57 protein-coding genes (2 of these 57 running past the window's edge) are annotated in these 57,671 nt (G+C 36.5%); 27 read left to right on the forward strand and 30 right to left on the reverse strand.

The window, feature by feature from the left end; all coding sequences use genetic code 11:
- The 5 genes from atpH to ACMA47_RS13980 form a co-directional block, all read right to left on the reverse strand.
- Positions 1-265, reverse strand: the 5' portion of a protein-coding gene (gene atpH, locus ACMA47_RS13960; protein ID WP_034695420.1) for an ATP synthase F1 subunit delta. Its footprint begins 275 nt before the window's first position; only the first 265 of its 540 coding nucleotides appear in the window; it begins with the start codon at positions 263-265; the stop codon falls past the left edge of the window.
- Between the two features lie 2 nt (positions 266-267).
- On the reverse strand, positions 268-765 hold the full coding sequence (locus ACMA47_RS13965) for a F0F1 ATP synthase subunit B (RefSeq protein ID WP_034695422.1): 498 nt from the start codon (positions 763-765) through the stop codon (positions 268-270).
- Positions 766-849: 84 nt separating this feature from the next.
- Positions 850-1,044 carry an ATP synthase F0 subunit C gene (gene atpE, locus ACMA47_RS13970; protein ID WP_002979108.1) on the reverse strand — a complete coding sequence of 65 codons (195 nt, stop codon included), beginning with the start codon at positions 1,042-1,044 and terminating at the stop codon, positions 850-852.
- A gap of 47 nt (positions 1,045-1,091) precedes the next feature.
- Positions 1,092-2,189, reverse strand: coding sequence for a F0F1 ATP synthase subunit A (gene atpB, locus ACMA47_RS13975; RefSeq protein ID WP_114821342.1), 1,098 nt, complete (start codon positions 2,187-2,189; stop codon positions 1,092-1,094).
- A 59-nt stretch (positions 2,190-2,248) separates the two neighbouring features.
- Complete coding sequence (locus ACMA47_RS13980) at positions 2,249-2,689, reverse strand: hypothetical protein (protein ID WP_413930251.1); 441 nt, start codon at positions 2,687-2,689, stop codon at positions 2,249-2,251.
- A gap of 109 nt (positions 2,690-2,798) precedes the next feature.
- On the opposite strand from ACMA47_RS13980, the gene ffh reads away from it, so the two are divergent.
- Positions 2,799-4,160 carry a signal recognition particle protein gene (ffh, locus tag ACMA47_RS13985; RefSeq protein WP_413930252.1) on the forward strand — a complete coding sequence of 454 codons (1,362 nt, stop codon included), beginning with the start codon at positions 2,799-2,801 and terminating at the stop codon, positions 4,158-4,160.
- A gap of 74 nt (positions 4,161-4,234) precedes the next feature.
- On the opposite strand, the gene ACMA47_RS13990 is transcribed toward ffh, so the two are convergent.
- The 6 genes from ACMA47_RS13990 to ACMA47_RS14015 all read right to left on the reverse strand — a co-directional run bounded on the left by ACMA47_RS13990 (position 4,235) and on the right by ACMA47_RS14015 (position 9,189).
- Complete coding sequence (locus tag ACMA47_RS13990) at positions 4,235-4,888, reverse strand: porin family protein (RefSeq protein WP_413930253.1); 654 nt, start codon at positions 4,886-4,888, stop codon at positions 4,235-4,237.
- 71 nt (positions 4,889-4,959) lie between these two features.
- A complete protein-coding gene (locus ACMA47_RS13995; RefSeq protein ID WP_413930254.1) occupies positions 4,960-5,622 on the reverse strand; it encodes an outer membrane beta-barrel protein in 663 nt (220 codons plus the stop codon).
- 74 nt (positions 5,623-5,696) lie between these two features.
- Entirely contained in the window at positions 5,697-6,353 is a 657-nt protein-coding gene (locus ACMA47_RS14000) for an outer membrane beta-barrel protein (RefSeq protein WP_413930255.1), read from the reverse strand.
- 460 nt (positions 6,354-6,813) lie between these two features.
- The gene (locus tag ACMA47_RS14005) at positions 6,814-7,314 is read right to left on the reverse strand and encodes a hypothetical protein (protein WP_253317403.1); all 501 of its coding nucleotides are present in this window, start codon (positions 7,312-7,314) and stop codon (positions 6,814-6,816) included.
- A 134-nt stretch (positions 7,315-7,448) separates the two neighbouring features.
- The gene (locus tag ACMA47_RS14010) at positions 7,449-8,111 is read right to left on the reverse strand and encodes a porin family protein (RefSeq protein WP_034695437.1); all 663 of its coding nucleotides are present in this window, start codon (positions 8,109-8,111) and stop codon (positions 7,449-7,451) included.
- Positions 8,112-8,229: 118 nt separating this feature from the next.
- Positions 8,230-9,189 (reverse strand): PhoH family protein, encoded by a 960-nt coding sequence (locus ACMA47_RS14015; RefSeq protein ID WP_002979097.1) that lies wholly within the window; start codon positions 9,187-9,189, stop codon positions 8,230-8,232.
- A 133-nt stretch (positions 9,190-9,322) separates the two neighbouring features.
- Between ACMA47_RS14015 and ACMA47_RS14020 the strand changes: the two genes are divergently transcribed.
- The 3 genes from ACMA47_RS14020 (at position 9,323) to ACMA47_RS14030 (ending at position 13,350) form a co-directional block, all read left to right on the forward strand.
- Positions 9,323-10,150, forward strand: a complete 828-nt coding sequence (locus ACMA47_RS14020) for an S-adenosyl-l-methionine hydroxide adenosyltransferase family protein (protein ID WP_413930256.1) — start codon at positions 9,323-9,325, stop codon at positions 10,148-10,150.
- A 63-nt stretch (positions 10,151-10,213) separates the two neighbouring features.
- The gene (locus ACMA47_RS14025) at positions 10,214-11,521 is read left to right on the forward strand and encodes a dihydrolipoamide acetyltransferase family protein (RefSeq protein ID WP_413930257.1); all 1,308 of its coding nucleotides are present in this window, start codon (positions 10,214-10,216) and stop codon (positions 11,519-11,521) included.
- A gap of 476 nt (positions 11,522-11,997) precedes the next feature.
- Positions 11,998-13,350, forward strand: coding sequence for a chloride channel protein (locus tag ACMA47_RS14030; protein WP_413930258.1), 1,353 nt, complete (start codon positions 11,998-12,000; stop codon positions 13,348-13,350).
- A 6-nt stretch (positions 13,351-13,356) separates the two neighbouring features.
- Here the strand turns inward: ACMA47_RS14030 and ACMA47_RS14035 are convergent, their stop codons facing one another.
- A complete protein-coding gene (locus tag ACMA47_RS14035) occupies positions 13,357-13,956 on the reverse strand; it encodes a hypothetical protein (protein WP_413930259.1) in 600 nt (199 codons plus the stop codon).
- 154 nt (positions 13,957-14,110) lie between these two features.
- Here ACMA47_RS14035 and rpsF point away from each other — a divergent pair, with 154 nt between their 5' ends.
- From rpsF to rplI, 3 genes are all read left to right on the forward strand, one after another.
- Positions 14,111-14,452, forward strand: a complete 342-nt coding sequence (gene rpsF / locus ACMA47_RS14040; RefSeq protein ID WP_034695444.1) for a 30S ribosomal protein S6 — start codon at positions 14,111-14,113, stop codon at positions 14,450-14,452.
- 32 nt (positions 14,453-14,484) lie between these two features.
- Complete coding sequence (gene rpsR / locus ACMA47_RS14045; RefSeq protein WP_002979091.1) at positions 14,485-14,787, forward strand: 30S ribosomal protein S18; 303 nt, start codon at positions 14,485-14,487, stop codon at positions 14,785-14,787.
- 110 nt (positions 14,788-14,897) lie between these two features.
- Complete coding sequence (gene rplI, locus ACMA47_RS14050) at positions 14,898-15,401, forward strand: 50S ribosomal protein L9 (RefSeq protein ID WP_034695445.1); 504 nt, start codon at positions 14,898-14,900, stop codon at positions 15,399-15,401.
- A 322-nt stretch (positions 15,402-15,723) separates the two neighbouring features.
- Here the strand turns inward: rplI and ACMA47_RS14055 are convergent, their stop codons facing one another.
- Complete coding sequence (locus ACMA47_RS14055) at positions 15,724-16,527, reverse strand: AraC family transcriptional regulator (protein WP_312302964.1); 804 nt, start codon at positions 16,525-16,527, stop codon at positions 15,724-15,726.
- Positions 16,528-16,741: 214 nt separating this feature from the next.
- On the opposite strand from ACMA47_RS14055, the gene ACMA47_RS14060 reads away from it, so the two are divergent.
- The 3 genes from ACMA47_RS14060 to ACMA47_RS14070 all read left to right on the forward strand — a co-directional run bounded on the left by ACMA47_RS14060 (position 16,742) and on the right by ACMA47_RS14070 (position 20,917).
- Positions 16,742-17,998, forward strand: a complete 1,257-nt coding sequence (locus ACMA47_RS14060; RefSeq protein WP_413930260.1) for a TolC family protein — start codon at positions 16,742-16,744, stop codon at positions 17,996-17,998.
- Positions 17,999-18,003: 5 nt separating this feature from the next.
- Positions 18,004-19,050: an HlyD family secretion protein gene (locus ACMA47_RS14065; RefSeq protein ID WP_413930261.1), complete on the forward strand. Its 1,047-nt coding sequence runs from the start codon at positions 18,004-18,006 to the stop codon at positions 19,048-19,050.
- A gap of 304 nt (positions 19,051-19,354) precedes the next feature.
- Complete coding sequence (locus ACMA47_RS14070) at positions 19,355-20,917, forward strand: MFS transporter (RefSeq protein ID WP_413930262.1); 1,563 nt, start codon at positions 19,355-19,357, stop codon at positions 20,915-20,917.
- 1 nt (position 20,918) lies between these two features.
- Here the strand turns inward: ACMA47_RS14070 and ACMA47_RS14075 are convergent, their stop codons facing one another.
- Positions 20,919-21,428, reverse strand: a complete 510-nt coding sequence (locus ACMA47_RS14075) for a hypothetical protein (RefSeq protein WP_413930263.1) — start codon at positions 21,426-21,428, stop codon at positions 20,919-20,921.
- Positions 21,429-21,446: 18 nt separating this feature from the next.
- Complete coding sequence (locus tag ACMA47_RS14080) at positions 21,447-23,126, reverse strand: hypothetical protein (RefSeq protein ID WP_413930264.1); 1,680 nt, start codon at positions 23,124-23,126, stop codon at positions 21,447-21,449.
- 190 nt (positions 23,127-23,316) lie between these two features.
- Here ACMA47_RS14080 and ACMA47_RS14085 point away from each other — a divergent pair, with 190 nt between their 5' ends.
- The gene (locus ACMA47_RS14085; RefSeq protein WP_413930265.1) at positions 23,317-24,678 is read left to right on the forward strand and encodes an aldehyde dehydrogenase; all 1,362 of its coding nucleotides are present in this window, start codon (positions 23,317-23,319) and stop codon (positions 24,676-24,678) included.
- 160 nt (positions 24,679-24,838) lie between these two features.
- Here the strand turns inward: ACMA47_RS14085 and ACMA47_RS14090 are convergent, their stop codons facing one another.
- Positions 24,839-25,411, reverse strand: a complete 573-nt coding sequence (locus ACMA47_RS14090; protein ID WP_413930266.1) for a thioredoxin family protein — start codon at positions 25,409-25,411, stop codon at positions 24,839-24,841.
- Positions 25,412-25,492: 81 nt separating this feature from the next.
- Here ACMA47_RS14090 and ACMA47_RS14095 point away from each other — a divergent pair, with 81 nt between their 5' ends.
- From ACMA47_RS14095 to ACMA47_RS14105, 3 genes are all read left to right on the forward strand, one after another.
- Positions 25,493-26,377, forward strand: coding sequence for a lysophospholipid acyltransferase family protein (locus ACMA47_RS14095; protein WP_413930267.1), 885 nt, complete (start codon positions 25,493-25,495; stop codon positions 26,375-26,377).
- Positions 26,378-26,383: 6 nt separating this feature from the next.
- Entirely contained in the window at positions 26,384-27,361 is a 978-nt protein-coding gene (locus ACMA47_RS14100) for a glycosyltransferase family 2 protein (protein WP_413930268.1), read from the forward strand.
- A gap of 210 nt (positions 27,362-27,571) precedes the next feature.
- A complete protein-coding gene (locus ACMA47_RS14105) occupies positions 27,572-28,126 on the forward strand; it encodes a 3'-5' exonuclease (RefSeq protein ID WP_413930269.1) in 555 nt (184 codons plus the stop codon).
- 72 nt (positions 28,127-28,198) lie between these two features.
- Here the strand turns inward: ACMA47_RS14105 and apaG are convergent, their stop codons facing one another.
- The 8 genes from apaG to glgB all read right to left on the reverse strand — a co-directional run bounded on the left by apaG (position 28,199) and on the right by glgB (position 39,378).
- Positions 28,199-28,588, reverse strand: coding sequence for a Co2+/Mg2+ efflux protein ApaG (gene apaG, locus ACMA47_RS14110; protein ID WP_034695467.1), 390 nt, complete (start codon positions 28,586-28,588; stop codon positions 28,199-28,201).
- 80 nt (positions 28,589-28,668) lie between these two features.
- Positions 28,669-29,922 carry a 2-oxoglutarate dehydrogenase complex dihydrolipoyllysine-residue succinyltransferase gene (odhB, locus tag ACMA47_RS14115; RefSeq protein WP_413930270.1) on the reverse strand — a complete coding sequence of 418 codons (1,254 nt, stop codon included), beginning with the start codon at positions 29,920-29,922 and terminating at the stop codon, positions 28,669-28,671.
- Between the two features lie 39 nt (positions 29,923-29,961).
- Positions 29,962-32,778, reverse strand: coding sequence for a 2-oxoglutarate dehydrogenase E1 component (locus ACMA47_RS14120; RefSeq protein WP_413930271.1), 2,817 nt, complete (start codon positions 32,776-32,778; stop codon positions 29,962-29,964).
- 125 nt (positions 32,779-32,903) lie between these two features.
- Positions 32,904-33,944 (reverse strand): SRPBCC domain-containing protein, encoded by a 1,041-nt coding sequence (locus ACMA47_RS14125; RefSeq protein ID WP_079241885.1) that lies wholly within the window; start codon positions 33,942-33,944, stop codon positions 32,904-32,906.
- A 254-nt stretch (positions 33,945-34,198) separates the two neighbouring features.
- Positions 34,199-35,467 (reverse strand): glucose-1-phosphate adenylyltransferase, encoded by a 1,269-nt coding sequence (locus ACMA47_RS14130; RefSeq protein WP_079241886.1) that lies wholly within the window; start codon positions 35,465-35,467, stop codon positions 34,199-34,201.
- A 16-nt stretch (positions 35,468-35,483) separates the two neighbouring features.
- Positions 35,484-35,987, reverse strand: coding sequence for a hypothetical protein (locus ACMA47_RS14135; protein ID WP_413930272.1), 504 nt, complete (start codon positions 35,985-35,987; stop codon positions 35,484-35,486).
- 34 nt (positions 35,988-36,021) lie between these two features.
- Positions 36,022-37,428: a glycogen synthase gene (locus tag ACMA47_RS14140; RefSeq protein ID WP_413930273.1), complete on the reverse strand. Its 1,407-nt coding sequence runs from the start codon at positions 37,426-37,428 to the stop codon at positions 36,022-36,024.
- A 3-nt stretch (positions 37,429-37,431) separates the two neighbouring features.
- Positions 37,432-39,378: a 1,4-alpha-glucan branching protein GlgB gene (gene glgB / locus ACMA47_RS14145; protein WP_413930274.1), complete on the reverse strand. Its 1,947-nt coding sequence runs from the start codon at positions 39,376-39,378 to the stop codon at positions 37,432-37,434.
- 198 nt (positions 39,379-39,576) lie between these two features.
- On the opposite strand from glgB, the gene ACMA47_RS14150 reads away from it, so the two are divergent.
- From ACMA47_RS14150 to ACMA47_RS14195, 10 genes are all read left to right on the forward strand, one after another.
- Positions 39,577-40,698 carry an alpha/beta hydrolase gene (locus tag ACMA47_RS14150; RefSeq protein WP_413930275.1) on the forward strand — a complete coding sequence of 374 codons (1,122 nt, stop codon included), beginning with the start codon at positions 39,577-39,579 and terminating at the stop codon, positions 40,696-40,698.
- An 87-nt stretch (positions 40,699-40,785) separates the two neighbouring features.
- Entirely contained in the window at positions 40,786-42,201 is a 1,416-nt protein-coding gene (locus ACMA47_RS14155; RefSeq protein ID WP_413930276.1) for a M17 family metallopeptidase, read from the forward strand.
- Positions 42,202-42,342: 141 nt separating this feature from the next.
- The gene (locus ACMA47_RS14160; protein ID WP_413930277.1) at positions 42,343-43,557 is read left to right on the forward strand and encodes an ATP-grasp domain-containing protein; all 1,215 of its coding nucleotides are present in this window, start codon (positions 42,343-42,345) and stop codon (positions 43,555-43,557) included.
- A gap of 3 nt (positions 43,558-43,560) precedes the next feature.
- On the forward strand, positions 43,561-43,839 hold the full coding sequence (locus ACMA47_RS14165; RefSeq protein WP_413930278.1) for a hypothetical protein: 279 nt from the start codon (positions 43,561-43,563) through the stop codon (positions 43,837-43,839).
- Positions 43,840-43,866: 27 nt separating this feature from the next.
- On the forward strand, positions 43,867-44,580 hold the full coding sequence (locus ACMA47_RS14170; RefSeq protein ID WP_413930279.1) for an alpha/beta hydrolase-fold protein: 714 nt from the start codon (positions 43,867-43,869) through the stop codon (positions 44,578-44,580).
- A 51-nt stretch (positions 44,581-44,631) separates the two neighbouring features.
- Positions 44,632-45,585: an ATP-grasp domain-containing protein gene (locus ACMA47_RS14175; RefSeq protein ID WP_413930280.1), complete on the forward strand. Its 954-nt coding sequence runs from the start codon at positions 44,632-44,634 to the stop codon at positions 45,583-45,585.
- 32 nt (positions 45,586-45,617) lie between these two features.
- A complete protein-coding gene (locus ACMA47_RS14180; protein WP_034695493.1) occupies positions 45,618-46,739 on the forward strand; it encodes a carboxylate-amine ligase in 1,122 nt (373 codons plus the stop codon).
- A 32-nt stretch (positions 46,740-46,771) separates the two neighbouring features.
- Entirely contained in the window at positions 46,772-47,605 is an 834-nt protein-coding gene (locus ACMA47_RS14185) for a type 1 glutamine amidotransferase (RefSeq protein WP_413930281.1), read from the forward strand.
- Between the two features lie 192 nt (positions 47,606-47,797).
- Positions 47,798-48,976: a hypothetical protein gene (locus ACMA47_RS14190; protein ID WP_413930282.1), complete on the forward strand. Its 1,179-nt coding sequence runs from the start codon at positions 47,798-47,800 to the stop codon at positions 48,974-48,976.
- A gap of 113 nt (positions 48,977-49,089) precedes the next feature.
- On the forward strand, positions 49,090-49,458 hold the full coding sequence (locus tag ACMA47_RS14195; protein ID WP_413930283.1) for a hypothetical protein: 369 nt from the start codon (positions 49,090-49,092) through the stop codon (positions 49,456-49,458).
- A 241-nt stretch (positions 49,459-49,699) separates the two neighbouring features.
- On the opposite strand, the gene ACMA47_RS14200 is transcribed toward ACMA47_RS14195, so the two are convergent.
- From ACMA47_RS14200 to cphA, 3 genes are all read right to left on the reverse strand, one after another.
- Positions 49,700-50,113, reverse strand: coding sequence for an N-acetylmuramoyl-L-alanine amidase (locus tag ACMA47_RS14200; RefSeq protein WP_413930284.1), 414 nt, complete (start codon positions 50,111-50,113; stop codon positions 49,700-49,702).
- Positions 50,114-50,284: 171 nt separating this feature from the next.
- Positions 50,285-50,434, reverse strand: coding sequence for a bacteriocin-like protein (locus tag ACMA47_RS14205; RefSeq protein WP_156106441.1), 150 nt, complete (start codon positions 50,432-50,434; stop codon positions 50,285-50,287).
- A gap of 397 nt (positions 50,435-50,831) precedes the next feature.
- Positions 50,832-53,462, reverse strand: coding sequence for a cyanophycin synthetase (gene cphA / locus ACMA47_RS14210; RefSeq protein ID WP_413930285.1), 2,631 nt, complete (start codon positions 53,460-53,462; stop codon positions 50,832-50,834).
- 198 nt (positions 53,463-53,660) lie between these two features.
- Here cphA and ACMA47_RS14215 point away from each other — a divergent pair, with 198 nt between their 5' ends.
- The 3 genes from ACMA47_RS14215 to ACMA47_RS14225 all read left to right on the forward strand — a co-directional run bounded on the left by ACMA47_RS14215 (position 53,661) and on the right by ACMA47_RS14225 (position 56,024).
- Positions 53,661-54,551, forward strand: coding sequence for a cyanophycinase (locus ACMA47_RS14215; RefSeq protein WP_034695508.1), 891 nt, complete (start codon positions 53,661-53,663; stop codon positions 54,549-54,551).
- 294 nt (positions 54,552-54,845) lie between these two features.
- Positions 54,846-55,688 (forward strand): isoaspartyl peptidase/L-asparaginase, encoded by an 843-nt coding sequence (locus ACMA47_RS14220; protein ID WP_413930286.1) that lies wholly within the window; start codon positions 54,846-54,848, stop codon positions 55,686-55,688.
- Between the two features lie 99 nt (positions 55,689-55,787).
- A complete protein-coding gene (locus ACMA47_RS14225; protein ID WP_034695510.1) occupies positions 55,788-56,024 on the forward strand; it encodes a YtxH domain-containing protein in 237 nt (78 codons plus the stop codon).
- A gap of 96 nt (positions 56,025-56,120) precedes the next feature.
- Here ACMA47_RS14225 and ACMA47_RS14230 read toward each other — a convergent pair whose 3' ends face one another.
- The 3 genes from ACMA47_RS14230 to ACMA47_RS14240 form a co-directional block, all read right to left on the reverse strand.
- Positions 56,121-56,912, reverse strand: coding sequence for a class I SAM-dependent methyltransferase (locus tag ACMA47_RS14230; RefSeq protein ID WP_413930287.1), 792 nt, complete (start codon positions 56,910-56,912; stop codon positions 56,121-56,123).
- 20 nt (positions 56,913-56,932) lie between these two features.
- Positions 56,933-57,460 carry a hypothetical protein gene (locus ACMA47_RS14235; RefSeq protein ID WP_413930288.1) on the reverse strand — a complete coding sequence of 176 codons (528 nt, stop codon included), beginning with the start codon at positions 57,458-57,460 and terminating at the stop codon, positions 56,933-56,935.
- A 195-nt stretch (positions 57,461-57,655) separates the two neighbouring features.
- Positions 57,656-57,671: the 3' end of a PH domain-containing protein gene (locus ACMA47_RS14240; protein ID WP_413930289.1), read on the reverse strand. 524 nt of this gene lie beyond the right edge of the window; only the last 16 of its 540 coding nucleotides appear in the window; its start codon lies off the right edge, out of view; it ends in the stop codon at positions 57,656-57,658.

A 57,671-nucleotide genomic window follows, 5' to 3' on the forward strand; every position in this document is an offset into this window, starting at 1 on the left:
ATTGGTTTTCACGTCCGTGCTTAATAACCAATCTGATCAGGTTCTGAGAAGAGACAGATAAACCTTTGAAAATTTCGTTTGCTACTTCTATTTTCTTTTTAGAATCGATGTAAGGAGTCATGAAAAATTTATTTAAGTCCGCAGACTCTTTCATGATCTTTACTACATCTTTCATTTCAGAAAATACAGTAGCCGTTTGACCTGATTCGTTGGTGAAGTCAAGTAAACCTTGTGCGTATCTTTTAGCTACTTTAGATGTAAGCATTCTTAGTTAAGGTTTGATTTGTTTAAATAATTTTGAACTAATTCGTTTTGAGCTTCGCTGTTGTCTAGCTTTTGCTTCAAGATAGACTCAGCAATGTTTACAGATAAAGTACCAATCTGAGTTTTGATGTCTGCCATTGCAGCATTTTTCTCAGCGTTGATAGTCTGTTTAGCAGCTTCGATCATTTTGTCTCCTTCAGCTTTAGCAACATCTTTAGCCTCTCCTACGATTCTGTCTTTAATTTCTCTGGCTTCTTTAAGGATAGCATCTCTTTCGATTTTAGCTTCACGAATGATTCTTTCGTTATCCTCTTTTAAAGTTTCCATTTCTTTTCTAGCTAATTTAGCTTGATTAAGAGCGTCAACAATAGATGTTTCTCTGTCATTGATAGACGTTAAAATAGGTTTCCAAGCGAACTTACCTAACAAAAATAATAATGCTAGAAAAATTACAGACTGGATAATAAATAACCCTGATGAAAACTGATGAATTAATTCCATTATATAAATGTATAAATAATTATTACTTTTTTTTAAAGAACCATTACCTGTAACCAACCGTCACAGATAATGGTTTGAATTTAATTAGTTTACTGCGAATAGAGCAGCAAACGCAACACCTTCTACAAGTGCAGCTGCGATAAGCATAGCTGTTTGGATTTTTCCAGATTGCTCAGGTTGTCTAGCGATAGCTTCAAGAGCAGCAGCTCCGATTTTACCAAGACCGATACCTACACCTAGTACTACGATACCAGCACCTACAATTTTAGGGATTTCCATAATATATAATTTTAAAAAATTTGTTTTACTTTAATTTATAATTTCAATTAGTGAGCTGCATGATGTTCGTGCTCGTGCTCTTCTACTGCCATTCCGATAAACAGTGCTGATAACATGGTAAAGATATAAGCCTGTAGGAATGCTACCAATACTTCCAGTAAATAAATTACTAATGTTAAGAATGGGAATGCAACACCTGCGATGAAATTCTTGAATACATAGATCAATCCGATCAAACTCATTACTACGATGTGTCCTGCAGTCATGTTTGCAAAAAGTCGGATCATCAATGCGAATGGTTTAGTGATTGTTCCTAATAATTCGATAGGAAGCATGATCAGCTTCATTGGAACTGGTACTCCTGGCATCCAGAAGATGTGTTTCCAGTAATCTTTGTTCGCTGAGAATGTTGTAATCAAATACGTAAGGATAGCCAGGAAGAATGTCATTGTAATATTACCTGTAACATTGATTCCGAAAGGCATTAATCCAAGAACGTTAAGGAAAAGGATAAAGAAAAACACTGTTAATAAATAACCCATGAATCTCTTATACTTGTGTCCGATATTAGGAATAGCAACTTCGTCTCTTACAAAGATGATTAGTGGCTCTAAGAATCTTGCTGCACCTGTAGGGATTGCTGACTTCTTATAAGATTTAGCCATTCCAACAAATAGTACAAACATAAAGATTGATACTAATAAAATGATCAATACACTTTTTGTAATAGAAAGATCTAAAGGCTTCACGTTAGTTGGATGACCGTCTTCACCAAGTGTTAAAGTTCCAGCTGCATCAGTCTTATAGATTTTCTCATGGTGCAATACATAAAAAGAACCATCTACTTCAGTAGGCTCTCCGTGCATGAACCCTTCTTTGTTACTCATGAAAGAGTGGAAACCGTTATCATAGATAATAACAGGAAGAGGGAAACCGATGTGGTGACCATCTTTATCAACCATCAATGTGAAATCATGTGCATCTAATAAGTGATGATCGATGAACTCTTTGTTTTCTTTGCTTACTTTGTCTTTCTCTGAAAGCTCTTGAGCAGGAGCTGCGCCAGCAGTAGCCTCACCGTGCTGTGCAGACACTAAGTTTAATACAAAAATACTGTAGAATAAAACTGCGAATTTCTTAAACATTGATAGGTTTTTTTCGTTGTGCAAAAATATGATATTTTTTCTAGTTTCAATAAATTATTTTACTGTTTTTTATCATGATTAATCAGCTTGATGGCATAGTATGTAAGCAGGGCTGTCAGGACAAAATAGGGCATAATAAAATGAAATTTATAGCCAGGAATCACTTCAAAGTTCAGTTTTTTTCTGATTAAGTACATCAAACCGAATTTTAAAAGGATCAAACCAATAACAGACAATCCTAAAAATTCCGGCGCCACTCTATTGATTAAGATAATAAGTGTGATCATCATCATAAACATGACACTTAGAAAAAGGTAAAATTTAATGATCACAATTTCATCCAGGTGAAAAACAAATTTCCAAAGGGAAAAATGAACCAGGAAAGTCAGAAAGAATAAAATGACAACAAGAATATTGGGATTGATTTTCATTCTATATTTTAATTGATCGCAAAAATAGACTTTTTCTATCGGATTATACCATGATTTGATATTTATCATTTTTCTTGTCTATAATAATATTACGTATATATATATAATATTACCCCTTGAAAAACTTTAGATATGCTAAAAATTCCTTATTTTTGCAAACCTATAATTTACAATAAATATGTTTAATAGTTTACAGGATAAATTAGACAAGGCATTACACAATATTTCCGGTAGAGGAAAAATTACCGAAATCAATGTGGCGGAAACCGTAAAGGAGATCCGTAGAGCATTGGTGGATGCCGACGTTAACTATAAAGTTGCCAAAGATCTTACAAAAAGAGTTCAGGATAAAGCCTTAGGAGAAAACGTTCTTACTTCCCTTACGCCCGGACAGTTGATGACGAAAATTGTTCATGATGAATTGGTAGACCTGATGGGAGGTTCTCAGGAAGGAATTAATCTTTCGGGAAAACCAACGGTAATCCTTATTGCAGGTCTTCAGGGATCTGGTAAGACGACTTTCTCAGGAAAGCTTGCTAATTATTTACAGACAAAAAGAAATAAAAAACCTTTATTGGTAGCATGTGACGTTTACCGTCCTGCAGCTATTGACCAGCTGAAAGTATTAGGAGGACAGATTAATGTTCCTGTTTTCACGGAAGAAGGTTCTACAAATCCTTCTACCATCGCTGAAAATGCAATTAATTTTGCAAAATCAAACGGTCATGATGTTGTGATTGTGGATACGGCAGGTCGTTTGGCTATTGATGAGCAGATGATGAACGAGATTAAATCTGTTCATTACTTCATTAAACCCAATGAAACGCTATTCGTAGTAGACTCCATGACAGGTCAGGATGCTGTGAATACAGCAAAAGCATTCAACGATGCTTTGAATTTTGACGGAGTTGTTTTAACGAAATTAGATGGTGATACAAGAGGGGGTGCTGCACTGACGATCCGTTCTGTTGTTGAAAAACCAATCAAATTTATCTCTACGGGAGAAAAAATGGAAGCCCTAGACCTTTTCTACCCGGAAAGGATGGCAGACAGAATCCTGGGAATGGGAGACGTTGTTTCCTTAGTAGAAAGAGCTCAGGAGCAGTTTGACGAAGAAGAAGCTAAAAAACTTCACAAAAAAATTGCTAAAAACGAATTCGGTTTTGACGATTTCCTTAAGCAGATCAATCAAATCAAAAAGATGGGTAACATGAAGGATTTGATGGGGATGATTCCTGGAGTTGGAAAAGCAATTAAAGACGTAGAAATCAGTGATGATGCGTTTAAGCACATTGAAGCCATCATCTACTCTATGACTCCTGAAGAAAGAAGAAGACCTTCTATCATCAATACACAGAGAAAAGGTAGAATTGCTAAAGGTGCCGGAAGAAAGGTAGAAGATGTGAATCAATTGATGAAACAGTTCGATCAGATGGGTAAAATGATGAAGATGATGCAAGGGCCTCAAGGAAAGCAAATGATGCAGATGATGAGCAAAATGCCAAATATGCCTGGAATGGGTGGAATGTTTGGAAAATAAGAAAGAATAAATCATTCATAAAAAAACTCTCAGAAATAATTCTGAGAGTTTTTTGTTTTTATACTAGGATCTGTTTATTTAAACTTGTATCCTACTCCTAACTGGAAGAAATTCATTTTTAGTTTTTCTCCATCTACAGGATTTTTAATCATATTGGTAAGACCAAAACTGTAACGGGCATCCACGAATAATCCTTTGTATAGATTATAATCAGCCCCTAAGAACAAACCAAATTCTGTGGATTTCAATCCATTATCAAAATAGTTTTCAAGATATTTTTCACCTTCGTTGATAGCAGCTGGATTCGACTGAGCTCCACTTACTTCAATTTTAGCTTTCGTATTGGTTCTGAAACTTACATATGGACCGGCATAAAGCCCTAGTTCAGGAGTTGCATAATACCTTGCTGATACAGGAATAACAATTCTGTTAAAATGCAGTTTTTCCGTTACTGTAACACCGGAAACTTTTACTACTGCTTTCCCTCCCAGATTAGCGTATTCCACTTCTCCTTGCAACGCAAATTTACTGTTCAATTTATGTTCAACCAAACCACCGATATAAAAACCGGATTTAGATTCTAGATTTGCGCCTACCCCGCCAAAATCGACACTGTTCACATCAGAATTTAATGTTGATAAAGCATAACCAGCCTTTATCCCGAATGTAGTTTGCGCATTCAACCCTGCAAATAAAGCAATTGCAGATGCTAATAAGATTTTTTTCATGATTATAATTAGTTTTATATTAAAGAAGCCCTAAGACGACTATCTCAGGGCTAATATATCTATTTTATTTATTATTTTGCAAATACATATTTAACTCCAAAAGTCACGGACGTTAAACTGATTCCAAATTTGTAATCATCAGTTCTTTTTGCCCCGTCAATATCTCTTTTGTAAGTATTGTATCCGAACTCTCCTATTGTAGCTTCAATTGACCAGTTCTTAGTCAGGAAATAGTCCAGACCTGGCTTAATATTCACCCCAATATTAGTATAGTTATTTTCTTTGTTCAAGGCAGCTGTAAGCAAAGGGTCCGCATCATTAATATTACTTTTTGCATTCATTTTTTCCTTACCAAATTCCAATGGAACCTGTAACTGTCCGAAGATGTATAATTTATCAGATAAAGTCCAGTATTTTCTCACGAATGGAGCTACCACAAAAGCATTATCGGTATATTTAACTTCAAATACATTACTGATGGTAGGATTGCCCAATTTGTATTTTGTAACAGCGCTTTTATAGCCTACACCAAGTCCCACGGCTAGATTATTAGTAACGAAATACCCCGCTGTAGGAAGGATTCTGATCACATCATCCTTTATATTGGTTTCAAATTCGTTTTTCTCATTGTGATAATATCCTACCTGACCTGAAAGATAAGAAGTTCCTTTTGCAATCTGTGCATTTGACAAACCGAAAAGCGCCACAGCGCCCATCAATACGATTTTTTTCATGATTATTATATTAGTTTTATATAGAAAAAAGCCCTAAGAGTTTCTCAGGGCTTTCTTGCTATATGCTTTGTTTATTATTTTGCAAATACATATTTAACTCCGAAAGTTACAGAAGATAAATTCAATCCGAAGTTGTAGTTGTTTGTAGCATCACCATCTTTTGGCTTGTAGTTGCTATAACCGAACTCACCGATAGTAGCTTCGATAGACCAGTTTTTGTTTAAGAAATAATCTAAACCTGGTTTAACAGTAACACCGATTTTAGTGTATTTAGCTTCAGTAGAAGTAGAGTTTGTAACAACTGTATTTCCGTTAGTAGCTACAGAGCTGTTTTCAGTTTCAGTTTTACCAAACTGCATTGGCACTGCTAATTGTCCGAAGAAATATAACTTGTCAGATAAAGTCCAGTATTTTCTTACGAATGGAGCAACAACAAAAGCAGGAGTTTTAACAACACCTTCGTTTACAATTGTAGTGTTTCCTAAAGTTGTAGTAGTAGTTAGGGTGTTTTTTTCAGTTTGGTAACCAACTCCTAATCCGATTGCTAAGTTAGTGTTTACGAAATATCCAACTGTAGGTAATACGTTGAAGTTTTCTTTTTTATCGTTACCGTTGTTAGATTCTACTTGAGAATAACCAACAGATCCTGATAAATATGTAGTTCCTTTAGCAATCTGAGCGTTTGATAAACCGAAAAGTGCAACAGCACCCGCTAATAATATTTTTTTCATTTTAAAAAATTTTAATACTTTCTGAGGGCAAATTTACAGTGGTCCCCACTAATATTAAAATTTGTTAATGTGATTAATATCATTGTTAAAATTTAGGGTTTTGTAAAAATAAATCATACTTAAGAGATATTGTTGAGTTTTTCACAATATTATGAATAAAAAAATCCTATTTTTTTAACAAGACTCAAATATATTTACTTTTTTAAATTTTTTATTTTTTTCTCAAACCCCATGAATTCTGGAGAAATGCTAAAATTAATTAACCTAAACTATTAATTTTAAAGTTATTAACTCTTAAAATTTAAACAAATGTTTATTATTTAAAGCTGTTTTTCCTTATTTATAATCGATATAGATCCACTCTATTAAAAATTCCTGATCAGAAATCCGTACAGTCTATATATAAGTAATCAAAAAACTCCGGCCTTCGGCCGGAGTTTTCATATGCAATTGCTTTTTCTTATTTCAAGAAGAAGTTATAACCAAGGTTAACAGCTCCTACATTCCAGCTATAGCTTCCCCATCCTGGTAGGTCACGCTTGTTGCTGATAGATTGGTAACCGATGTACAACTCACCTTTAGACATTTGATATCCAAATTTAGGCTGTGCATAGAAACCACCATCTACACCATCCTTTGTAGAAATACCGTATCCAAGGTCTAATCCTACAAAGATAGGAGCTCCTTTAAATCTATATTTCCCGGAAACAGCTACAGGAACAAATCCGAAATCATCAAAGTGATCTTTTCCGAAGAAATGAGAATATCCTGTGGTTACCCCAAGGTCAAGACCTTTAGCAATATTCCACATATAAGCTGCATCTACTCCTAATGTAAACGAAGATACATCACTTGCATCAGATACGGGAACACCAATATGTCCACCGATTTTAAAACCTTCCTGTGCTTGAGCAGCACCTCCTAAAAGTGCAAAAGCACCTAGTAATAATAGTTTTTTCATTTTTTTAGTAGCTTTGAATTACTGTGCAAAAGTACTAATTATTTTTATCATCAGAATAAACTGTCCTATAACAAGTAAAGCAGGACAAATGTTGTCCCGCTTTATATTATTATTCGATAACTAAAATTTAAGAATTAGTTTCCTCCGAATTTGAAACCTACACCCACCTGAGCAAAGCTGTTCTTTACAGAACCTCCACTGTTGTCATTAGATAGGTTGGATACTCCTAAGCTGTATCTTGCATCAAAGAAAAGTCCGTTTTCCAGCATATATTCAACACCTAAGAACGGAGCAAGGTTCAATGATTTGATATCTTTTTTGATATCTACATCACCGCCTTCACCTTCCATTTCTACATCAAGGAAATCTGAACCAATAACAGTCTTTTGTTTAGCGGTAAGGATAATTCCCACGTTAAGACCTGCAGCTACAGAGAAACCTTCTGTAATAAAGTATTTTGCAGAAACAGGAACTAAAAGAGTTCCAAAAGTCACTTTAGTAGACTCTCCAAAATACATTCCTCCAGCGTTTACTCCATCAATCTTTTCTTTAGCTCCAAGCGGAGAATACAAAACCTCTCCCTGAACAGCAAAGTTATCATTGAATTTGTACTCAGCCATTCCTCCGATATAGAAGGTATATTTAGGAGACATTTTTCTTCCGTCAAGATCATCTTGCTTATCGTCTAGCTTAATGGTAGACATTGCGAAACCAGCTTTTGGACCAAATCGAAATTCTTGTGCGTTAGCACAAATTCCCATAGCAGCGACCGCTGCAACAAGTAAAAGTTTTTTCATGTTTAATTAGTTTTTACATTTAAGGTCTGCAAAACTAATTATTTTTTTCAAATTAACAAATTTTAACTAACCAATTTAAGGTTAATAAAAGGTTAATGGAAACTTTTACTCATTTTCACTAGTCGTTTCTTAGTCTTTTTTCTTCGTCGTTATACGCAAGGATAATCTTTCTTACTACCGGGTGTCTTACCACATCTTCTTCCGTAAGATGTACAAATCCGATTTCTTTTACTCCATTTAAAATTCTCATCGCTTCTTTCAGTCCGGATTGTTGGTTTTTAGGTAGGTCAATCTGACTTGGATCTCCTGTGATAATGAACTTGGCATTCATCCCCATTCTGGTAAGGAACATTTTCATCTGAGCATGAGTGGTGTTCTGTGCTTCATCAAGAATCACAAACGCATCATCCAATGTACGTCCTCTCATAAAGGCCAATGGTGCTACTTCAATCACTTTCTTTTCCATGAAACCTTCCAGTTTCTCATGCGGAATCATATCACGAAGCGCATCATACAAAGGTTGTAAATACGGATCCAGCTTTTCTTTAAGATCACCAGGAAGAAACCCCAGACTCTCCCCTGCTTCTACAGCCGGTCTTGTCAGGATAATTCTTTTCACTTCTTTATCTCTCAAAGCTCTTGCCGCCAATGCCACGCTGGTATAGGTTTTTCCGGTACCTGCAGGTCCAATGGCGAAAACCATGTCCTTTTTCTCCGTCTCTTTGACCAGCTTTTTAAGATTGGTTGTCTTAGCTTTAATAACTTTTCCGTTAACTCCTTTTACAATGATATCCTGATCGAATACCAGTTGTTTCTCATTTTCGTCTTTAATATTCAATATATTTTCAACATCTTTCAGCCCTATTGAATTGTTTTTGGAGATAAAACTGACAATATCATCCAGTTTTTGTTTCAGTATGTCTAAAGCTTCCTGATTTCCCATGGCAAAGATGAAATGATCTCTTCCTGTAATTTTAATGGTTGGAAAGCTTGATTTTATTAAGTTGAAATATTGGTTATTAACTCCATAGAAGATTTTCGCATCGATATCTTCCAAATCATATGTTAATTCAAACATGCAGTATTTTTATTTTTAGATTTTAAAATTAAAGCTTTTTTTCAAATTTATATCAAATTCTTTTCAACAATCTTTCGGGCTTTCTTTTTATTTTAAATAACTTTGCAATACTACACTATTCTATAAATTGCTCATGTCAATTATTACCCTTACTTCGGATTTCGGAAATTTAGATTACAGAGTTGCCGCTGTGAAAGGCAAAATTCTGTCTCTAAACCCTGAGGTTAATATTATTGATATAACCCACGATATCCAGGCATTCAACCTTATACAGACTTCGTATATTGTAAGGAATGCTTATAAATATTTTCCTAAAGGAAGCATTCACATTCTTTCCGTAGACAGTTTTTACAACAAATCGAGAAAGAATCTCATCTATAAAGCAGACGGATCTTATTTCCTGGCAGCAGATAATGGCCTTTTAAGCCTTATATTTTTTGATATTAAACCGGAAGCGATCTACGAACTTACGCTGAACAATCGTTTTGACGATGTTATCAACTTTACTTCTACAGACATTTTTGTTCCTGCAGCAGTACATCTTGCCAATGGCGGACTTCCTGAAGTCATAGGAAGGAAAATAAGCACCGCAAAACAACTGATGTTTCCACGAGCGGTTTATAATGAATCGGAAGGGATGATTATTGGCGAAGTGACGTATATTGACAATTTCGGAAATATAATATCAAATATCAATAAAGATTTTTTTGAAAACATCAGTAAAGGCTACAATGGTTTTACCATAAAATTCAGAAATTTAAGCCTTTCAAGAATATTTTCCAGCCATACAGAGGTGGTTTCGGACTGGAAAAGGGAGACCGAATTCCACGGACAGTCTGCTGCTATCTTCAATGATAGTCAGTTATTGGAGCTTACCATCTACAAGGGAAGCAAGAAAAACGGTGCTAAAAGCCTGTTTGGACTGAATGTAGGCGAAAATATTTATATCGAATTTAGCTAAGATTATATATTTCTTAAAAAAACCGATTTTTTTTATATATTTGTCAAAATCTAAAAATCAAAAATGGCAGAATACAAATTATTGCTTCCATCCATGGGAGAAGGGGTTATGGAAGCGACAATTATCACTTGGTTATTCAATGAAGGTGATAACGTAAAGGAGGATGACTCCGTAGTAGAAATTGCAACAGATAAAGTAGATTCAGACGTACCGACACCAGTTTCGGGGAAAATTGTAAAAATTTTAAAGCAAAAAGATGAAGTTGCAAAAGTAGGTGAAGCCATTGCTATTTTAGAAATTGAAGGAGAAGGCACAGCTTCAGAGGAAGTAAAAACTGAAACTCCGGCGGCTACTCCGGATGCTGAAACTTTAAAAGCGATTGAAGAGCCTCTACAAACAGTAGCTGCTTCAAACGTAGAATTCTCAGGAGATCTTTATCTGTCTCCACTTGTAAAATCTATCGCACAACAGGAAAATATTTCTGAAACTGAACTGAAATCTATCAAAGGAAGCGGTTTAGAAGGAAGAATTACCAAAGAAGATATATTAGCGTATGTTGCTAACAGAGGAAGCAAGCCAGCTCAACAGGCGGCTCCGGTACAGGCAGCTTCTACTCCACAACCGGCAGTATCTGCTCCTGCAGCTACCATTCCGGTAAGTGCAGGTGATGAAATCATTCCAATGGACAGAATGAGAAAGATCATCGCTGAAAACATGGTAAAAGCAAAACAAATTGCTCCACACGTTACTTCATTCATTGAAACAGACGTTACCAATGTTGTAAAATGGAGAAATAAAAACAAAGCTGTATTCGAAAAACGTGAAGGTGAAAAACTGACTTTCATGCCTATTTTCGTAAAAGCGGTAGTGAAAGCAATCCAGGATTTCCCAATGATCAATGTTTCTGTCAATGGTGAAAACATCATCAAAAAGAAAAACATCAATATCGGTATGGCTACTGCCCTTCCGGACGGAAACCTTATCGTTCCTGTTATCAAAAATGCTGATCAGTTATCACTTTCAGGTCTTGCAAAAGCAATCAATGACTTAGCTTACAGAGCAAGAAACAAGAAATTGAGACCAGAAGATACTCAAGGGGCAACGTATACAATTTCTAACGTAGGAAGCTTCGGAAACCTTATGGGAACACCGATCATTCCTCAGCCTCAGGTAGCTATTTTAGCAATCGGAGCAATCGTTAAGAAGCCTGCAGTTCTTGAAACAGCTGACGGAGATGTAATCGCAATCAGAAACTTGATGTTCATGTCTCACTCTTATGACCACAGAGTGGTAGACGGTTCTCTGGGAGGAATGATGCTGAAGCACGTTCACGACTATCTTGAAAATTGGGATCTGAACACAGAAATATAAGTAATTAGCAATGGGGTAATAAGTAATTGTTGCCGATTTCAAATAAAAAACCTTCGATTTATTTCGGAGGTTTTTCTTTTTTCAAATCAATTCTTTTGAAATTTTAAAACATCCAATAGCATTAATTAAAATTAACAAATATTCAACAAAATATAAATTTAAAAACAAAATCAACAATTAATCAATTGTCACTTTGCATTATAATCGCTTTTTTAACTATTAGCTTTACAAGCATTAAATTTAAACACAAACAATCATAATAATATAATATGGATCCGGATTACAGAAAGTTTTTGGTTTGACGAAATTGAATGAAAAATTCATTATCGAGATACATATCAACTTTCTTTAGGATAATATTTCGGTGATTATTATTGAAAATAATGATGGACAGAAACGCTGAAATCATTTCAAAGTTTTTAAACGAAACATAATTTCCAAAATTTTACCGTAATTTCACCCCTCAAAACCTGCAAATGCTGAAAATTTTCGCCCTCATAAAAAGATCTCTCAAAAATTCCTTCGATAATATCCGGAATGAACAGCTGAAGCACAACCTGCTTCAGGCCATTCCTTTTTGGATAGGATCTGTAATTACAGGCTTTTTTGCTGTAATGTATGCACAGGTATTTGCATGGGGTGAACATTTAATGAATTTTATTTTTGACTGGCATGCATGGATGATTTTCATTATTGCTCCCATAGGATTTGTATTATCGTGGTGGCTGGTGAAAGAATTTGCTCCCAATGCCAAAGGAAGCGGTATTCCACAGGTGATGGCAGCTGTAGAACTGGCTAATCCGAAAGAACATAGGAAAATTCGGAATCTATTAAGTATTAAAATTATTTTTTTCAAAATACTGTCTTCCGTGATCCTCGTAATCGGAGGAGGTGCTGTGGGGCGTGAAGGGCCAACGATTCAGATCGCAGGTTCAGTTTTCAGAAAGGTAAACGAATATCTTCCTGAATGGTGGCCTAAGATTTCCAAGAAAAATATGATTATGACAGGAGCTGCAGCCGGACTTGCCGCAGCATTCAACACTCCGCTTGGAGGAATTGTTTTTGCAGTTGAAGAGCTGTCTAAAACCCATATCAATTACTTTAAAACGGCTTTGTTTACGGCAGTAATCATTGCAGGTCTTACCGCTCAAACATTGGCAGGATCTTATTTATATCTGGGATATCCGAAGACCAATGATGTTTCCTTAATGGTTATGTTTCCGATTATATTAGTTGCTGCCACTGCCGGCATTATGGCTAGCCAACTATCTGTTACCATGCTTAAAATCAATAGCTGGAAGAAGAAAAAACTGAAAACGGATAGAGCCAATGTTGTTTTCCTTATTGCTTCTGCTTTAATTATTGCTTCTATCGCTTATTTCATCAATAGAGAAGTTCTGGGATCAGGAAAAGAAATCATGGAGCGCGTTCTTTTTACTAAAGACAAACATGAAGACTGGTATGTTCCTATCCTCAGAATGCTTGGCCCTGCACTTTCCTTTACTTCAGGGGGTGCTGGCGGAATTTTTGCTCCGGCTCTTACTGCGGGAGCAAGTATAGGTTCTGTTATTTCAGGAATTATTCATTTAACACCTAACGAAACCAATGTGGTGATTCTGGCCGGAATGGTCGCTTTTCTTACCGGAATTACGAGAGCTCCGTTTACTTCAGCCATTATTGTGCTGGAAATGACGGACAGACATTCATTGATATTCCATCTGATGCTGGCCGGAATGGTCTCTTCTATTGCTTCTATCCTGGTGAGCAGACATTCTTTGTATGATGTTTTGAAGGTGAATTTTCTAACGGAGTTGAGAGAAAAGGATTAAATAAATTTACTCTTTTTTCAACATAATTTTTAAATCTTTCATAGCTTCCAGTACACTTTCGGCAGCTTCATAGTTTGTCATTTTAATGACCAGTTTGCTTAATTCCTTTTCGGTATTCTTTATTTTATACGTTACAATATTTAAATAGAATACATTATCCTTCCTTTTAGAAATATTATGAAACGCTACGACTTTCGCCATATCCCATACGTCACCTTCATTTACAATACGTCCTTTTGCATTCACTGAATTAATTTTAATATTATCTTCTTCAAATGAAGCCTGCAGAGTCAAACTACTTCTATCCCGATCTACCCCAAATTCATTGATTTTGGAAATGATAAGATCTTTAGCTTCATCAACCGTTTTATATTTCCCTAAAACATCTGTCTTACCATTACTGTATGATATTTGAAAAACTTCAGATTTATCAATAGCGTGAGTAGGCCCATCCAAATTATCCAATTCTTTGTAAGTAATATTGGAAGTTCCTATTTCTATAAGCTTAACATCAAGTGAAGTCCCGTTTTTCATGGAAATTTTGTCCTGAGAATAGCAAACAACACCCATTAAGAGTAATGGCAAGATATACAATTTAGTTTTCATTCATTAAAAGTTTTTCAGATCACTAAAATACAAAAATAGATTTCATGTTTATTACCTAACCAATAACCACCAACTATTTTACCAATATTCTTGCATATAAGAAATATATTTTCTACTTTTGCACCTCGAAATAATTAACAAATTTTTTAACATTATGAACAATTACGAAACTGTTTTCATTTTAACTCCCGTTCTATCTGAGGCACAGGTAGAGGAAGCAGTGAACAAGTATGTAGATCTAATCAAAGAAAAGAACTGCGAAATCGTTGCTAAAGAAAACTGGGGATTAAAAAAATTAGCTTACCCAATTCAATTGAAAAAGAATGGGTTCTATACTTTAATCGAATTTAAAGGAGAAGGTACTGTAGTTGCTGATTTAGAATTAGCATTTAAGCGTGACGAAAGAGTAATCCGTTACCTTACTACAAAACTTGACAAGCACGCTGTAGAGTACGCTGTAACAAGAAGAGCTAAAGTAAAAGCAGCTAAAGCTTAATTATTAACCCTATTTTTTAAAAAAGACAAGACATGGCAATAGATGAAATGGCTAAACAAGCCTCAGCAGGAGGAGAATCAGAAGTAAAATTCCTTACTCCACTTGATATCAATACAAAATCTGAAAAGAAATATTGTAGATTCAAAAAATACGGAATTAAGCACGTTGATTACAAAGATGCTGATTTCTTATTACAATTTGTAAACGAGCAAGGTAAAATTTTACCAAGAAGATACACTGGAACTTCTTTAAAATACCAAAGAAAAGTTTCTGCTGCTATCAAAAGAGCAAGACACCTTGCTTTACTACCATACGTAGCTGACTTATTGAAATAAGACAAAAAATAAATAAAAGAAGAGGTCTCCTCTTCTTTTGTTGCTGAATACATCATTAATTCTAACTTGATTTTAGATATAAAACTAAAATCTAAAAAAGGACAACAACAATGGAAATTATCCTAAAAAAAGACGTAGAAAACTTAGGACTTGAGTTTGATACAGTAAACGTAAAGCCAGGTTATGCTAGAAACTTCTTAATTCCTCAAGGAATTGCTCTTTTAGCTACCCCTAAAAACAAAGCTGCTTTAGAAGCTACATTAGAAGCTAGAAAAGAAGAAGAAGCTAAATTAATCGCTGCTGCTAACGCTGTAGTTGAGCAATTGAAGAAAACTTCTATCACGATCCCTGCAAAAGTAGGTACTGGTGACAAATTATTCGGATCTATCAACAATGCTGATCTATCTGCTGCTTTAGAAAAAGCTGGTGTTTCTGTAGAGAAAAAATACATCAAAATTCCTGGTAACACTATCAAGAGAACTGGTAAATTCGCAGCTCTTATCAGACTTCACAGAAATGTAGAGTACAACTATGAGTTTGATATCGTATCTGACGCTCCAGTTGTAGCTGCTCCTGCTGCTAAGAAAGAAGAAGTTAAATCTGAAGAAGCTTAATATAAGCAACTGAGATTTTCTCACAATACAAAACCACTTCAATTTATTGAGGTGGTTTTTCTTTTATATAGGGTGACGTTGAAGTAAGATTGATATTAACTACCCCGTCTTTTTGCTCTGCAAAAATCCACCCCTTCAAGGAAGGGGAATGTAGGAAATCTTAACAGCTATTACTCGTTAAATTAGCTTTTTTTCACAACCTTACAGTAAGAACAGGCAAGAAAGTTTATCCAGCATTATAAACCCCGCTACCCTGTAACACGCACCCCGTACCCCGAATCTCAAACTCTCAAACTCTCAAACACTCAAACACTCCTACTCATCACTTATCCCCTCTCAATTTATGCTGATACTCCGTAGGGGCAATACCAATTACCTTTTTGAAAATATTACTGAAAGACGACAAGCTGTTGTACCCTACCATCATAGCAATTTCGTACATATTGTATTTTCCTTCCAGCATCAGCTCAAGAGAGCGGGTAATTCTCAACGCTCTTAGAAAACGAATGTAATTCATGCCCAGAATCTCCTTAAATTTCCTGGAAAGGGTTCTTGTACTCATTCCAAATTCTTTTGCCGTAGATTCAATCGTAAGAGGCTTCTCAATGTTAGCATGGATATATCTTGCAATCTTCAGTAAGGTTTCATCTTTAGGAAATGGATGCTGTATGGGAAAGGCAAGATGTTTGTGCTTTTTCTCCTGCAAAACGCCTTTAAGTGCTTTGAGGAAAAAATATTTAGACGTATCATTTTTTGTGATTTTCCCATCCCATTCTTTAGTATACAAAATCATCTCCCGAAGTAAATTATTAACGGAATAAATATTGATTTCATCAAAAAAGCCACTTTCATTTTCTTCTTTCTTAAAATAAAAGTTATATAAATCAACCTTTGGACTGGTAGAAAAAATATAGTGAGGAGTTCCGGCTGGAATCCACATAAAACATCTGGCAGGAAGATACCAGTGTTTCTGATCTGTAAAAACATGGACAATACCGCCTTCTGCATAGACTAACTGTGCAGAACTGTGATAATGAATCTCCGTGGTTACATTTCCGGTAAGGACATGATAAACGTAAAATTCCGTATCATCTTCTTCTACTTCTTTAAAATGGCTGTTGTTCATAGGATAAAGGTAAGAAGAATTTTCAAATTGGCGCAAATGAGCAAATCTTTTTCTGTTTTCACAAATAGGGTCTGTAGCTTCTCATCGTAACTTTGCTGCATCAAAATCATTTTAGCAAAAATCCTTTAATTAATTTATGAATATCATATTTAACGCATGCCGGTATATGTGCATTGCGTTGTGCTTATTATTGAGCAATTTTTTACATTCACAGATGATCGATTATCAACATCTCGGCTTACAACAAGCGGTAGAGATTGGTTTAAAAAACAATAAAAACATACAGATCAGTCATCTCAAACAGGAAATGTCCGTTACCAAAGAGAAAGATCTCAAAATGGAAAAACTTCCGGATATTGAATTTCATACCAGCTACAATCAGGTTACCAACCTATTTCAGCATCAGAATGGCGTATTTAATAAAGCTACTAAGTACGATGTGATCAATGGAATGTATGATTTTACATTATCCGCTTCAATTCCGGTGTACATGGGAGGAAAAATTAAAAATACAGAGAAGAAAGCGGCTATAGATACTGAAATTTCAGCTTTAAAAACCCACCTGGACGAAAGACAGCTTAAAATGTCCATCATTACTGCTTTTCTACAGATCCATCATTTAAAAGAGCAACAGAGTCTTATTAATGATAAAATGAAGGAGGATTCCGTCAATATCAAGCAGGTAAAAGCTTTGAAAGCAAATGGTGTTGTTACGGTTAATGAAGTCTTAAGAACTTCACTACAGCTATCCAACCATAAAATGAGCTGGACAGAACTGGATAATGATATTCAGATTGCTGAACACAAACTGAAGACTATTCTTTCTCTTCCTGAAAATCAGGAAATGCATGTGAATACGGAAGATCTTATTTCGGATAATGCTGCAATTCCTTATGTTGATGAGCTGACAGAAACTGCTTTAAACAAAAATGAATCTGTTGAAATCACCCATAAGAATCTTTCTCTGAAAGAACTGGATCAAAAAATTACCAAAGCGAATTATTTACCAAAAATTACGGCTGGCGGAGAATATTTTTTAAAATATCCGAATATGATGTTCTTTCCTCCTGAACCCTATGCGTATCGTTTGGGAATGGTAGGGGTAAATCTTACCTATCCTATCGAAAATCTGTACAAAAACAAATACAGAATGCAGGAAGCACGGGAAAATATTGATCTTGCCAAGCTTCAGATTGAAGAAAATGAGGAAAATGTAAGACACAATGTTTATGAGGCTTATAAAAAGTTTGAAGAGACAGACCAGAAGGTAAAAATTGCTGAAGAAGCGATTAATCAGGCTAAAGAAAACTATCGTATTGTACGAACAAAATATGCCAATAAATTAAGCCTTATCACTGAACTGATTGATGCTGACAATACGTATCTGGAAGCTGAATCTAATCTTATTTCCGTAAAAATTAACAGACAACTTAAATACTACCAACTCCAATATACAATTGGGAACTTATAAAAACTATGGCACAGAAACAATTAACACAAAAGGAAAAAAGAATCAACAAGTCCATTACTTTACTGGCCTGGATCCTGATCATCAGCGGAATCACAGGAATGGTAAGCTTTTATCTTTTTTCGAGAAAAAATGTGACGACGAATGATGCGCAGATCGAGCAATATATAACGCCTGTATCCAGCAAGGTATCGGGTTTCATCAAAACGATACGGTTTAACGAAAATCAGTTTGTACATAAAGGGGACACTTTAATTGTCATTGACAACCGAGAGTTTGTGAATCAGGTACATATGGCTGAAGCGAATCTTCATGCCAATACGGCAACCATCAGTACCATTGAAAGCGGTGTCAGTACTAAAGAAAGTGACACGAAAATCATTGATGCTAAAATTGCTTCCGCAAAAATTGATATCTGGAGAACAGAACAGGATTATAAAAGATATAAAAATCTGTTAACAGAAGATGCAGCTACCGAACAGGAATTTGAAAATATAAAAGCTTCTTATGAACAGTCAAAAGCCAATCTTTTAGCATTGGAACAGCAGAAAAATGCAGTAAGAGCAGGCGCAAATGAACAACAGACTAAGGTTGCCCCCGTAAAAAGCCAGATCCAGCAGAGTTCTGCAAGTCTTAACAATGCGAAACTCTATCTTTCTTATACAGTAATCACAGCCCCTTATGATGGATGGGTAGGAAAAAAGACCATTCAGGAAGGACAGTTAATTAAGGAAGGACAGGCTTTGGTACAAATCGTGAGCAAAGAAAAATGGATCATTGCGAATTATAAGGAAACACAGCTTGGACAGATTGATCAGAGCCAGGAAGTCATTATTACTGCAGATGCTTATCCCGATGTTGAGTTTAAAGGAAAAATTCTTTCCGTTTCTCCAGCTTCAGGTTCTCAGTTTTCCTTAGTAAAACCTGATAATGCAACAGGAAATTTTGTGAAAATTGAACAGAGATTTCCTGTGAAAATTATTCTGGATAACAATAAAGACAACGAAAAACTGCTTTCCGGAATGAATGTTCTGGTGAGTGCAAAGAAGATTTAAGTTTGAAAGTGGGAGGGTTTTAGAGTATTAGAGTATTAGAGTATTAGAGTATTAGAGTATTAGAGCATAAAATATTCGGTTTTAATTTAATTTTCAAATTCTCTCATTTTTCAAATTTTCAAATTAAATTATTTTTTTAGCGAAAAGACAAACTGCAAAATAGCGAATCTGCAAATTTTTTCTTACGCATATTTGCCATTTTACCTTTTACTTATTTACACCTTTGCCCTTTGTCTTTTCGCATTTTTCATTCAGATTAAACAGCAGAAAAACGATTTTTTGCTTTTTGTCCACCATAAAAATTATGCAACACAATACAGTTTATCATAAATGGGTACCACAATGGCTGAAACTGCCTCTTCTTATACTGGCATTGTTTCCCCACCTGATGTTGTTGTCGCTTTTACACTCGAACAGCGCCTTCACATCTTCTTTTATGGATGTAGATTCAGATGACATCCAGTATTTAATGATTTTGATGTATGGGACATTTGTGGTTACCCTTTTAGTTTTACAGCGGTTTATGGCCTATTTCAGCGTCAAATATTATGTATTGCTGATGGCTTCCATTTCCGTGATTATTCTTTACGTTTTATCAGTTACCAATGATTATCATGTGATATTGGTGATCCGATTTTTAGAAGGAATTTTCGGGTTGCTGGAAGGAGCAATTTTCCTTCCTCTGATTATTGCTGAATTAAAAACAAAACATGCCAAAGTTTTAGCGTATCTCTTCATGTATACCATTATGCTGACCGGAGGAACCATTACCACTTCCCTGTTGAAATCAAGCATTGAAGATTATGATTTTCAGCATATGATTCTGATGATGGTGTATTTCCATGTATTTGTCCTGATTATAGGCATTGCATTATTCAACAGAAACAGATTTTTTCCTAAAAAACCGTTGTACCAATTGGATATTACCAGCTGGTTTTTGCTTTGGGTATGTCTGCAGGCTGGCGGTTATGCTATTATCTATGGTAAAAGACTCATGTGGCTGGAATCTGACACCATTATCATGTGCCTGTTTATATTCCTTCTTTCAGGAGGATTATTTATGCTTAAACAAAGAAATTCTAAGAGACCGTTGTTTCATTTTGAAGTTTTCAGCTCCAAAAATGTCATTGCAGGAATGATTCTGTTTTTTATTTTTTATCTGATCCGTTCCGGTCTGAATAATGTCTACAGCATCATGGCTACCGTATGGAAATGGCCCTGGGATTATATTGTGAACATCCAGTACTGGAATGTGGCAGGAACTCTTTTGGGAATATTACTATCAGGAATCTGCCTGGTTCGTGGAATTTCCTCAAGGATTGTTTTCTTTACAGGATTTCTTTTACTAGCCATTGATTGTGCATGGTTTACCTATACATTTTATCCCGACACTACCCTTTCTACCATCTGTCCGCCTTTATTTCTACAGGGAGTCGCGCAGGGATTATTATTTACACCCCTTGTTTTCTTTCTGATTTCAGGAACTCCGGAAGAATATGTATCCAATGCTACAGCGTTAGGGACGACAACCCGTTTCTGGACAACCGCTATCGGATATGCCCTGATGCAGAATCTGATGTTATTTTTAACATTAAAACATTCTGATACCCTCAGTGCTAATCTTACAGACACCAATCCTGTTTTTTACAGTCAATGGAGTCAAATTTTCGGAGCTAATATTTCCAAACTGTCAGTGAATGATTCTTTATCCATGACAGCAGGTGCTTTTAAACCTAAAATAACCGCTCAGTCTATTCTCCTTTCCAATATGGAAATTTTCACGGGATTATTCTGGCTGGCACTTGTTACCGCAATTGGTCTGTTGCTTTATCATCCTGTAAAAATAGCAGTAAGGAATATCATGTAAACTACTCTCCCCAAAAGGACCAGACTGTTCCGTTAAAAACTGCCAGTTGCTTTTTTTGGGTATCATAAACCATCATACCGGCAGCAGGAGAGATAATATTGAGGTGAGGAGAAGCTACTTTCGGTAAAATCATGGCTTTACTACTATCTTCAAGCACCAGAATTCCGGAAACGGATGACGGTATTCCTACCGAAACTTTTGCTTCAGGCTGATCTGTCAAACTATCCTGAAGACTGGTATCAGCAGTACCAGTTGCGTCTACTGAAAGATCTTTCCAAAGATTATTCTGATATACTTTCACTTTCATGTCTGAGATATCAAATATCAATGTACCATTCACCACATTTTGAATACCGGAAGTGTTTGTTGCCCATGGAAGAACAATACCGCGGTTTTCATTTCCAAACTCAATAGATGATGAAGCTGATTCTAACGTCGTTTTTCCTAAAGCAACCTGAGCATTAAAGATTCCGGAAGCTGTTATTATAATGATTAAGGCTATTTTTTTCATAACTATTCAGTTTTTTTGTTAATCCGGGCAGGTTTGGGTATTGAAACATTTCCAGCCTGTAGAAGTTCCGTCAATATTAACCTGCAGACAATTTTGTGTCGTATTGTAAACGATCATTCCTTCTTTAAGGTCTGCCTGTGGAATGGCTGCTACCTGAGCATCGGTAAGTCTGTTAAGAACAAAACCTTTATTCTTTGATTCCAGTACAGCCCAAGCTCCTTTTCTTACACCAGGCCAGTTGCCTCCCCCTTTATCTGCTCTGCTCAATGAAGTAATTCCGAAATCCGGAGAAAGTACGGTTCCTGCTGTCACTGCAGGTTTATAACACGGTACATTTCCTTGAATCGTAACAGTTACTGTTGCCGTATCACAATTTGACGGAGAAGCGGTCTGGCAGATCTGATACACCAAAGTATATGTTCCCGGAGGAGTTCCCGGAGCTACCAGAATATGTCCGTCAGTTGTATTCAATGAAATATTGGGGTTCGAGGTTGATATTTGAGACAAAATAACGTTGGAAAGAGTTGCCTGTGCTCCACCATAGGTTTCAAAATCGTTATCCAGAACAATTCCTGTAGAAGATCCTCCTGCAATAATGGTGTAGGTATCATCTACTGCCATTGGAGGCAGATCTCCGTTAATGGCAGGGCAAAATCCAGGATTAATGATCAAAGGTGCGCTACAACTGTTGGTAGAAGCACAATCATAGGTAACGTTCGTCAGAAAACTTGGAGTACTGTTCATGAAAACCGTACCTGGGTCAGAAACACCTGTCGTTCTTCTAAAATCAAGATTAGGTCCTACAGCCACATTTCCCACCTGAATAGGATTTTGTAAAACTATATATCCTTTTTTGGTGGATGTAGAAGGTCCCTGAATGGCAGCATTTCCTCCCTGATACTGGTTCAGCGCAAGTTCTCCTTCATTATAAATCACGGCATCAGCAGGTGCATTATTCATATTTCCTGTGGAAGTAAAAAGTCCAAAATTGTAAATTTCACTGCTGCTTCCTGACAAATTAATATCTCCCCCAACTGTAAAAAATCCTGTGTTAATAATTTTACCACCATTAATATTAAATCCGCTCTGGGAGATAATAGTACCGCAATTTACATAAACACTCTGTTCACTATTTCCATAATTTCCACTGAGCAATATCAGTCCTCCTCCTTCATTTCTGAACAAAGTAACTGCCGAATTGCTCATGTTCAGGTTTCCGTTAATATTCAGGTTTCCATAATTATCAATGGTATTGGAAGTATTATCTCCTAACTGTAAAACGCCAAGTTCAATAAGTCCTTCATTAACAATTTTATTGATCTGTCCATTCATTGTCAGATTTCCATTTCCTCCTCCTACCGTTATATTTCCCGTATTATAAACATGCACGTCAAGATCTGCAACACTCGTTATGGTCTGATTAAAATTTAATGTTCCATGAACTTCAAAACTCACGGGAGCATTAGTAACTCCACTGATATTGTTCTGAAACTGCAAGGTCACACCGGAAGCAATACAAATCTTAGAATTGGTTCCAAAAGTAGGATTATTGAAGGTCATATCCGAAGTAAAACAAACCGTGGTATTATCCGGAAAATGATAGTTGGGATCTGTAGGGTTTTGAACGCCGCAGCTTGTACATTGTGCGTAACTGAAATAACAAAAGAATAAAGGAAATAAATAGAGCAATTTTCTCATCCGCAAATTTTATACAAATAAAACTACAATATTTTTATCACCAAACAATGAATTTTACAATATTTATCATTATATTAATTAAAAAATAATATAAAATGATTTTATTTAAATCAATATTTAATTATTATTAATAAATTTCAACCCCATACGATCCTGAAAATAAGAACGTTTAATATTATAAAAGTCACCGATGGAAATTGAGAGTATTCTACTGAAGCAAAGAGATTTTTTTGCAACACAGCAAACCAAAAGCTTAGCTTTCCGGAAAATGTATCTTGAAAAGCTTAAAAATCTTATTATTTCCAATGAAAATATGCTGTATGAAGCTATTAACAAGGATTTTGGAAAATCAAAATTTGATACTTTCACTACGGAATTATCTTTTATTCTGAATGATATCAATTATTATATCAAGAACCTAAAATCCCTTTCAAAGCCTAAAAAAGTAAGTACCAACCTTGTCAATCAGCTGGGAAACAGCAGAGTTTATCCGGAGCCATTGGGCTGTATCCTGGTGATCGGAGCCTGGAATTATCCTTATCAACTATCGCTTTCTCCCATTATAGCGGCAATAGCTGCCGGAAATTGCTGTATTCTGAAACCAAGTGAAATTGCGGAAAATACCATGAAAGCTATGGCAGCAATCATCAATGAAAACTTTCCACCTGAATATCTGTATGTGTATGAAGGAGGTATTGATGAAACCACAGCCCTTTTAAAACTAAGATTTGACAAAATATTCTTTACAGGAAGTACGAAAGTCGGAAAGATTGTATACAAGGCAGCTGCAGAACATCTTACCCCTGTAACCCTTGAACTGGGTGGGAAATCTCCAGCTATTGTCACGAAAAATGCCAATCTCGAAATGGCAGCTAAAAGAATCGTGTGGGGGAAATTCCTCAATGCCGGACAAACTTGTGTAGCTCCCGATTATCTCCTGGTGGAAGAAACCATTCAGGAACAGTTTCTGGAAATGCTCAGGAGATATATTAAAGAATTCAAATATGGTCAGGATTCTGAACAATATACAAGAATTATTAATCTAAGGAATTTTCAACGCCTGATACGTCTTATTGATAAAGAAAAAATCTATTCCGGAGGTTATTTTGACGAAGAAAAGCTCTACATTGAACCTACTATTTTACACCATATAGACTGGAAAGACGATATTATGCAGGAAGAGATTTTTGGACCTCTCCTGCCAGTCATCAGTTTTAAAAATTACAATGCAGCGCTGAACTCCATTTTAGAACTCGAAAAACCTCTGGCTGCCTATCTTTTCACCAATAATTCTGAAGAGAAAGATCACTTCACCAGCAAACTTTCTTTCGGAGGAGGATGTATCAATGATACGGTGATGCATTTAAGCAATGACAATCTTCCGTTTGGAGGCGTTGGAAACTCAGGGATAGGAAATTATCACGGAAAGTATGGTTTTGAAACCTTTTCTCACCCAAAAGCGGTTCTTGAAAAAGCGACCTGGGGTGAACCTAATATCAAATACCCGCCTTATTCTGATAAAAAATTAAGCTGGATTAAAAAGTTACTGTAAATTCGACATGTAATATTTTCTCGCTGATTTTGCTGATCTCTTATAAATATCTGCATAGTTTGTGAGAGACTTTATTTTAAATAGAAAATGTTACAGTTTCTAATAAAACAGATTTTCAAAATAAAAAAACTGCCTCATTGCTGGAGCAGTTTTTTATATTTTATCCTTTTTTAGGAGCCCATGTAGTAAAGAATTCTTTTACTTTTTCTTTACTGTAGCCCTTTCCTTCTTCCAACACATCACTCTGCTGAACTTTGATCAATTTCCCATCTTTATCTAAAATAATAAAAACCGGATATCCAAATTTATCTCCCGGATTGCCATATTGAGCAAAAACTTTTTCATTCTTATTATCCGGAGAATAGTTCAGGTGGTAATACAGATAATTCTTATCTACCATTTCCTTCAGTTCAGGAGTCGTCTGTACATAATCGTTAAAACGAAGACACCAGATACACCAGTTTCCACCTGCCTGGATCATTATATTTTTGCCTTCTTTCTTAGCTTGGGCAACTAGTTTATTAATATCTGCCTGAGCGTCAGCTTTTGGGTCATAAGGTTTAGGAAGCTTAGCCTTTTCTTCAGCTGCCTTTTTCTGAGCTTCTAATTTAGCCTCCTCTGCAGGCACTATAAGAGCTGTTTTTTGTTTTCCTTTTTCGGGCGAATTTTTTGCATTTTGCGAAAAAGCGAAAGTACTTAATCCCAGGAAAGCGAATATTATCAATTTTTTCATAATATAAAAGTAAAAAAAATAATATATATCCTTCTGCAAAAATAGAACCATAATTTTATTATTACTAAATTTGCGTGTTTTATGAATTTTCTAATCAAAATATTATATCTGATCTCCAAGCTTCCGCTGAAAATATTATATGTTTTTTCGGATGTCATCTTCTTCCTCAATTATTATATTGTAGGATACAGAAAAGAGGTTATTACTCAAAACCTTAGAAACTCTTTCCCCAACAAATCTGAGGAAGAGATCAAAGAAATCAGAAAAAAATTCTACCTGAATTTTTCAGATTACCTGGTAGAAACCATCAAATCTTTCAGCATTTCGGAAACAGAATCCCGAGTGAGGATGCAGCATATCAATCAGCATTTATTTTACGAAGCTAAAGAAGAAGGTAAAAATATTATTCTTCTGGCGGGTCACGTTTTCAATTGGGAATGGATCAATGCACTGGCAAGAATTATTCCACAGGCACACTGCCATCCCGTTTACAGAAAAGTAAACAGTGATTTCTGGGAGAATCAGATGAAGAAAGTCCGAAACAAATTTGGAAACGAAGCACTGGAAGCCAATGAAGTTATTCTGAATATTTTCAGATCTAAAAATAACGGAGATTCAGCTTATATGTTTGTAGCTGATCAAACGCCTCACCACGCTCATGTCACTTACGGATTAGAATTTTTGAATCAGCGTACTCCTGCTTTTATAGGCTATGACAGGCTTGCCACAAGGATGGACCTTGTTTTCATCTATTGTGAAATGAAAAAGGTAAAACGCGGTTATTATCAGGTTAATTATCACAGAATATATCCGGATGGTGAAAAGTTTACAGAAAATGAAGTCGTAAGAAAGTTTCATAAATTACTGGAAAACACTTTGCACAAATATCCTGACAACTACCTTTGGTCACATAGAAAATGGAAATATCAGGACTCCATTAAGAATTTTGATTCTGATAAAAAATAGATTGACATGCAGAAAAAACTGGCAATTGCCATCTTAAACTGGAATGGCAGAAATTGGCTTGAGAAATTTCTTCCGGGTGTGGTACAATTTTCTCAGAATGCGGATATCTATGTGCTAGACAATCTTTCTACGGATGACTCCATTGATTTTTTACAAAAGAATTTTCCCACAGTACATATTATTAAAAATGATAAAAACTATGGGTTTGCAGGTGGTTATAATGAAGGATTAAAATCCATCAAAAATGAATATTACTGTCTTCTTAATTCTGATGTAGAAGTTACAGAGAACTGGACAGAACCTGTATTGGAATTATTAGAAAACAACCCTGTTATATCTGCAGTACAACCCAAAATTTTATCTTATCATAACAGAAGTTATTTTGAATTTGCAGGCGCTGCCGGTGGATTGATAGACAATCTTGGATATCCTTACTGCAGAGGAAGAGTTTTTGATGATCTGGAAGAAGATAAAGGCCAGTATAATGATGAAACAGAGATCTTCTGGGCATCAGGATGCTGCTTTTTCATCCGTTCAAATGATTTCTGGGAACAGAATGGTTTTGATGCAAGATTTTTTGCTCATCAGGAAGAGATTGACCTTTGCTGGAGACTTATCAATTCCGGAAAAAAGATTTATTATACCGGAAAATCCAAAGTTTATCACGTAGGTGGTGGAACGCTCAACAAGCAGAGTGCCCAGAAAACGTATTTAAACATCAGAAATAACCTTTCTATGATGTTTAAAAATCTTCCTTTTCCTCAATTGATCTTCTTGATATTTTTCAGATTATGTCTGGATGGTATTGCCGGAATTTATTTTGGTTTAAAACAAGGTTTCCCCCATCTGTGGGCTGTAGTAAGAGCTCATTTTGGATTTTATGCCCAACTTCCGGGAACATGGAAACTTCGCCAGAAACATCAGAAGAGTCAGTTCTACCAATCGAAATGGTTGATATTTAAACATTTTTTAGGTGGCAGATGATAGGTAATAGGTTGCAGGTAATAGGGATTACGGATAATTATAACTTTCTTTACTTATTTTGAATTAAGACTCATTAGAGTAAAATTTCATCACTTCGAGTAACCTTAAACTTTAAACCCAAAACTTTGAACATTAAATTCTAAGCAAGAGAACCAGTAACCAGCAACAAAAACAACCAATCAACGATCAACAACTTATACATTAAAAACAATGGATTTCTGTGCAATAGATTTTGAAACGGCCACTCACGAGAAAAGTTCAGCTTGTGAGATGGGAATTTGTGTGGTACAGGATTCTAAAATTGTAGAAACAAAGACCTGGCTGATAAAACCTCCGAGTTTTCCTTACTTCAGTAAATTCAATATTGCAGTACATGGTATTCATCCTGAAGATGTAAAAGATGCACCTACCTTTGATGAAGTATGGTATGAAGCTCAGGATATGATGTATGGAAGTCTTATGATTGCTCACAATGCAGGGTTTGACGCTTCTGTTTTAAGAGGATGTCTGGAGCATTACGGAATGTTTACCCCCAAATTGAATTATCTTTGCAGCATACAGCTTGCTAAGAAATCATGGAATTATCTTCCGAAATATGGTCTGAAACCATTAGCTGAATATCATAAAATTGATTTCACCCACCACAGAGCAGGGGCAGATGCTGAAGTATGCGCCAAAATTTCTTTACTTGCATTTGAGAGACTCTTCCTCACCAGTAATGATGAAGTAAACGAGTATATGAAAGCAAAAATTAAAAGGCTTTAGTAATTTTATAAACAAATAAACCCGGGTTTTTATTGATCTGTAAAACCTGTACTTTTTACAGGGCATCAGTTGTTAATTACTCAACACTTCAGACAACAGATTGAACTTTGGAATATCAATCTCAAAAGTTTCCTGTGTCTCCATGTTTTTAACCAGGTATTTTCCGCTCATATTTCCTACTCCGGAACGAAGCATTACATTGGAGAAATAAGCAAAATTTTCACCGGTTCCTATCTCAGGGGTCAGTCCGATCACCCCGTCGCCTATAATTTCTGTGTATCCGAATCCGACATCGAAGATTAACCATTTTCTTTTCAATACTTTGATAGGAAAGCTTCCATCATTTTCTATCGTGATATTGTATTTAAAAACGTAACGGTTTTCGGAAGGATAACTGTTTTTACTATCATATTCAGGTATAACTGAAACTTTGATATTGGAAGTCATTTTTGAAAACATCATTGTAGCATTTTCTTAATAAATACAAAAATCTCGCCTTTTTTGAGGCGAGATTATATATTATGTTATAATTTTATTAAAAACTATAATCCAAGGCCTTTTCTTTCGTCACCTCCCATTAGAATTTCAACAGGGTTGTCGATACCTTCCTTTACCGCTACAAGGAATCCTACAGATTCTTTACCGTCGATAATTCTGTGGTCATAAGACATTGCAACATACATCATTGGTCTGATTACTACTTGTCCATCAACAGCTACTGGTCTCTGGATAATGTTGTGCATTCCTAAGATTGCAGATTGTGGAGGGTTGATGATTGGGGTAGACATCATAGATCCGAAAGTACCACCGTTTGTAATCGTGAAAGTACCACCAGTCATTTCGTCAACAGTAATTTTACCGTCTCTTACTTTTACAGCAAGATCTTTAATGTTGGCTTCAACACCTGCAAAAGACATATTTTCAGCATTTCTCAATACCGGAACCATTAATCCTTTAGGACCTGAAACGGCAATTGAAATATCGCAGAAATCATAGTTTACTTTGAAGTCTCCGTCAATAGATGCGTTTACATCCGGATACATTTGTAATGCTCTTGTTACTGCTTTTGTAAAGAAAGACATGAAACCAAGTCCTACTCCGTGTTTCTGAGCAAACTCTTCTTTATATTGCTTTCTTAATCTGAAGATTTCAGACATATCCACTTCGTTGAAAGTCGTCAACATTGCTGTTTCGTTCTTCACGGAAACCAATCTCTGAGCGATTTTTCTTCTTAAAACTGAAAGTTTAGTTGTAGTGGTAGTTCTAGCACCTGTAGCAGTCATAGGGCTTCCTCCTAATGCAGGAACCGCCGCTAATTCAGCATCAGTTTTAGTGATTCTTCCATCTCTTCCTGTTCCTGAAACCTGACCAGCATCCATTCCTTTTTCGTCAAGGATTTTCTTAGCAGCCGGAGATGGAGCTCCTGTTGCATAAGTTTGTGGAGCAGCTACCGGAGCAGCTGGTTTTGGAGCTTCTTGTTTAGCAGGCTCAGCAGCTTTTGGAGCTTCTTCCTGTTTTGGAGCTTCAGCAGCAGGTGCAGCACCTTCTGGTCTTGCAGCATCCATATCAATTAAACAAACTACCTGACCTACTTGTACTACATCACCTTCTTCTGCCTTCAAAGTGATCACACCACTTTGTTCTGCAGGCAATTCAAGAGTTGCTTTATCTGAATCCACTTCGGCGATAGGTTGATCTTTTTCTACATAATCACCATCTTTTACAAGCCAAGTTGCAATTTCAACTTCTGTAATTGATTCGCCCGGTGAAGGAACTTTCATTTCTAAAACTGACATATCGAGTATTTTTTATTTTTTAATTGATTATTATTTAAATTAAGCTGTAACGGGTCTTTTTGCAGGAGCATCGTCTCTGTCGAAAACTCTGTTGATCACTGCATTTTGGTTTTTCTCAAACATCTTGTGGCTACCTGGAGCCGGAGCACCGCTTGGTACCGGAGCTACTACCTGAATTCCTGTATCTCTGAAGTTTCTCAGGATATAAGACCAAGCCCCCATGTTTTCAGGTTCTTCCTGAGCCCACACTAGTTGTTTTCTGTTTTCATACTTATTGAAGATTGCTTCGATAGCATCTGCCTGAAGCGGATATAACTGCTCGAATCTTACTAAAGCAATGTTTTCACAGTTTAGTTCTTCTTTCTTCGCTAATAATTCGAAGTACAGTTTACCTGAACAAAGAACTACTTTTTCTACTTTTTTAGGATCTGCTGTAGGATCGTCTAAGATTGGCTGGAATGAACCTGTTGCGAAATCTTCAAGTGGAGAAACTACTTTAGGGTGTCTCAATAAAGATTTAGGACTCATTACAATTAATGGTTTTCTGAACGCCCATTTCAACTGTCTTCTCAATAAGTGGAAATAGTTGGCAGGAGAAGTAATATTCGCTACTACCATGTTTTCGTTAGCACAAAGAGTAAGGAATCTTTCCAATCTTGCTGAAGAGTGCTCTGCTCCCTGTCCTTCTGAACCGTGAGGCAATAACATTACCAATCCGTCCTGGATTTTCCATTTTTCTTCTGCAGCTGCCAGATACTGGTCAACGATGATCTGAGCACCGTTCACGAAATCCCCGAACTGAGCTTCCCAGATGGTTAATGTATTTGGAGAAGCCATTGCATATCCGTAATCGAAACCTAGAACACCATATTCTGAAAGGTGAGAGTTGAATACATCAAATCTGTTTTCAGAAACATGTCTTAATGGGATATACTCTTCTTCTGTATCTTCAGTTTTTACCACAGCGTGTCTGTGAGAGAATGTTCCTCTTTCCACATCTTCTCCGGAAATTCTTACATTGTGACCTTCTACAAGTAGGGTTGCATAAGCTAACCACTCTCCTAGTGCCCAGTCTAATGAGTTTCCTTCAATCGCTTTGATACGGTTATCGAAAAGTCTTGTAATTTTATTGATGAACTTTTTGTCTGCTGGAAGTGTTGACATTTTAAGCGCCAATTCTTTCAGCTTCGCTAAGTCATATTTTGTATCTACCGGTAACTGAACTGCTCCTCTCTTACCAATTGGATAGTTTACCCAATCTTCAGCCATGAACACATCCATTACGTTTTTCTCAATCTCTTTAGAAGCGTCAAAATCTTTATCCAGAAGAGCTTTGAATTCCGTTTCCATTTTAGCAATTACATCGTTTGAAGTAACGCTGTCTTTAAGCAATTTATCTTTATAAATTTCTCTTGGATTCGGGTGTTTTGAAATAGTCTTATAAAGGTTAGGCTGAGTGAATCTTGGCTCATCACCTTCGTTGTGACCATATTTTCTATATCCTAAAAGGTCGATATAAACGTCTTTTCCGAATTTTGCTCTGAAGTCAGCCGCAAAGTGGATAGCATGAACAACCGCTTCAGCATCGTCAGCATTTACGTGCATTACAGGAGATTCTGTAACTTTTGCAATATCTGTACAGTATGTTGAAGATCTTGCATCCATATAGTTCGTTGTAAATGAAACCTGGTTATTAACAACGATATGAACTGTACCTCCTGTTCTGTATCCTTCCAAAGTCATCATCTGAGCCACTTCATAAGCAATACCCTGTCCGGCAATAGCTCCATCACCATGGATGATGATTGGCAATACTTTAGAATAATCTTTGTATTTGTCGTCTACTTTTGCACGGCAGATACCTTCTACCAAAGCAGCAACCGTTTCAAGGTGAGACGGGTTTGGTGTAAGATTGATACAAACTTCTTCTCCAGAAGCTGTTTTGATCTTTTTAGAAGATCCTAAGTGATATTTAACGTCACCAGAGAATACATCTTCTTCGAATTCTTTTCCTTCAAATTCTGAGAAGATCTGCTTGTAAGATTTTCCGAAAATGTTGGTAAGAACATTCAGTCTACCTCTGTGAGCCATCCCTAGTACTACTTCATCTACTCCTAGTTGAGAAGATCTTGAGATCAATTGATCTAAAGCAGGGATTAATGTTTCACCACCTTCTAATGAGAATCTTTTTTGTCCTACAAATTTTGTGTGAAGGTAGTTTTCAAAAGCAACCGCCTGGTTTAATTTTAATAAGATTTCTGTTTTTTCATTCGCAGAAAGACTTGGGTGGTTTTCGTTTACCTGAAGCCATCTTTTGATGAAATCTTTTTCTTCAACATTGTTGATGTGCATATATTCTACTCCGATAGAATCACAGTAGATGCTTTCAAGGTGCTTGATAAGGTCTGCTAAAGTAGCAGGCTCTTTCATTCCTGTTTCAACGGCACAGTTGAATTTTGTATTTAAATCTTCTTTAGAAAGACCGAAATTTTCGATGTCTAAAGTAGGGGTATAGTGTCTTCTTTCTCTAACAGGGTTAGTCTTTGTAAAAAGGTGTCCTCTTGTTCTGTAAGCCTCGATAAGGTTTACTACTTTAAATTCTTTCTTGATATGCTCAGGAACTTCTCCGTTTGATACTGCCTGAGAAATCTGTTGTTGTACTGCCGGGGCAGCGTTGGCCGAAGCCTGAATAAACTGGATGTTATCGTCATCTCCGTAGTTCTCCAAAGCAAAATCGAAGCCTTGAAAGAAAGCTTTCCATGATGGTTCTAGAGAGTCCGGGAATTTTAAGTACTGTTGGTATAAATCCTCAATTAACTGAGAATGAGCTGCGTTTAGGAATGAAAATCTGTCCATTATTACAGTTTATCTATTTATTAAAATTTATTTGTAGAATTAATCTTCAAATTTAATAAAAAAAACCGAGTTAGAACAGTCTGAAACCGTTAAAAAAACTTAAGAAAAAATAAAATAAAAAAAAATTACTTATACACTGATAATGAGAGCTTAACGTTTACCTCCTGACCTTCCATCGGACGTTCAATAAAGGTCTGACGGATATCTCCGAAGCGCATCTCGTCTTTTTTGGCTTTCTGAATGAGCTGCTGGATTGCCCGAATTCGCCCCTCATAGTTCCCTTTGTAGTACATTACGTAATTTTGAGACGGATTTACGGACCTAAAATTGAAATTATTATCAGATACTCCGATTTTCTTAGAAAGCGGAATTCCGAGGAAATAAGAAACCTCCTTGTCTTTGTAATTATCTGCATCCGTAATCAGAACCGGATATCCGAATTCATCATCTCTTTTTCCAAGATCCATCGTCACGAAGTTATAGACTTTGTTATAATTCATCACGATATTTTTGTAAAGAGCATCTTTCTTATTGGAAGTACTTACATTGATTCCCAACAACAGTTTATCTTCTTCATTTTCTACCATCAGACTGTCATATTTTATGGCTGCCATCTGGTTATCTTTTTCCACTTTATTTCCTAAAGAGTTTTTAAGATTCACCATACTTTTGTTGATATTTTCAGCAAAACGGTCTTCAGTCCAGAAGTTCTCTACTCTTCTCCAGACTGCTAATTTTGGGGTATGAACATACCAGATAATCTTTGTTTTTTCAGCGGAAACCGGCTTAAATTTAACATCAACCAATGTCGGATTTTCGTTTTCATCCTCAAAAAGCTGATATTTCAATGTTTTATTAAGATTCTCATACCTGATGAACATTTCTCCATCGGTATCATTTTTAGGATCTACATAGCTGATGGCACTTCCCTGTCCTTCATAAGGCGTATAATAATCAATATCTATAGATGGTGAGCTGGTAAAAAAGTTATTCCATCTTGTAAAATTCTGAAGGTTATTAAACTGGGAAAAAACCTTATCCACGGGATAATCGATCTCTTTTTCAATCGTAAAGTTTTTACTTTCATCTACAAAATAATACATGGAAGCAGCATAAGCTCCCCCCAAAAGAATAATGATTACCGCTAAGATTTTAAAAATACGCATCGCACAAAAATAATACAAATAAAAAGAGTGAACAATATGCTGATCACTCTAGTTGTATGTTTAACAATAATTAACCTGTTAAAGGCTGGAAGCGGGGTGAGGGAAGCTGGAGGATACTGTTAGCCAGAAATCACTCGTGAACTTCTGATTGAAAATTATTAAAATAATTGCATGAACCGGAATTTTATATAAAAATTTTTATCTCTACTCCGGCTTGCACAACCTTCATCTTCCAGCATCCATCTTCCTTTCTCTTACCCAATATGTGTTCCCGGAGCAATCACAGCTCCTTTCTTCACTACGACAATCCCATCCTGTACGGAATACGTTCCATAATCACCATCCGGAATATGTTTTCCACCGATGATTTTTACATTGTCGCCAATGTAACAGTTTTTATCAAGGATTGCTTTTTCAATGTAGCAGTATTTTCCGATTCCCATATTAGGACGGCCACCTCTGTCGTTCAGAACAATTTCTGTGGTGTTTTGATAGAAATCAGCTCCCATAACGTAGGAATTTACGATGGTACTTCCTTTATCAATTCTTGTTCTGTTTCCGATCACGGAGTTTTCAATTTTATCTGCCATGATGATACATCCATCTCCAAAAACGGCTTTACTTACATATGAACCGTTGATTTTTGATGGCGGAAGCATTCTTGCTCTGGTATAGATAGGAGAAGACGAAAACAGATTAAACTGTGGCAGATCCAGACAAAGGTCCAAATTGGCTTCGTAGAAAGATTCTATAGTTCCGATATCCGTCCAATAGCCTTCGTACTGATAGCTTAACGTCTTGTATTTTCCGATAGAACTCGGAATAATATCTTTTCCGAAATCATCACCAGCTCCTTCTTCAAACATCTTTTTAAGGATATTCTTGGTGAAAATATAGATTCCCATGGAAGCCAGAAACTCTTTTCCGGTGTGTTTATTTTCTTCTGAAACTTCAGATTTCAGACCTGGCAACATATCATAATCGGGCTTTTCATAAAAAGAAGTGATATTTCCTTCATCATCGGATTTTAAGATTCCAAAACCTGTAGCGTCTTTTGCATTCACCGGAATGGTAGCAATGGTAAGATCACCTCCGTTTTCGATATGAAAGTCGAGCATTTCCCTGAAATCCATCTGATACAACTGATCTCCTGAAAGAATCAGGATATAATCATAATCATATTTTTCAAGATGTTTCATAGACTGGCGTACGGCATCCGCTGTTCCTTGGTACCAGCTTTCATTCTCTACATTCTGCTCAGCAGCAAGAATATCAACAAAGCCTTTACTGAAGATATCAAAGTGGTAAGAATTCTTGATATGTGAATTGAGGGAAGCAGAATTAAATTGCGTTAATACCAGAATTTTATTCAATCCTGAGTTCAAACAGTTTGAAATAGGAATATCCACCAATCTGTATTTTCCTGCAATAGGAACAGCCGGTTTTGATCTGGTATACGTTAACGGGAATAATCTTGTTCCTCTGCCTCCTCCTAAAACAATGGAGATTACATTTCGATTCATAAATATCTTGCGTTTTTTATTGTATTAAGTTTACTGTTCTGTTCTTAGTGTTTACTGCTACTTTAAAGCATTCTTTATTTTCATATTGGAGTTCATTATTAAAAACAACCACCTGAAAATCTTCTTTATCATTTAATTCTAAAACCTCTTTATCCAGATTATAGATTTCTATATTATATTTTTTAAGCTCATTTCTGAAAAACTGATTGGTAATAAGAACGTCCATCACATCTACTCTCTTCATTACAAAACTTTCAACATCCTTACGATATGCTTCTCTCCATCCTTTTCCATATTGTCTTTCTATTGCGGCATATGTTCTTTTATTAATAGCATCTACTTTCTTCATCTCATTGGGTTCTATCAGACAGCCGCCAACAGAGTAATGTTTGATTTTCCACTTTTCAGAAATCCCATCCATTGCTTCATATCGTTCTATAGCAGGAAGGCCATATACATAGATCCAATAATAACCTCCGTGATAACTTCCTCTGTCTTCCTTACAAGAAAACAGTATCATTATAAAAAAAAGAAATCCGAAAGTCTTCATTGTATCAGCTATTATATAAAGCTATGTATTTTTCCGCAGATTTCTCCCATGCAAAGTCAAAATTCATGTTGGCATGAATAAGATCATCCATCACTCCTTTTTGATTATAAATTGCCATTGCCCTGTTCATCGCATGTACAACATCATCTACACCGGGATAAGTAAAGTTGAGTCCTGCTCCACCTGTTGAAATATCTTCTACGGTATCTCTGAGTCCCCCCGTATATCTTACCACAGGAACGGTTCCGTATCTCATGGAATACATCTGATTCAGTCCGCAAGGCTCTACTCTTGAAGGCATCAGAAGAAAATCTGCCGAAGCATAGATCTTATGGGAAAGATGTTCTTTATATCCCAGATCGAGAGCAAAATTGGTATAGGTATAATCGTATTCTTTCAGTTTATTTTCAATATAGGTATTTCCTGATCCTAGAATCATAATATTTAAAGCACCATAGCTCTGCTTAATGCTTCGCCACACGACATCAGGCAGCAGGTCTGCTCCTTTTTCCGTGGCAAATCTTCCGATAAAGGCAAACAAAGGAAGTTCGGGTTTTAATCCATATTCTTTGCAGAGCTTTTCTTTGTTTTTCTTTTTCTGAGCTATTGCATTTTTACTATTAAAATTAAAATCCAGCATCGGATCAGTTTCAGGATTCCAGATTTCAGTATCAATACCGTTGATAATCCCGTATGCTTTTCCGAATTCCTGACGAACGAGACTTTCCAGCCCACGGAAGCTGATGAAAAGTTCTTCAAGATAACCTTCGGAAACAGTGGTAAAAGCATCGGCACATTTAATCATACTTGCCAGAGGATTCATGAATCCGTTCCAATCCATCAGTCCCCATTTGTAATTATCAAAAGAAGGCATATAGTTGGCCATGCCCCAGCTCATCATACCCTGATATTCTCCGTTATGAATGGTTCCTATTGTCTTTACTCCTTTTAAGAATCCGAATTCCGGACAGTTTTGTACCATAAAAGGAACCAATCCGGTATGATAATCATGGCAATGCAGTACATCCAGGCGAATTTCCATAGCACATAACCAATGCAGCACTCCATGCTGAAAAGCCAGAAACTGGAAGCTTTCATCCTGATACCCGTAAGGATTGTCTCTGTCTAGCAACCCGGGAATTCTTACCATATACAATTCAAATCCCAACACATTGCTCTTTTCCTTCAATACCTGAACCTGCAGCATATTCGTTCCCTGATGAATAAATCCATCAAAAACAACTTCAAATTCGTGATCATGGATAAAGGGTTTATTGTACCATGGCATTACTACCTTGGCCTCTATTCCTTTTATTTTATTCTGATACTTTGGTAACGCTCCCACCACATCTGCCAGACCTCCTACTTTTGCTACAGGATAACATTCTGTACTTAAATGATAAACAACCATTCTTTATCTTTTGTGTTTAATTCTATGTAATTTATACTTTTTATCTTTCTTCTGCCGTAAAATAATTCCAGCCAATGGCGGCAGCTTTACCGTCATTGTTTTAGGATATCCTCTCCATTCTTCATACTTCTCTTCCAGGATTTCAGGATCTACTCCGCTTCCACTGTATTTTTCATCATCAGAATTTAAAACAACTTCCCAGTGTGTTCCTGCAGGAATCCCGATTTTATAATCCAATACTTTTGGTGCCAGGTTTAAAGCCACCATCAGAACATCATCTTTCCTTTTTCCTTTTCGGAGGTATACATACACCGAGTTTTCCAGATCATCCGCTTCTACCCATTCAAAACCATGTTTATCAAACTGATTTTCGTAAAAAGCGGTTTCTGACCTGTACAGATGATTCAGTTCTTTCACTATATCCTGCATTCCCTTGTGAACAGGATATTTCAGCAAATGCCAGTCGAGGCTTCGGGTAAAATTCCATTCACTGGTCTGCCCGAATTCATCGCCCATAAAAAGCAACTTGGCTCCGGGATGGGTATACATATATACATATAAGGTACGGAGATTGGCAAATTTCTGCCATTCATCTCCTTTCATTTTATAAATAAGGCTTGCTTTTCCGTGTACCACTTCGTCATGTGACAAAGGCATCATATAATTTTCATTATACATGTACATGGAAGCAAAGGTCAGTTTATGATGGTGAAATTTGCGGTTAACAAAATCTTCTTTGAAGTAATCCAGCGTATCATGCATCCAACCCATCATCCATTTCATTCCAAATCCTACACCACCGTCATGGACAGGTTTTGTAAGCATAGGAAAATCTGAACTTTCTTCCGCTATGGTCATGATAGTATTCCCAAATTCTTTATAAACCGCCGTATTGAACTCCTGAAGAAAAGCTTTAGCTTCCAGATTGACATTATCACCATAGATATTCGGTTCCCATTCGCCTTCATTTCTTGAATAATCAAGATGAAGCATTGAAGTGACTGCATCTACACGCAATCCATCCGCATGATAACGATCCAGCCAGAACATGGCATTTGAGATCAGAAAAGACTTAACTTCATTTCTTCCGTAATTGAAAATATGTGATTTCCAATCAGGATGAAAGCCTTTTCTCGGATCTTCATGTTCATACAGATATGAGCCATCAAAACGGTGAAGTCCGTTAGCATCTCCCGGAAAATGGGACGGAACCCAGTCCAGAATAACGCCTATGTCATTGTTGTGAAGTTCATCAATAAGAAACATCAGATCCTGTGGCGAACCAAAGCGCGAAGTAGCCGCATAAAAACCTGTAATCTGATATCCCCAGCTGGGTTCGTAAGGATATTCCATCACGGGCATCAATTCCACATGGGTAAACCCCATTTCTTTGATGTAAGGAACCAGTTTTTTGGCAATATCTCTGTAGTTTAAAAAACGTTGGGGCTGATCTTCTTCTCTTACCCAGGAACCCAGATGCAGTTCATAGACAGATATCGGAGCTTCCAGCCTGTTTTTTTCCCAGCGGTTATCCATCCACTTCTGATCATTCCATTCATACCATGTGGTAGAAACCAGAGAAGCTGCCTGAATATTCTGTTCCCAGCTTACCGCATAAGGATCACTTTTTTCCAGAATTTCGCCTCCTTGTGTTTCTACAGCATATTTGTATAATGTTCCCCAGGTTAATCCTTCAATAAATCCTTCCCAAATCCCTGATTCATCCCATCTTGGAAACAGAATATGATCTTTGTGATTCCAGTTATTAAAATTTCCAATCACGGAAACTTTCTTTGCATTGGGTGCCCAAACGGAAAAATATACGCCTTTTACGCCCTCTTTTTCTGCAGAATGTGCTCCAAATTTACCATACAGCTTATAATGCCTACCTTCTTTGAAAAGGTACACATCATGATCGGTGAAAAGCGTGTAGGTCTTAACAGAATTCATCAAGATCGGTTTGTATTTATATTTTCCCTGAAACTACGAAAAATACTGACAACAGCGATGAATTATTCATCAAATAATTGTCAACTTCATTTCGTGTTTTGTCTATCTATCAAATATATCATTTTTTACCTCACATTTTTATGATTTCAAAACAATCTTTTTTATAAATTTAACATCAATATTTTAGTAAACACAACGATGAGGTTTGAACTTTATACAGCAGAAAAAGACGACAGACCGGTATTTATTACCGGAAATTTCAACACATGGAATCCTAAAGATTATAATTTCCAGCTTAAACAGACTGATACATCCAATTATTTCATAGAAATCGAAGATCAGGTACTTCCTGATGATGTTGAATACAAATTCACAAAGGGCGGCTGGGAGAATGTAGAACTGGATCAATATGGTAATATCACTCCCAACCGGAAAGTGAAAAAATCTACTGGTAAAACTTCAGATTCTGTAGAAAAATGGAGACTGAACTGGGGACCGTTCAAAGAAGAATATTATCCTATAGCAGAAGTTATTTCCGAAAATTTTTACATTCCGCAGCTTGACCGTTACCGTAAGGTTTGGGCACTGCTTCCTTACGACTATCACAACACCGATAAACGGTATCCTGTTTTATATCTTCAGGATGCACAAAATTTATTTAACGAAGGAAGTGGTTTCGGGAACTGGGAGATTGATAAAAAACTGTCTATCCTTGCAGAGTACGGACGTGGTGATCTTATTATCATAGCGATAGAACATGGTAGTGAGGAAAGAATCAAAGAATATATTTTTGATAATGATCATGTAGCCAACGGTTCTGAAGGGAAAAAATACATCCGCTTTATTGCAGATACTTTAAAACCTTTTGTGGACGAAAATTACAGAACCAAAAAAGACCGTGACAATACCGGAATCGGGGGCAGTTCATTAGGAGCGCTCATCAGTATATACAGTGGATTTCTTTATCCTGAAGTATACTCCAAACTGTTGATCTTCTCCCCTTCTCTTTGGGTAGAACCGAATAACAATTTCCCGATGATGAATTTCAGAGTTCCTTTTAAAACCAAAATTTATCTCTATGGCGGAGGTCAGGAAGGATCAAAAATGGTCAAAAGAATTCATATTTTTGAAGAATATCTGAAACGATGGGAAGAGAAAAAACTTTTTGATTTTGAATTTAAAACCAATATCAATCCTGAAGGGACTCACAATGAATTTTATTGGTCTCAGGAGTTCCCAAGGGCTATAGAATGGTTATTCTATGATAATACAGAAAATCCGGTTGAAGTAAAACCACAACAACAAAGCATAAAAAACTAAATATAAAATTGCTGTAGAAGATTTCAGTCAGACAGAACCCAATGAAGACAGCAATCTTTATGAATTTAGAAAATATAACATCTATTTATGAAACTAATCAATAAAAAAAACAAAAATTACACTCAGGTTTTTCACCTGTTTACCGAGGAAGAATGGACAAAAACAAGTAAAAATTTCAATAAAAATATTTCCACTTTTTTTACAGGAAAGAAACATGAAGTTTTTGTCAATGCTCATGAAGAAGGAATTACTTATTTCATTGGATTAGGGAAATCTACTTTACAAAATTTCGAAATTCAGCAGGTAGCAGCCAGGTTTTCACAGACACAGAAAGAAAAACTGCAGGCAATGCCTACGTTGGCCCTTGCCGATTTCATGAACGAAAAGCAGTTCGAAGAATTTGTAAAAGGACTTTTGATCGGAACTTACAACTATCCTTTTGACAAAAAACATGCGTTCTGGAATACAAAATTTGAGTTACATTTTGAAAATTTAAGCCAGAAAAAACTAGACCATATCAGCCAGAAAGCTGAAGCACTGGTTAACGGGCAGACTGCCTGCCAGGACTGGCTTAACAAACCAGCCAATCTGAAAAAACCGGATATCTTAAGTGCATATCTTAAAAATCTGGCTAAAAAATATGATTTAAAATACACTGCTTTCAACAGAAAGAAATGTGAAGAACTTGGATTAGGAGCTTATCTTTCTGTGAACCAAGGAAGTGCTTACGATGCTGCTTTCACTATTTTAGAATATAAAACTACCGTTAAAAATGCCAAAACTTTCGGACTGGTAGGAAAATGTATTTTATTTGACACCGGAGGAATATCAATAAAAAGCTCTGCCAATCTGCATTATATGAAATCTGATATGGGTGGAGCGACCGCTGTTTTAGGAACGTTAATCTATGCCGCTGAAATGCAGCTTCCGGTAAACATTGTTGCTGTACTACCCATCACTGATAATGCTGTTTCAGAAAAGGCATTGCTTCCAAGTGACGTAATCACCGCTTATAACGGAAAAACCATTGAAGTACTTGACACAGATGCGGAAGGCAGACTGATTCTTGCAGACGGTTTATCCTATCTTTCTAAGAACTATAAAACAGATTTCCTGATTGATCTGGCGACGTTAACGGGAAGTTCAGTAAGAATGTTCGGTGACACTTGTGCTGCCATGTTCTCCAATAATGAGGAATTGAAAAACAACCTGATCAAAACCGGAGATCAAACCAATCAGAGGGTATGGAATCTTCCTTTATGGGATGTTTGGAAAGATGATATTCAGTCTGATGTAGCCGATATGAAAAACATCTCTCTGAAACCTGTAGGAGACTGTATTATTGCTGCTAAATTCCTGGAGCAATTCACTGAGAATCACCCTAAATGGGCTCATCTGGACATTGCCGGAGTAGCCTTTGGAAGTGTAGGATATGCTAAAGAAAAAGCAGCTACAGGTTTTGGGGTTCAGCTCCTCGTGAATTTAATTGAAAATTATCACTAAAAATTAGTTTTTTACAAAAAAACTCTGTATAATTGATTAGTGGATTTTCAAAAACTCACGATATTTCATTTTTTACTATTAATAAAATAATAAATAAATGCTTTTATTTTTGAAAATCCACTAAATCTTAAAAAACATTATATGGAGAAGAAAACCATTGTGTGTATTTCGTGCTATTACAAAGGCTACGATTTTATGGACGAAATGAAGAAGCTCGGCAATAAAATCATCCTGGTAACCTCCGAAAACCTCAAAGAAAAAAACTGGCCCTGGCATGCTATTGATGAGGCATTTTATATGCCGGAACTAAAGCCGTCTGTATGGAATCTGGAACATTTGATTCAGGGATTTTCCCACCTGATGAAAACCAGAAAAGTAGATGCTGTAGTGGCTTTGGATGATTATGATGTTGAAAAAGCTGCATTAATCAGAGAGACCTTCCGTATTCCCGGAATGGGACAGACTACCCACCGCTATTTCAGAGATAAACTGGCGATGCGCCAAAAAGCAAAAGATTCAGGAATCAGCGTTCCCGAGTTCACTGCTGTTTTCAATGATCATGAAGTGGATGAATTTACAGACCGCGTTTCTGCCCCTTGGGTACTAAAACCCCGCTCCGAAGCATCAGCATCAGGAATCAAGAAAATAACCTCCAAAGAACAGCTTCTTGAAGCACTGGAAACTCTGGGAGAAGAACGTCATCTTTTTTTACTGGAAAGCTTTAAGCCGGGAGACGTTTACCATGTAGACAGCCTTACTTTTAATAAAAAAATAGTATTCACTTCTGCTTCAAAATACCTTGCTCCTCCTATGCAGGTTTCGCATGAAGGCGGCGTATTCCGGTCCAAAACTTTAGGAAGATATTCCGAAGAATTCAAAGCACTGGAAGAAATAAATGCTAAAGTATTGTCCAATTTCGGACTGATCAACGGAGCAACCCATACAGAATTTATCCGTGGAAAAGAAGATGGAAAATGGTATTTCCTTGAAACTTCATCAAGAGTTGGTGGAGCTCATATTCCGGATCTTGTTGAAGCATCGAGTGGTATCAATATCTGGAGAGAATGGGCGAAAATTGAAGATGTTCTTCTGAGAGGGCATGATTATAGTGTTTCTCCTCCTACAGGCTATTATTCAGGCTTAATTGTGGCACTGATTAAAGATAAAGAACCGAATTACAGCAGTTTTGAATGCGAAGAAGTTGTCAAATTTCTTCCGATAGACTATCATGTCGGAATTGTATATAAATCCGGAGATGCCTCTGTTGTACAGGATAGGCTGGATTCTGCAGCTGAAATGATTCATGCGGATATGCTGAATATTCTGCCTCCGAAAAGCAGCAAGCTCAGCTCCTAGATTATGAATCACAAGATTGACATTCAAAATGTTATTGAATTCATAATATACAACCTACCCGAAGATTCCATCCTAAAATGTAATTTAGAGAACATAAGTCCCGGAAAATGGCACAGCAAAGCATATTATCAGTTCGTTGACTCAACTCATGCCAATACACCAGGATCAAAATGGATCTTTAAAGAAAATATAATCCTCGAACATCCGAAATTAGGAACACTCGTACTGGATATTTTAGAAAAAGATCAACTTGGAGGAATTGAATTTTATGAATTACTATAAAACCTAAATTAAAACTAAACAAGGAAAATGCCTCACATAGAACATACAGAGTATTATTCAAATATATTGGGAACAAGTCTCAAAGTAGAAGTGACCGGGCATTACGGCCATCCTATCATTATGTTCCCAACTTCCCAGGGACAATATACCCAGAATCATGATTTTCACCTTAATGGAAGCATCAACTGGTTTATAGAACAAGGGAAAGTAAAACTTTACAATGTACAGACCATCGACAGCTGGAGTTTTTATGATGACAATATATCTCCTCAGCAAAGAATAAGAAACTACGAACGGTATTTACAGTTTCTGATCAAGGAATTTGTGCCTTACATTCAAAAGCTTCACAAGACCCATCGTGTGGCCGTAGCAGGCGCTAGTTTCGGAGGATATCATGCTGCTAATTTCGCTTTCAGATTTCCGGATGTGGTTTCTCACCTATTCTGTCTTTCAGGAGCTTTCAGCATAAGGAATTTTATGGATGGCTATTCTGATGAGCTGGTATACTTCAACTGTCCGAGGGAATTTGTAAGGAATGATGAAGCCTGGAAATACAAACATATGCACATTGTACTGAGCACTTCTGATCAGGACATCTGCAAGGATAAAAATATTGAAATGGCTGAAATTCTGAGGATAAAAGGCATAGACTTCTGGTATGATGAAAGAAAATGGATTGGCCACGACTGGCCGTTGTGGAGAATGGTCTTCCCTACCTTCGTAGGAGCATTTTTCTCTTAAAATAATAAAAACAAATAGAAAAAAATAACACCCACCTTAAAAACAAAAATTATGACAAAAAAAGTAGGAATTCTTTTCGGTATGGAAGATACATTTCCCTGGGCATTTATAGACAAAGTAAATGAACTGGGAGGTGGCGATATCATTGCTGAACCCGTTACTATTGATAAATTAGAACAGGGTGCAGATTATGCTTATGCAGTAATCATCGACAGAATTTCGCAGGACGTTCCCTTTTACAGAGCTTATTTAAAAAATGCTGCACTTAACGGCACTTATGTTATCAATAATCCGTTCTGGTGGAGTGCTGATGAGAAGTTTTTCAACAATGCCCTGATGTCAAAACTTGGGATTCCTCTTCCTAAAACAGTTCTGCTTCCATCGCACGAAAGACCGGACAATACTTCAGAAACTTCATTCAGAAACCTGAAATTCCCTCATGACTGGGAATATATCTTCAATTATGTAGGGTTTCCGGCATACATGAAACCTCACGACGGTGGCGGCTGGAAAAACGTGTACAGAGTAGAAAATCCGGATGATCTTTGGAACAAACTGGGAGAAACGGAACAGCTGGTGATGATGGTACAGGAAGAAATTATCTTTGACGATTATTACAGAGTGTACTGTCTGGGTCAAAAATATGTCCACATTATGCCTTATGAGCCGAGAAATGCGCCTCATTTAAGATATGCTACCACGCATCAGACACAAGGTGAAGAGCTTGAAAAATTATTGAAAACCATTCATGACTATACCATTAAAATGAATAAAGCGTTAGGATATGATTTCAACACCGTAGAATTTGCAGTAAGAGACGGTATTCCTTATGCTATTGACTTCTGTAATCCAGCTCCTGATGCAGACCGAAATTCTGTAGGAGAAGAAAACTTTGCATGGATTATAGAACACGCTGCCAAACTGGCTATTGAAAAAGCTAAAGAATACGTTCCGGGGAAACCGAATATTGCCTGGGGAACGTTTGTGAAGGATTCCATTAAATAATATTGAAAAAGAATTAAAAAACACAAAAATACATGCATCATCAGTTTACTATTGGAATTGAAGAAGAATATCAGATCATCGATGTAGAAAGCAGAGATCTGGTTTCTCACGTTTCAAAAATCATTGAAGGCGGCAAAGCAGTTTTAAGTGAAAACTTAAAGCATGAAATGCACGAATCCATGATTGAAATGGAAACGGGAATCTGCCAGAATATTCAGGAAGCCAGAGCAGAATTAACAAATTTAAGGCGTCATCTCATCAATATCGCACATGAACAGGGGCTTCGTGTTTCCGGAGGTGGCACTCACCCTTTTTCACACTGGTCTGACAATAATATCACTCAGGGAGAAAGATATATCAAAATTGTGGATGATATGGGAGATGTGGCCCGTGAAAATCTTATTTTCGGACTGCATGTTCATATTGGAATTCCCAACCGTGAAGAAGGCGTAAGAATTCAGAATGTGATGAGGTATTTCCTTCCTCACGTGTATGCTCTTTCTACCAATTCGCCTTTCTGGATTGGAAGGTATACAGGTTTTAAATCGTACAGACAGGAAATCTTCGTAAAATTCCCAAGAACCGGTATTCCAAGTTACTTTAACTCTCTGGCGGAATTTGACAGCTATGTAGATCTTCTTGTAAAAACAGGAACCATCGACAATGCCAAGAAAATCTGGTGGGATCTGCGGGTTCACCCCTTCTACCCTACAATCGAATTCAGAATCTGTGATATGCCGTTGAGAATTGATGAAACCGTATGTCTTGCAGCAATTATGCAGAGCCTTGTAGCTAAAATTTATAAACTTCACCAGCAAAACCTGAGCTTCAGAAGCTATAGAAGGCTATTGCTGAACGAAAATAAATGGCGTGCCTCCAAAAGTGGTATCGAAGCCCATCTGATCGATTTTGGGAAAGAGGAATCCGTTCCTTATCCTCATTTATTGAAAGAGCTTTTAGAGTTTATTGATGATGTGGTAGATGATCTGGGATGCCGTCATGAAGTGGAATATGCCTGGAAAATTCTTGAAAACGGAACCGGTGCAGACCGACAGCTTCAGATCTTTAAGGAAACTGGTGATCTTACGAAAGTGGTTGATTATATGATCTCTGAAACCGAGTATGGCATAACCCATGGTGAACCTGCTTCATAATATTTTGGTAACTTTGCAAAAAATATGATGTAATGAAAGATATTCGAATTGCTCTGCTGGACATGAACAACAATCATGTGAACCAGGGTTTTAGAAACATTAAAGAAATTTCTGAAACATTTCAGCAGAACTCTGAAGAAAATGTGGTGATCAAGACATTTGACGTGAGGTTTAAAGATGAAATGCCGGAGATCGGAGATTTTGATATTTTCATTTCTTCCGGTGGTCCGGGAAACCCACATCGTGAAGGTTTTGCATGGGAAGACCGATTTGCAAATTTTTTAGACTCTGTTTTTGAGTATAACAAAGGTCATGAAGATAAAAAGTACCTTTTCCTGATCTGTCATTCATTCCAGCTGGCAAGTATTCACTGGAATCTGGGAAATATCTGCAAAAGAAAATCATATTCTTTCGGAGTAATGCCTGTTCATAAAACTGAGGAAGGTAAAGAAGAATTCTTGTTCAAAAATCTTCAGGATCCTTTTTATGCGGTAGATTCCAGAGCCTACCAGTTTATTGAACCGGATCATGCTCGTTTCGAAGAACTGGGAATGACTGTTATGGCGATTGAAAAATTCCGACCTCATATCAATCTTGAAAGAGCGGTAATGGCCGTTCGTTTTTCGGAGGAAATATTTGGAACACAGTTTCACCCGGAGGCCAATCCTGAATCTCTGATCGAAAACCTGAAGGATGAAAAGAACAAAGAAGCCATGATTGAAAGCTTCGGAATGGAAAAATATCTTGAAACAATCGATAGAATAGATGATGAAGATAAAATCATTCTGACCAGACATCAGATTCTTCCGAGATTCCTTCAGTTTGCAAAAAAAAACATTTTGAAAAAAGCTGAGACTTTGGCTTAAAAGGTTGGAGGCTGGAAGAAGGATGCCGGAAGTTATTATGAGTTGGGATTACTAAATATCCTTTTATTCATGAACTGATAGTATAAATATTTTTATGTTTAAGAACTTCCCTCACCTATCTCCCAGCTTCCAGCTACCTATAACAATCGGGCAGAAACGTCCGATTTTTTACCATCACAAAAGAAAAAAAATATGATTCCAAAATACAGAAAACAGTACAATCAGGAGTTTTCGGAGGAAAAATACAGTCAACTCAAAAGTATCCTGGCAGAAAAAGGAGGAACAGAACCTACGTTCAGAGTTTCAGAAAGTCCTATTTTTTTGACCAAAGAATTTGAGAATAAGCTTATAGATGCCAGTGAGAGTATTATCAGCCAGATTAAGGCAATGCCGGAAGAGCTTCTTCAAAAAGCCATTCCTGAAAACTGTAGAGTTCCCAATGACACGGCTCAGCCCCATTTTTTCACCATAGATTTTGGAGTATGTAAAAGTGAAAACGGAGCAATAGAACCTCAGCTGATCGAACTTCAGGCATTTCCTTCTTTGTATGCTTTCCAGAAAGTATATGAGGAAACATATTGTGAAGTCTACCCTTTTCTTTCAGAGATCAGAAATCCTATGCCGCATGAAACTTTTAAAAACTATTTAAAAGAACTGATTGTAGGAGATGAAAATCCTGAAAATGTAGTCTTACTCGAAATTTTTCCGGAAAAACAAAAAACAGCTATTGATTTTGCTCTGACAGAAAAATTAATAGGCATCAAAACCGTATGCCTGACGAAAGTAAAGAAAGAAGGACGAAAGCTCTATTATGAAAATAATGGTAAGCTAACTGAAATCAAAAGAATCTACAACCGTGTGATATTTGACGAACTGGATAATATTCCTGATCTTACTACAGAATTTGATTTCCGTGAGGAAGTGGATGTCAAATGGATTACTCACCCGAATTGGTTCTTTAAAATATCAAAGTTCCTTTTGCCTTTACTGAAGCATCAGTTTGTTCCAAAGAGCTATTTCCTGCATGAATTCCCGGAAAATGAAAACCTGGATGACTTTGTATTGAAACCTTTATTTTCATTCGCGGGAAGTGGCGTTAATTTAAGCCCTACCAGAGAAATTACAGAGGCTATTCAGGATAAAGAAAACTATATTTTGCAGCGAAAAGTGTACTATGAACCCATTTTTGAAGATATCAACGGAGATTTTTCAAAAGCAGAGATCCGTTTGTTGTATATTTGGCGGGAAAATGACGAACGTCCTATCCTATTGGAAAATCTTGGAAGAATGACAAAAGCCGCGATGGTCAATGTAGATTTCAATAAAAAAGATGCCATCTGGATCGGTAGTTCGAATGCTTTTTTCGGATAAAAAACTGATAAAACTAATATTCCATGGAAGAAAAGCCAACCGCTTTTGCAGAATTTGAAAACCACACTTTAACACGAAGAAGAAATTTATTACCCACCTGAATTAAAGTTTTCTTGTGGATCTTTTTAATTGCAGGTGCACTAGCTGCTATTTTTTTGATGGCAGGCTCTCTGATGACTCATGTCTCTTTATCTTTATATGGGATAGATGCCAATCATCCTTATTCAATGACCGGACTTTTGATCTGTGTCTTGTTTTTATTTAAAGGTATTGTGGCCTACGGACTTTGGTTTGAACAGGATTGGGCTCCACAGGCAGCAATAATAGATGCCATCATAGGCATTGCTATTTGTCTTGTGATGATGGCCATTATTCCGTTTGTGTACCCAACAATCAGCTTTACACTCCGATTAGAACTTATCCCTTTGTATTTTTATTTAAAAAAAATGCAGAGTATAAAGAAAACCTGGGAAAACTTATAGAAACAAACCTCCGAAATTTCGGAGGTTTTATTTTTTACTCCTAAAGACCTCTCCAATCATAAAAAAATCCCCCTACAAAGGAGGATAAAAAATTGACATGTATGCTGTGTTTTCACAAACATTGTAAATATACGGATAGACTGTAGACATGCTGTACGGGAAACCGTAAGGTCTGATTTTTAATTATTTGTATATTGGACTTTCTTTAATGCTATCTAAAACAGTCTTATAGTACTTCACTTTATGATAAACCAGCATACTCTTTCTTAGCATCAAAACTAGGACAAGCTTTATGGACATTGGGAAAATCTCTATGTCCTTGAATTTTAGCTTTAGGAAATGTTGATTTTAATTCTCTTAACAGCTTTACCATAGATTTTTTTTGCTCTTCCGTTCTTGTATCTTTTGGAATACCGCTTTTATCAATACCTCCAATGTATGATATATTGATAATTTGAGAATTCCATCCTGCAACTCCATTGGATACCTGATCGATGGGCAAAGTGTTTACTGTTTTTCCATCAGCTTTTATCATATAGTGATACCCTGGATTTTTCCATTTCAGGTTTTCCCTCCAATACCTTTTAATGCTCTCTATTTTAACATCTGGTTGTGTTGCTGTACAATGTATAACGATGTAATTGATTGTTCTCATGGATTTCATTTTATTTATGGTTGAGCAAAATTAAACCTGCAACTCCCAAAATAGTGAGGGAAAAACACCCTATTTTAAATTGACAGGCAGAAAGAAGTCTATAAACTCTGGGCGGAAATGTTGAAAATTTGAAATATAAGAACAAAAAATCCCTCATAGCGAGGGATCATTTTATAAATCGGGACATGCCATTTCATTGTCATGCGGAATGCATACCTTATCATTCCATGGCACTGGACAATCATGCCAGCCTGGAGGACATCCTCCTTTTCCGTTGATACTTCTTAATTTCTCCTTAGAGATTTTCTTTAAATTTTTCATGGTTTTGATTTTAGTTTAGAAATCAAATATAAAAACTATTCTCCAATTAGAGATTTAACATAAAAAATTAATTGTTACGGGTTTCCGTAAACAAAGAAGGTTTAAAAATAACTATTGAATGCACCAAATAAAAAATCCTCCCAAAAAAGGAGGACATTAAAAAAACTTGACTTGTACTTTTAGTTTATACAAACACTGTAAATATACGGAGAGACTGTAGGTATACTCTACGGGAAACCGTAAGGATTAACTTTTAATTGTTTGTACAATAGTCATCGCAGATATATCATCTGCTTTTAATCAAACAAAATTCAATTTGCTACAGTATAATAGATAAAAAAATTGCAATACGTTTTTGTTCCGTATTGCAATGTTAATAAGTTCTATAAAGATGTATTTACACGTTTTTATCATCTTCCAACAATTCCTTGGCCTGGTATTCCTGAACCAGATCAATAGCATTGGAAATAACATCACTTAAAGCCGTGATAAATGTTCCTTCTTCTGCCATTCCTATTGCATGCTTTAAAGCTTCAATCTCTTTAGGAATGATCTCATAGCTAACGTCTCTGCCTGCAGCGTTGATTCCATCAATAATCAATCCGTTGATTTCCTCTTCCGTTCTTCCGCGAAGATGTTTCTCATTTCGGATGATAATATAATCGAACATTCTTCCGGCAATTTTTCCGCATTCTCTGATATCATTATCTCTTCGGTCTCCGACACCGGAAATAATACCGATTTTCTTGGTGGATTCTACATTTTTCAGATAATCTTCAATCGCTTCGTATCCTGAAGGATTATGGGCAAAGTCAATCAGCACCTTAAAGTTTTTGAATTTAAAAACGTTCAGTCTTCCAGGTGTCAACTGAGCACTTGGAATAAAGGTTCTCAAAGAGTTCGAAATATCCTCAATTCCGAATCCATAAAGGTAACTCGCCAAACTGGCTGCCAATACGTTTTCAATCATAAATCTGGCCTTTCCTTCCATCGTGATCGGGAAGTCTTTGGCTTTTCCTATTCTGATTTTCCAGTCTCCTTTTTTGATGGTTACAAAACCTTCTTCATACACGCAGGTGATTTTTCCTTCTTTGGCAAATTTTACAATATGAGGGTTGTTTTCATCCATACTGAAAATAGCCACATTAGAATCGAGATCACTCACAATCTTCATGGAATATTCGTTGTCGGCATTCAAAACACTCCAGCCACTCTTTTTCACGCTATCCAGTACCACACGTTTTACTTTGGTAAGATCTTTCAAACTGTGAATATCATTCATTCCCAGATGATCTTCTTCAATATTGGTCAGAACTCCGATGTCGCATTGTGAAAAGCCAAGTCCGGAACGTAAAATTCCACCTCTTGCTGTTTCCAGAACTGCAAATTCTACGGTAGGATCTTTTAAGATAAATTCTGCAGAAAGCGGCCCGGTTGTATCTCCTTTTGACAGCATGGTATTTTGAATGTAAATTCCATCCGAAGTGGTAAATCCTACTCTATACCCATTACTTTTTACAATATGAGAAATAAGTCTCGTGGTCGTTGTTTTCCCATTGGTTCCTGTTACCGCAATGATTGGGATGGTAAAAGGTTTTCCCTGAGGATAGAGCATATCAACCACTGGCGCAGCAACGTTTCTTGGCAGTCCTTCACTTGGTGCAAGATGCATTCTGAATCCTGGTGCTGCATTCACTTCAATAATAGCTCCGCCACTTTCTTTTAAAGGCTGGGTAAGGTTTTCTGCCATCACGTCAATACCGCAGACATCCAAGCCAATAATTTTAGAAATTCTTTCAGCCATTGTGATATTTTCTGGATGCACCATATCTGTTACATCAATGGAAGTTCCTCCGGTTGAAAGATTAGCCGTTGATTTTAGATAAACCACTTCTCCCCTTTGAGGAATAGTTTCCAAAGTATACTGAAGTTTATCAAGTAGTTCTAAAGTGTCTTTATCAACTTCAATTTCAGTAAGGACATTTTCATGGCCATAGCCTCTTCTCGGATCTTTGTTTTCTTTTTCAATAAGCTGTTGAAGGTTCAGTTCTCCATCACCCACCACATGGGCAGGAACTCTTCTGGCTGCAGCCACCATTTTATTATTGATCACCAGTATACGGAAGTCGTAGCCAGTGATATATTTCTCAACAATTACTTTTCTTGAATATTTCTGAGCATGTTCAAGACCTATCTTAGCAGCATCCCAATCGTTGACATTAATGGAAGAACCTTTTCCATGGTTTCCATCCAAAGGTTTTAAAACAATAGGATATCCAATTTTTTTGATGACTGCGTTTAAGTCTTCTTCATCAACTACCAAATCTCCAATCGGTACGGGAATAGCTGCATCATGAAGCATTCTTTTGGTTAATTCTTTATTACAGGCAATATCTACAGCAATAGAACTTGTTTTCCCGGTAATGGTGGCTTGAAATCTTTGTTGGTTCACTCCATAACCCAGCTGTACCAATGAGTTCGTTCCCAATCTGATCCATGGGATTCTTCTGGATGCGGCTTCTTCTACAATACTTCCGGTAGAAGGACCTAGACGAACACGCTCCCTAATTTCTTTTAATCTATGAATACATGCATTCAAATCATAGTCTTTGCTTTCAACCAGTGCTTCTGCAATCTTTACAGATTCTTCTGCAGCATAAATTCCGGCATTTTCTTCGATATAATTGAATACTACATTATATACTCCAGGAGTTTTTGTTTCACGGGTTCTTCCAAACCCTACATCCATTCCTGCCAGAGTCTGTATTTCCAAAGCGATATGCTCAATGACATGCCCCATCCAGGTTCCTGTTTCCACTCTATGGAAAAAGCCTCCTTCCACTCCTTCCGAGCATCGGTGTGTAATTAATGATGGGATTAATTTTTCAATCCTTTCCCGGAATCCTTCGATTTTATTGGTAGGATAATTCTCCATTTCTTCTAAGTCCAACCTCATCTGTATCAGCTTCTTTCTTCTGATGCTCCAGATGTTAGGACCTCTTAGTGCCTGAATCTTTTCGATTTTCATAGTCTATTGGCATTTTAACAGTTAACAATAACTCCTTTCAAAACCAAAGATAATGTAAAACCCTAAACGAAACTATACCACATTTAAAGATTCGTTAAAAAAAAATTAATTTTAATTAACATTCCTAAAACATTAAAAATCAACTAAAGATGGCACGAATTTCGCCAAAGAATGTTAATTATTTTTTAATTTTGTACCATGACGAAACCTGTTGGAAAATTAATAGTTATCGGAGGCGCTGTAAACAAAGGAAGTTTTGCTGAAACCGATTATGATCAGAATATCGAAAAGAATCTTAATTTTTTTGAACGTGGGATCTTAAGAAAGATCATCAACGAATCAAAATTGAAGGAGAATTCTGTCATTGAAATCGTTACCACCGCTTCTCAAATTCCTCAGATCGTAGGTTCTGAATATAAAAAAGCATTTGAATTTCTTGGAGCGAAAAATGTAAATGTTCTTGACATCCACAACCGTGAAGAAGCCAATTCTGACGCCATGGTGGCAAGAGCAAACGCTGCTGATGTCATGATGTTCACCGGAGGAGATCAGCTGAGACTGACTTCTATTCTTGGTGGAACAAGATTTCATGATACGGTTTTATTAAAATACCAGGAACAGGATTTTATTTATTCCGGAACTTCTGCAGGTGCTGCCGCAGCCTCTGAAAATATGATCTATCAGGGAAGCAGTTCTGAAGCCCTATTAAAAGGAGAAATTAAAACGACCCAAGGGTTGGGATTGATTGATAATGTTATTATTGATACGCATTTCGTACAGCGAGGAAGAATCGGACGTCTTTTCCAGGCAGTAGTCAACAATCCGAGAACTTTGGGAATCGGTCTGGGTGAAGATACAGGTCTTTTCATTCATAACGATGTCATGACAGCTGTAGGTTCCGGCCTTGTGATCTTAGTTGACGGAAGATTTATCAAAGATACCAACCTTACGAATATCAACCTTGGAGAACCTATTTCTATTGATAATTTAACGGTACATGTGATGTCTATGAATGATCATTATGATCTTACCACGAAGACATTAACAATTGAAAACTCTCAGTTTAATCCGATACCACAGGATAAATAGGTGGGTTGCGAGGTTTTGAGATTCGAGATATATAAAAAATAACCGAGATTGTTTTGTAAAAGAAAATAATCACGGAACTCGAAACGCGTATCAATACGGGGTTCGAGATTCGGGATTCGAGGTATATAATTAACCACGATCTTTTTTTCAAGGGTAATAAACCCGAAATCACGGAACCCGGAACTCGTATCAACTCAGTATTTAAATAAAATGCTTATCTTTCTTCATTAATGCCCGGTTGTATTATTGGCTTCAATAAAAACAGAACTCCGGAACACGAAACCTATATCTACTATGAAAATCATTATCCACGGCGGTTTTTTCTCTGAAAACGATCAAAGCCACGAAGTAAAAACAGCTAAACAGAATTCTTTAAAAGAAATTGCTCAAAAAGCATTCGACTATCTTACAACTCATTCCGCTTTTGATACCGTTGCCTATGCCGTTTCATTACTGGAGGATGATCCTTTATACAATGCAGGAATCGGTTCTCAGATCCAGAGTGATGGTGTTATCCGTATGAGTGCTGCCATTATGAATGGAGATACCCAGAGACTAAGTGGGGTAATTAATATTCAAAATGTACAGAACCCTATTTTTGTGGCTAAAGATCTTATCAATGAAGACGACAGGGTTTTAGGAGGAAATGGTGCTAAAATTTATGCTACAGAAAATGGTTTCGAGAATTTTTCTACAGAAATTCCTCAGAGAAGAAAAGAATACGAAGCTAAGCTTGCCAATGGAGGTAAAGGAACTGTAGGCTGTGTAGCTATTGATCAGGAAGGAAAACTGGCTGTTGCCACGTCTACTGGAGGAAAAGGTTTTGAAATTCCTGGAAGAATTTCGGATTCTGCCACTGTGGCTGGAAATTATGCCAATGCTTTCTGTGCAGTAAGCTGTACCGGTGTAGGTGAAGATATTGTCAGTAATGCTACTGCTGCCAAAATTGTAACGAGAGTTACAGATGGTATGACTCTGGAGCAGGCTTTTAATAGGACATTTGATGAACTTAAAACTATTGATGGATTTGCAGGAGCCATCGCAATTGATAAACAGGGAAACATCTATCATCAGGATTCCTATCCTACTATGGTTTTCGCCAGTTTTGATGGTGAAAAAGTCGAAGTCTTCTCTTAAATTTAACATTTTTTTATAAGTCAACTTATTTTTTTGGCACGTATTTTACATTATTCATAACAACAAATTTTAATATTAATACATAAAAAAATAGAAATCATGGGAAACAAGACAAAAGGATTATTAGCTTTACTAGGATTAGGTGCATTAGCTTATTGGAAATATAAGAATTCAAGCCCTGAAGATCAACAAGCTGTAAAAGATAAAATCAATACTGCAAAAGACAATCTTAACAAATGGGGAAATGATCTTAAAAGCAAAGCCAATGATGTTGCTTCTCAGGTTCAGAATAAAGTAGACGAAGTAAAGACAAAAGCAGAGGATTCCCTAAGCTAATCAACACAGAGCAGTTTTTTTAACATTCATATATAGGAAAAAAGTCATCGTAGTAGTACTACGGTGACTTTTTATTGTAATGCAATCCTTAAGGTTTTATTTTTTCTGTGCTGTAAGCGCATACACAAGAGGTATTTTATTTCCGAACTGTGGAATTCTCCATTTTCCTGTTTCAAATTCTTCTACATGTCTGAAACAAGGATAGGGCGACCAGTCAAACTCCCGGAAAGTATTCAGTTGTAAATCTTTTTTTATCAAATTATCGAGAACTTCTGATAAAGAGTGATTCCACATAACATATTCCTCCTCAATAGGCGCAGACTGATCTGCATAAGTACCTTCATAGGTTTCTACAATCGGTTTCTCATTGAAATAGTTGTAAGCGACTTTTGTAAAATCATCATCAAACATCCAGACAACAGGGTGAAATTCTGCCATAATGAATTTCCCTTCCGGTTTTAAGAAATGATTGATAATTCCAGCCCATTTTTTAAGATCGGGAAGCCATCCTATTGTACCGTAACTTGTATACACAATATCAAATTTCTGATCCAGAACGTTCGGCAAATTATATACATCTGAACAGATAAATTCTGTATCTGTACCACATTTCTGTGCAAGCTCTCTGGCTGTATCAATGGCTTTGTCAGAAAGGTCTATTCCGGTAACTTTAGCTCCCATTCTTGACATGGAGATAGAATCCTGTCCAAAATGGCACTGCAAATGCAGAATAGTTTTCCCTTTTATATCTCCAAGAAGATCCAATTCTATTGAGTTCAGAGAAGTTCTTCCTTTTAAAAATTCATCTACAAAGTAGAAATCTGATTTCAGATGAGGTTCTACTTTAGCGTTCCATGATTTTTTATTAATTTCTAAGTAATTTTCCATTGTTTAATTCTTTAAATCATCTATTTCATCCAGCCTTGAATAATATAGTTTTTTGTAATTAATTTTCTTTCAGGTTTATTGATATCATCTGGTTTAAACCAAACCTCTATTCTACTTCCATAAAACTGTCCCCAATCGCCTTCATAGATTGTAAAGTCATCTTTTAATTCAAATCTTTTTAATTCATCTGTTTTATTTTCAACTTCAATCTGGCTTTTCTTTTTTATACTTTCCTCAGAAAGAATCTGGTTTTTAGTAATTTCAAATATTTTCAGATATACCTTCCCTTTTTCAATCTTATATAAGAACAGATCATATTTATACATCCCCGGCTGGAAATAGTCGTAAAGAATAAAATCCTGCTGATGAATATTTATCCTGTCTTTTTCATCATTAAGCTTTATAGGTTTTTCAAATTTAATATTTTCAGGAACTTTTAATCCTTCCGCAAAAAAATCATAAGGATAAAACATCAATGCAAAAGTGAAGTAACTAAAAGTAACCGCTGCCAATGCTCCTGTAGAAACAATCTGCAAAATTCCTTTCAAATAATCTTTCTTTACAATCCTGATGATACCCAGAACCAAAGTTATCAGAAAAAAAATAAAAGGAAGAAAACAGCAGATATACAATGTATACCTATTAAATAGAGAAAGTCCAAAAAAGCAGAAGAAAGCTACAAGGGCCGAAACTAATACAGAGTTATACCAATTATTATTAAAAACTTTCCACATATTGTATGTTTATGGCAGTTTTTCC

Origin of the sequence: Chryseobacterium sp. T20 (genome assembly GCF_047345655.1) — a bacterium.
GTDB lineage: Bacteria > Bacteroidota > Bacteroidia > Flavobacteriales > Weeksellaceae > Chryseobacterium.

Bases quoted from the DNA above. Each gene is read 5' to 3' on its own strand.
- ACMA47_RS14000 (WP_413930255.1), bottom strand. From the start codon at position 6,353: ATGAAAAAAATATTATTAGCGGGTGCTGTTGCACTTTTCGGTTTATCA.
- ACMA47_RS14185 (WP_413930281.1), top strand. From the start codon at position 46,772: ATGAAAGATATTCGAATTGCTCTGCTGGACATGAACAACAATCATGTG.
- ACMA47_RS13965 (WP_034695422.1), bottom strand. From the start codon at position 765: ATGGAATTAATTCATCAGTTTTCATCAGGGTTATTTATTATCCAGTCT.
- atpE (WP_002979108.1), bottom strand. From the start codon at position 1,044: ATGGAAATCCCTAAAATTGTAGGTGCTGGTATCGTAGTACTAGGTGTA.
- ACMA47_RS14165 (WP_413930278.1), top strand. From the start codon at position 43,561: ATGAATCACAAGATTGACATTCAAAATGTTATTGAATTCATAATATAC.
- ACMA47_RS14020 (WP_413930256.1), top strand. From the start codon at position 9,323: ATGTCAATTATTACCCTTACTTCGGATTTCGGAAATTTAGATTACAGA.
- ACMA47_RS14135 (WP_413930272.1), bottom strand. From the start codon at position 35,987: ATGATACTGTTTTCTTGTAAGGAAGACAGAGGAAGTTATCACGGAGGT.
- ACMA47_RS14015 (WP_002979097.1), bottom strand. From the start codon at position 9,189: ATGTTTGAATTAACATATGATTTGGAAGATATCGATGCGAAAATCTTC.
- ACMA47_RS14170 (WP_413930279.1), top strand. From the start codon at position 43,867: ATGCCTCACATAGAACATACAGAGTATTATTCAAATATATTGGGAACA.
- ACMA47_RS14120 (WP_413930271.1), bottom strand. From the start codon at position 32,778: ATGGACAGATTTTCATTCCTAAACGCAGCTCATTCTCAGTTAATTGAG.
- ACMA47_RS14025 (WP_413930257.1), top strand. From the start codon at position 10,214: ATGGCAGAATACAAATTATTGCTTCCATCCATGGGAGAAGGGGTTATG.
- ACMA47_RS14105 (WP_413930269.1), top strand. From the start codon at position 27,572: ATGGATTTCTGTGCAATAGATTTTGAAACGGCCACTCACGAGAAAAGT.
- ffh (WP_413930252.1), top strand. From the start codon at position 2,799: ATGTTTAATAGTTTACAGGATAAATTAGACAAGGCATTACACAATATT.
- odhB (WP_413930270.1), bottom strand. From the start codon at position 29,922: ATGTCAGTTTTAGAAATGAAAGTTCCTTCACCGGGCGAATCAATTACA.
- ACMA47_RS14080 (WP_413930264.1), bottom strand. From the start codon at position 23,126: ATGAGAAAATTGCTCTATTTATTTCCTTTATTCTTTTGTTATTTCAGT.
- ACMA47_RS14190 (WP_413930282.1), top strand. From the start codon at position 47,798: ATGATTCCAAAATACAGAAAACAGTACAATCAGGAGTTTTCGGAGGAA.
- rpsR (WP_002979091.1), top strand. From the start codon at position 14,485: ATGGCAATAGATGAAATGGCTAAACAAGCCTCAGCAGGAGGAGAATCA.
- ACMA47_RS14125 (WP_079241885.1), bottom strand. From the start codon at position 33,944: ATGCGTATTTTTAAAATCTTAGCGGTAATCATTATTCTTTTGGGGGGA.
- ACMA47_RS14095 (WP_413930267.1), top strand. From the start codon at position 25,493: ATGAATTTTCTAATCAAAATATTATATCTGATCTCCAAGCTTCCGCTG.
- ACMA47_RS14175 (WP_413930280.1), top strand. From the start codon at position 44,632: ATGACAAAAAAAGTAGGAATTCTTTTCGGTATGGAAGATACATTTCCC.
- ACMA47_RS14035 (WP_413930259.1), bottom strand. From the start codon at position 13,956: ATGAAAACTAAATTGTATATCTTGCCATTACTCTTAATGGGTGTTGTT.
- ACMA47_RS14230 (WP_413930287.1), bottom strand. From the start codon at position 56,912: ATGGAAAATTACTTAGAAATTAATAAAAAATCATGGAACGCTAAAGTA.
- ACMA47_RS14060 (WP_413930260.1), top strand. From the start codon at position 16,742: ATGATCGATTATCAACATCTCGGCTTACAACAAGCGGTAGAGATTGGT.
- ACMA47_RS14160 (WP_413930277.1), top strand. From the start codon at position 42,343: ATGGAGAAGAAAACCATTGTGTGTATTTCGTGCTATTACAAAGGCTAC.
- ACMA47_RS14140 (WP_413930273.1), bottom strand. From the start codon at position 37,428: ATGGTTGTTTATCATTTAAGTACAGAATGTTATCCTGTAGCAAAAGTA.
- ACMA47_RS14010 (WP_034695437.1), bottom strand. From the start codon at position 8,111: ATGAAAAAACTTTTACTTGTTGCAGCGGTCGCTGCTATGGGAATTTGT.
- ACMA47_RS14225 (WP_034695510.1), top strand. From the start codon at position 55,788: ATGGGAAACAAGACAAAAGGATTATTAGCTTTACTAGGATTAGGTGCA.
- ACMA47_RS14155 (WP_413930276.1), top strand. From the start codon at position 40,786: ATGAAACTAATCAATAAAAAAAACAAAAATTACACTCAGGTTTTTCAC.
- atpB (WP_114821342.1), bottom strand. From the start codon at position 2,189: ATGTTTAAGAAATTCGCAGTTTTATTCTACAGTATTTTTGTATTAAAC.
- ACMA47_RS13995 (WP_413930254.1), bottom strand. From the start codon at position 5,622: ATGAAAAAAATCGTATTGATGGGCGCTGTGGCGCTTTTCGGTTTGTCA.
- ACMA47_RS14090 (WP_413930266.1), bottom strand. From the start codon at position 25,411: ATGAAAAAATTGATAATATTCGCTTTCCTGGGATTAAGTACTTTCGCT.
- glgB (WP_413930274.1), bottom strand. From the start codon at position 39,378: ATGAATTCTGTTAAGACCTACACGCTTTTCACCGATCATGATGTGTAC.
- ACMA47_RS14030 (WP_413930258.1), top strand. From the start codon at position 11,998: ATGCTGAAAATTTTCGCCCTCATAAAAAGATCTCTCAAAAATTCCTTC.
- ACMA47_RS14180 (WP_034695493.1), top strand. From the start codon at position 45,618: ATGCATCATCAGTTTACTATTGGAATTGAAGAAGAATATCAGATCATC.
- ACMA47_RS13980 (WP_413930251.1), bottom strand. From the start codon at position 2,689: ATGATAAATATCAAATCATGGTATAATCCGATAGAAAAAGTCTATTTT.
- ACMA47_RS13990 (WP_413930253.1), bottom strand. From the start codon at position 4,888: ATGAAAAAAATCTTATTAGCATCTGCAATTGCTTTATTTGCAGGGTTG.
- ACMA47_RS14070 (WP_413930262.1), top strand. From the start codon at position 19,355: ATGCAACACAATACAGTTTATCATAAATGGGTACCACAATGGCTGAAA.
- cphA (WP_413930285.1), bottom strand. From the start codon at position 53,462: ATGAAAATCGAAAAGATTCAGGCACTAAGAGGTCCTAACATCTGGAGC.
- ACMA47_RS14055 (WP_312302964.1), bottom strand. From the start codon at position 16,527: ATGAACAACAGCCATTTTAAAGAAGTAGAAGAAGATGATACGGAATTT.
- ACMA47_RS14085 (WP_413930265.1), top strand. From the start codon at position 23,317: ATGGAAATTGAGAGTATTCTACTGAAGCAAAGAGATTTTTTTGCAACA.
- ACMA47_RS14205 (WP_156106441.1), bottom strand. From the start codon at position 50,434: ATGAAAAATTTAAAGAAAATCTCTAAGGAGAAATTAAGAAGTATCAAC.
- ACMA47_RS14005 (WP_253317403.1), bottom strand. From the start codon at position 7,314: ATGAAAAAACTATTATTACTAGGTGCTTTTGCACTTTTAGGAGGTGCT.
- ACMA47_RS14075 (WP_413930263.1), bottom strand. From the start codon at position 21,428: ATGAAAAAAATAGCCTTAATCATTATAATAACAGCTTCCGGAATCTTT.
- rpsF (WP_034695444.1), top strand. From the start codon at position 14,111: ATGAACAATTACGAAACTGTTTTCATTTTAACTCCCGTTCTATCTGAG.
- ACMA47_RS14215 (WP_034695508.1), top strand. From the start codon at position 53,661: ATGACGAAACCTGTTGGAAAATTAATAGTTATCGGAGGCGCTGTAAAC.
- ACMA47_RS14065 (WP_413930261.1), top strand. From the start codon at position 18,004: ATGGCACAGAAACAATTAACACAAAAGGAAAAAAGAATCAACAAGTCC.
- ACMA47_RS14130 (WP_079241886.1), bottom strand. From the start codon at position 35,467: ATGAATCGAAATGTAATCTCCATTGTTTTAGGAGGAGGCAGAGGAACA.
- ACMA47_RS14200 (WP_413930284.1), bottom strand. From the start codon at position 50,113: ATGAGAACAATCAATTACATCGTTATACATTGTACAGCAACACAACCA.
- ACMA47_RS14220 (WP_413930286.1), top strand. From the start codon at position 54,846: ATGAAAATCATTATCCACGGCGGTTTTTTCTCTGAAAACGATCAAAGC.
- apaG (WP_034695467.1), bottom strand. From the start codon at position 28,588: ATGATGTTTTCAAAAATGACTTCCAATATCAAAGTTTCAGTTATACCT.
- ACMA47_RS14150 (WP_413930275.1), top strand. From the start codon at position 39,577: ATGAGGTTTGAACTTTATACAGCAGAAAAAGACGACAGACCGGTATTT.
- rplI (WP_034695445.1), top strand. From the start codon at position 14,898: ATGGAAATTATCCTAAAAAAAGACGTAGAAAACTTAGGACTTGAGTTT.
- ACMA47_RS14100 (WP_413930268.1), top strand. From the start codon at position 26,384: ATGCAGAAAAAACTGGCAATTGCCATCTTAAACTGGAATGGCAGAAAT.